Origin of the sequence: Pseudomonas shirazensis (assembly GCF_014268785.2) — a bacterium.
Classification (GTDB): domain Bacteria; phylum Pseudomonadota; class Gammaproteobacteria; order Pseudomonadales; family Pseudomonadaceae; genus Aquipseudomonas; species Aquipseudomonas shirazensis.
The window spans coordinates 614,609-670,391 of the sequence record NZ_JABWRD020000001.1; the positions used below are offsets into that span (position 1 = coordinate 614,609).

The window sequence follows — 55,783 nt, forward strand, 5'->3', positions numbered from 1 at the left end:
GGCGCCAGCGCGTCATTGTCGGCGGTGGCCTGTTGCAGGCGCTTCTCGGAGACGCGGTGATAGCCCAGGCCCATGGCCATGATCGCCACCAGGCAGGCATAGCCGAGCACGTCTACCCTGGCGTCGGAAAGCTCCAGTGCGCAGCGGTCGGACTCACCGTCCATGGCCGCCAGTTCTTCCTTTTTTACCTGCTTCATGCGCATGCGGCTGGAGTGGAAGGTGAAGCGCTCCGGGCGGATCGTCTGGCGGGCCAGCAGCATTGCCGGGATTTCGGTTTCCATGGTGGTGTTCGAACTCGGCACGATCTGGCCGATACGGTAGAGCTTGGTCATCGTGGGGGCTCCGTCAGGCAAGAGGGTGGTCGAGGAAGGTGCCAAAGGCTGCGAAGAAGCCTGGCAAGTCATCCCATGGGATCATGTGGCCGGCGTTTTCGACCCGAGCTACCTGGATATCAGGTTTGAGCTCACGGATCTCGGCGATGTCCTCAGGCTGGATGACGCCACCGCGACCGGCCACCATCAGCAGCGTTGGCTGGGTGACATTGGCCAGATCCTGGTGCATGTCAACGTCATGGAAGTCATTGAACGCCCTCACGATTGCCGGCTCGTGGCAGGTGTGCAGCCACTCGGCACGCAGGGCCAGCTGTTCGTCGCTCCAGGTTGGGCAGAACGCGCGCATGTCATCGCCGCTCATGCCGGTTTGGGCCTGGCGGATGGAGTCGACATACCAGGGCAACTTGCTTGGGTACTCGCGCCGACCCGGCCCGGACACCGGCGGGTCGATCAACACCAGCCGCTGCAAGCCCGGAGCACCGCGTGCCGCGGCGCGCAGGGCGAACCGCGCGCCCATCGAATGGCCAATCAGGTGGTAGCTGCCCAGGCCCAGGGCCTGGGCGAATGCCGGGATGTCTGCCGCGCAGGCTTCGCTGCCGTAATCCAGCTCAGGCCCGCTCGAGGACAGGCCGCGGCCGCGCACATCCAGTACGTAGGTGTCGAAGTGCTGGCCCAGACGCTCGGCAACGAAGCCCCAGGTGATCGCCGGGCTGGTGATGCCTGGTATCAGCAGCAGCGCCGGACCTTTGCCGCCGTAGCGCAGGTAGTGCTGGCGAATGCCGTTGGCGCTGACATTGCCGCCGGCGATGAAGGTGCTCATGCCGCCTCCCCACTTTTCAGCGTCTGGGCGTAGAGGTCATAGCCGTAGACCCAGGCGGGATCTTCCTGGGTGTAGAGGAAGGTGTTGGCGTTGGACACCGCTTGTACCCGCGAAGCACGTTCCTTGCGGTTGGCCTCGTACAGGGCGAAGGCGGTGTGGTGGTCGCTCAGCCCGGTTTCCTGCAGGCAGCGGGTGAGCATGGCCGCGTCTTCGATGGCCATGCAGGCGCCCTGGGCCATGTGCGGTTTCATCGGGTGGCAGGCATCGCCAAGCATCACCAGCCGGCCACGGCTCCACAGCGGCAGCGGATTGCGGTTGCGCAGCGGCCACTTGGTGATCGATTCGGTCGCGCCTATCAGCTTTTGTACGGTGGGATGGTAGCCATCGAATGCGGCGCGCATTTCTTCCTGGCTGCTGTCGACGTAGGCACCCTGGAAGTCCCAGGCCTCGTGCGGCACGCCGGTGACGAAGTAGTACTCGTCACGCTTGCCGGTGGTGTAGTAGACCATCATGTGGCGGTCTTCGGTCCACCACTTGATGCAGTCTTCGAAGACGTCGGCATGCTGCGCCAGGTGCTCACCGCGGATCAATGCTCGATGGGCAACCCAGCCGCTGTAGATCGGCGCTTCGGCGCCCAGCAGCTCTTCGCGGATCTTGGAGTGAATGCCGTCGGCGCCGATGACGATGTCGGCCACGGTATGGCTGCCGTCGGCGAAGTCCAGGCGCACTTCGTCACCTTGGTCCACGATCTTCTCCAGGCGCTTGCCGAAGTGCACGGTGCCGGGCTTGATCGCATCCATCTGCAGAGCGTGCAGGTCGCCACGGTGAATGGTGATGTAAGCGGCGCCGTATTCACGGCGGGCGAACTCGCCGAGCGGGATGCGCGACAGGTAGTCGCCACTGGTGCCGTCGCGGCTGAACCAGAAGTCCGGGTGACAACCCATCAGCTCGAGCTTCTGCTCAAGGCCCATGCGGCGGAAGATTTTCATCACATTGGGGCCGATATGAATACCTGCGCCAAGGCGTGTGAATTGCGGTGCCTGCTCGTACACCTCGACGTCGAAGCCTGCCTGTTGCAGCAATGTGGCAGCGGCTGCCCCACCCAGACCTGCACCGACGATTGCGATTTTCTGCCTACCGCGCATTGGTATCTCTCCTCTTGTTCTGTTGTGTGGTCAGCGACTGGGCCGCTCGACGTATTTGAGTGTATACGCTTTAAAATTTCAAATGGAATAGGTTTCTCGAAATATTTTATGGCGGCCTCGTGATCGCGCTTTATTCAGCTTCAGGTAACGTATTTCTTGGATATGTGTGGATAGGTAACGTTCGCTCTGACCACTTGCGCTCTCCCTCAAGATGAGTTTCTATTTGCTGACATGCAGTGTATGCACTATTAATTTGCACCGAGATCGCGCGCTGCGCACTGTGACGGTGCAGCTTTGATCAGCCCATCAAGCCATGTCAGGAGAGACCCATGCCGGTCAGCAATGCACAACTCACGCAGATGTTCGAACACGTACTCAAGCTGTCCCGCGTCGACCACACGCAGAGTGTCGCCGTGCTCAAGAGCCATTACTCCGACCCGCGCACGGTCAATGCGGCAATGGAAGCTGCACAGCGCCTCAACGCCAAGGTCTATGCGGTGGAGCTGCCTGCGTTCAACCACCCGACGGCGATGGGCAACGATATGACCGCCTACTGTGGTGACACGGCTCTGACCGGCAACCTGGCTGCGCAGCGGGCGCTGGAAGCGGCTGACTTGATCGTCGATACGATGATGTTGCTGCACTCGCCGGAGCAGGAGCAGATCCTCAAGACCGGCACGCGCATCCTGCTGGCCGTCGAACCGCCTGAAGTGCTGGCGCGAATGCTCCCCAGCGAGGACGACAAGCGCCGCGTGCTGGCCGCCGAAGCCCTGCTCAAGCAGGCGCGTACAATGCACGTGCGCTCCAAGGCCGGCAGTGACTTTCATGCGCCGCTCGGCCAGTACCCGGCAGTTACCGAGTATGGCTATGCCGATGAGCCGGGCCGTTGGGATCACTGGCCCAGCGGCTTTCTGTTCACCTGGCCGAACGAGGACAGCGCCGAGGGCACGCTGGTACTGGACGTCGGCGATATCATCCTGCCGTTCAAGAACTACTGCCGCGAACGCATAACGCTGGAGATCGACAAAGGCTTCATCACCGCCATCCACGGCGGCTTCGAGGCCGAGTACCTGCGCGATTACCTGAAGTACTTCAACGACCCTGAGGTCTACGGCATTTCCCATATCGGCTGGGGGCTGCAGCCCCGCGCGCAGTGGACCGCCATGGGCCTGCACGACCGCAATGACGGCATGTGCATGGACGCCCGGGCGTTCTATGGCAATTTCCTGTTCTCGACCGGCCCCAACACCGAGGTCGGGGGCAAGCGCAAGACTCCATGCCACCTGGATATCCCGCTGCGCAACTGCGATATCTATCTGGACGACAAGGCGGTGGTGGTGGCAGGTGATGTAGTCGCACCCGAGGAGTCCAGGGCGCGATAGCGGTTATACTGGCCCGGCGCTCCGCTGTCGGGGGCCGGCCAGCTCAATCCAGGTAGCCCAGTTCAGCCCATGATCAAAAAAACCTCTGCACAACCTGCCGTTCCTGATACCGCACCCTACGATGTCACCGAACAGGTCGGCCACCTGCTGCGCAAGGCCTACCAGCGGCACACGGCGATCTTCCAGCAGAACGCCTGCGATCCGCAGCTCACCTCGATCCAGTTCGTTACCCTGTGTGCCTTGCGCGACCATGGGCCCAGCTCCCAGGCCGAGCTGATCAAGGCCACTGCAGTCGATCAAGCGACCATTCGCGGCATCGTCGACCGGCTCAAAGCGCGCGAGCTGGTGCAGCTCTCGCCGGATCCGAGTGACAAGCGCAAGGTCATCGTCGAACTCACCGAGACCGGTGCGGCGTTGCTGGATGCGATGATCCCCTGCGCGCGGCAGATCAGTCAGCTGAGCATGGGCTGCCTGAATGCCGGCGAGCAGGTGGCAATCCTGTTTCTCCTGCGCAAGATGATCGACGGTGACGAGGCTGCTGGCTGAGCCCTGCGCCCAGCCCACAACAGTCGCCCGCGACACCCCTAGGCACATCTCTGGCCTGCTTCTTGCTGGTTCATTTCATGTAGTGAGTACTTACTGAAAAAGCGCCCCCTTTGAGTTGATTGGTAGCGCTCGGGTACTCGCCTTTGAATGGCAAGCAACCTCCAGAGATGAGCCCACCATGCAAATCAACCTGTGCCTGCGCGTCAATGGCCAGCCGGTCGAAGTCAGAGCCATGGCCGACACACCACTGCTGCTGATCCTGCGCAACGATCTCCGTTTGAACGGCCCCAAGTACGGCTGCGGCCTGGGCGAGTGCGGCGCGTGCACGGTGATCATCGACGGCGTCGCCGCACGCTCCTGCGTGATCCCGCTGGCAGGCGCCGCCAACCGCGACATCACCACCCTCGAAGGGCTGGGCGACAAAAGCGCGCCGCATCCGGTGCAGCAGGCGTTTATCGACGAGCAGGCAGCCCAGTGCGGCTACTGCATGAACGGCATGATCATGACGGCCAAGGCCTTGCTTGATCGCATCCCCGATGCCAGCGACGAACAGATCCGCAACGAGCTGTCCGGCAACCTGTGCCGCTGCGGCACCCATGTCGAAATCCTGCGTGCCGTGCGCCGCGCTGCTGGCCGACTGGCCGAGATTCGGAGCTGAACATGAACCACTCCCAACACGTACCCAGCCGCGACCAGCTGCTGGCCAAGACCGGCGTTCTGCTGATTGTCGACCAGATCACGCCGCCTTCCGGGCCGGTGGCCAAGGGCGTGACGCCGACGCAGAAGGCGTCCGAGCTGGCGTTGTTTGTGGCCGTCAGTGATGACGGCATGGTCTACGCCTTCAACGGCCACGTCGACCTCGGCACGGGCATCCGCACCTCGCTGGCGCAGATCGTTGCCGAGGAGCTGGACCTGCGCATGGATCAGGTGCACATGATCCTCGGCGATACCGAACGGGCGCCCAATCAAGGGGCGACCATCGCCAGTGCCACTTTGCAGATTTCTGCCGTGCCGCTGCGCAAGGCGGCGGCAACTGCGCGGCGCTTCTTGCTTGAGCAGGCGGCGCTGCGGCTTGGTTGCGAGGCCGAAAGCCTGCGCATCGAAGAGGGCACGCTGATTGCCAGCGATGGTCGCAGCGTGTCCTTTGCCGAACTGCTCAAGGGCCGTAATCAGCAGCTGCGGGTCAGCGACGATGCGCCGTTGAAGGCTGTTGCAGACTACCGCCTGGTCGGGCGCAGCGCTGCGCGGGTGGACATCCCCGGCAAAGCCACTGGCGAGTTGACCTATGTGCACGACATGCGCTTGCCGGACATGCTCCATGGCCGAGTAATCCGCCCACCATACGCGGGCCATGACAGCGGTGACTTCGTCGGCAACAGTCTGCTGGCGGTGGACGAGTCATCCATTGCCCATCTGCCCGGGGTCGTCGCCGTGGTGGTCATCCGCGACTTCATTGGTGTTGTCGCCGAACGCGAAGAGCAGGCCATCCGCGCCGCGCAGGAGCTCAAGGTCAGCTGGAAACCACTCACCGGCAAGCTTCCCGACCTGACTGACATCGCCCAGGCGATCCGCGACAACCCGCGCGTGCAGCGGGTGGTGCTCGATCAGGGCAACGTCGATGAGGGTATCGCCAATGCCAGTCAGCGCCTTAGCCGCAGCTACCTCTGGCCGTATCAGCTGCATGCATCGATCGGCCCGTCCTGTGCCTTGGCCGACTTCACCAATGGGCCGATTCGTGTCTGGTCCGGCACCCAGAACCCGCACCTGTTGCGTGCGGACCTGGCCTGGCTGCTGGAATGCGCCGAGGAGCGCATCGAGATCATCCGCATGGAAGCGGCGGGCTGTTACGGGCGCAACTGTGCCGATGACGTATGCGCCGATGCGGTGCTGTTGTCGCGCGCCGTGGGCCGCCCGGTGCGGGTGCAACTGACCCGCGAGCAGGAGCATGCCTGGGAGCCCAAAGGCACCGCGCAGTTGATGGAAATTGATGGCGGCCTGAATGCCGATGGCACGGTCGCGGCCTATGACTTCCAGACCAGCTACCCGTCGAATGGCGCGCCAACCCTGGCGCTGTTGCTGACCGGCGCGGTGGAGCCGGTACCGGCGCTGTTCGAGATGGGCGACCGCACCTCGATCCCGCCCTATGACTACGAGCATATGCGCGTCACCATCAACGACATGACGCCGCTGGTGCGTGCATCGTGGATGCGCGGCGTGTCGGCGATGCCCAACAGCTTTGCCCATGAGTCGTATATCGATGAGCTGGCGTTTGCCGCAGGTGTCGACCCTGTCGAATATCGTCTCAAGCACCTGACTGATCCGCGCGCGATCGACCTGGTCAACGCCACCGCCGAGCGCGCCGCCTGGCAGCCGCATAGCGAACCGATGCAGACGCCTGCCGAGGGCGACATCCTGCGCGGTCGTGGTTTCGCCTACGCGCGCTACATTCACAGTAAATTCCCCGGCTTTGGTGCTGCCTGGGCGGCCTGGGTCGCCGATGTCGCGGTCGACCGGCGCACCGGCGAAGTGGCGGTCACCAGGGTGGTGATCGGCCATGATGCCGGCATGATGGTCAATCCTGATGGAGTGCGGCATCAGATCCACGGCAACGTGATCCAGTCCACCAGTCGCGTACTCAAGGAGCAGGTCAGTTTTGAAGAATCGACGGTGGTCAGCAAGGAGTGGGGCGGCTACCCGATTTTGACCTTCCCCGAGGTGCCGCAAATCGACGTGCTGATGCTGCCGCGTCAGCACGAGCCGCCGATGGGCAGCGGCGAGTCGGCTTCGGTGCCGAGTGCGGCGGCGATTGCCAACGCGATCTTCGATGCCACCGGGATCCGTTTCCGCGAACTGCCGATCACCGCCGAGCGGGTGCGCGCAGCGCTCGCAGGCGATGGCCAGGCAGACGCCATGCAGCCGTCGGCAGCGCCTGCGACAAAACGCTCGAAGTGGTGGTTCGGCTCGCTCGCCGGCGTGTTTGGCGCGGCGCTGGGTATGGCCGCCACGGCACTGCCCTGGCGCGCCGAAATCGCCCCGGTGACACCCCCCGCGGCAGGCAGCTGGTCAGCGTCGATGCTGGAGCGCGGCCGGCAGGTGGCAGCTGCCGGTGACTGTGCGGTGTGTCATACGGTCAGCGGCGGCAAGGTCAATGTCGGTGGGCTGGCCATGGACACGCCGTTTGGCACGCTGTACAGCACCAATATCACGCCGGACCCGGAAACCGGCATTGGCCGCTGGTCATTCGGCGCGTTCGAGCGGGCCATGCGTGAAGGCATCAGCCGCGATGGTCGGCATCTGTACCCGGCGTTTCCCTACACCTCGTTTCGCAACATAACTGACGGCGACATGCAGGCGCTGTATGCCTACCTGATGTCGCAGACGCCGGTGCGTCAGGAGGCATCGGTCAACCAGATGCGCTTCCCGTTCAACCAGCGGCCATTGATGGCGGGTTGGAACGCGCTGTTTCTCAAGCGCGGCGAGTATCAACCCGATCCGCAGCGCAGCGCACAGTGGAACCGTGGCGCCTACCTGGTCGAGGGGCTCGGCCACTGCGCAGCCTGTCACTCGCCGCGCAACCTGCTGGGTGCGGAGCAGGGCGGTCAGCGCTACCTGGCAGGTGGCATGGTCGATGGTTGGGAGGCCCCAGCACTGAACGCGTTGGGCAAGGGCTCGACGCCCTGGAGCGAGAGCGAGCTGGTTACGTACCTGAGCACTGGCTTTTCTGACAAGCATGGCGTCGCGGCTGGGCCGATGGGGCCGGTGGTCAGCGAGCTGGCCACCTTGCCGCAGAGTGACGTGCAGGCGATAGCGCATTACCTCGCTTCACTCGACGGCGTACCGCAGGCCGCTGCTGCCAAGCCAGTTGCGCAGGTGGATGCGCAGGTGTCGATCAGCAATGGCGAGCGTGTGTTCAAGGGCGCGTGCATGGCCTGTCACAGCGATGGGCTGGGGCCGAAACTGTTCGGTGTGAGTCCGTCGATGGCGGTCAACAGCAATGTCCACAGCGCCCTGCCAGACAACCTGCTGCGGGTGATCCTGCATGGCATTGCCACCCCGGCAACGCCCGATCTGGGCTACATGCCGGCGTTCAAGGACAGCCTGTCCGACCGCCAGGTGGCGGACTTGAGCGCTTATCTGCGACAGCGCTTTGCCAGCGACCAGCCGGCCTGGCAAGGCTTGGCCGGCAAAAGCGCGCAGGTGCGGGCCAACCCTGGCAGCCATTGACTGTGACGCCTAGCGGCGCAGGCCGCGCAAGGCGAGGTCGCTGATGAATGCCAGCCAGTCGGCCTTGGCCTGCTTGGCGCCAAGGTCAACAGCCAGGAACGAACTCAGCGTGTATCGGTTGGAGTTATAGAAGTAGCAGAGCGAGGCGATCATCAGGTAGCTGTGCTGGATGTCGATATCGGCGCGGAACAGGCCCTGGGCCTGGCCGGCCTCGATGATCGGGCGCAGTACGCCTACCGCCTCGCCGGCCAGTGCCGTGAGGTTCTGTGACTGCTTGACGTGCTTGCCTTGGTGGAGGTTTTCAGTGGCGAGGAGGGTGACGAACTCGGGGTGCTTTACGTAGTAGTCCCAGATGAACGCCACCAGTTGCCGTAGCGCCTGCTCGGGGTCGGCGAGGTCCAGGCGTAGTTTGGCTTCGGCCTGATTGAAGCTTGCGTAGATATGCTCGAGCACGCAGATGAACAGTTTTTCTTTGTTGCCGAAGTAGTAGTAGATCATCCGGTCGTTGGAGTTGGCCAACGAAGAGATCTGTTCGATGCGCCCGCCGGTGAAGCCTTCCTTGCTGAAGACCGTCACCGCAGCCTTGAGGATATTGTGCTTGGTGCGGTCGGCCTGTAGGGCGCGAACGCCGGTTTTGCGAGTCGGCATGGGAGTCACTGAGCGGCTGTGCAGAGCGGTTACAGTGCCATAGATGGTGGCTGGTTGGCAGCGTATTTGGGGGAGCGGCTGCCCCAATCCGCCGAACCATCGATATACTGCGCGTCCTCTGCATACCCTCGGAACACCCTATGCGTCAGGTTTTGCTTGTTGTCGATGTTCAGGCCACGTTCAGCCCGCCGGAGTGGCTGGTTGATGGTGTGCGGGCGTTTTCTGCGCGCATCCCCACCATTGCCTCGGTCGAGTTGCATGACGAGCAGGTGACGCCCTTCGAGCGTCAGCTTGGCTGGCACCCTGCGGTGCAGGATGAATGCCTGGTGGAAGTCGATCAGGTGTTCATCAAGCACGGCTACGGGCCCACTGCAGCGATGCTCGACTATCTCAAGCAGATGGACGTCGAGCGTGTGCTGGTGTGTGGTCTGCAAACTGAAACCTGCGTGCTCGCCGCAGGCTTTGCCCTGTTCGATGCCGGCCTGTCGCCGACGCTGGTCACCGATCTGACCATCGGCTCGTCGCTGGACCGTTCCGGCAAGCTCGGCATCGAGCTGTGGCAGCACCACTTTCGCCAGGTCACCACGCGAGCCGAGGTACTTGCCGGGTTGCATGGCTGATCCGCTGCGACCTGAGCGGGCTCAATCGAATGGGCCAGCGCTGGTAAAGGCGCCGCCTTGCAGCAGGGCGCTGCGCTCGTCCGCCGCGGCTTGAGGCAGTTGCTCCAGCTTGGCCCGAAACTGCTCGGAGCTGTCCTGCGGCGCAAAGCCCAGGTGCGCGGCGTAGCGGTTGTTCCACCACAGGTCACGGTTGGCAGACACGCCATACACCACGGTGTGGCCGACGTCGTCGGCGAGCAGCGCGCGTTCGACCAGGTGGGCCAGGTCGGCGTAGCTCAGCCAGGTCGAGAGCATGCGCAGGTTGCGCGGCTGCGGGAATGACGAGCCTATGCGCAAACTCACGGTCTGAATGCCGTAGCGGTGGAAATAAAACGTCGCCAGGTCTTCGCCGTAGGCTTTCGACAGCCCGTAATAGCAGTCCGGTCGGCGCGGCGAGTGAGCATCGAGCTGGACATCCTGCGGGTAAAACCCGGTGACGTGATTGGAGCTGGCGAACACCACCCGTTTGATATCGTGCAGGCGCGCCGCTTCATAGATATGAAACGTGCCGCGAATGTTCGCGTCGAGAATATCTTCGAACCTCCGCTCTGTGGATATACCGCCCAGGTGGACGATGGCATCCACCTGATCGGCCAGCGCATGCACGCCGGCCTTGTCGGCCAGATTGCAGCTGACTACTTCTTCATGGTCGCCGGCAGCGGGCGCCATCTCACTGATATCGGATACTCGCACGACATTGGCGTGCGCCTGCAAGGCATCGCGCAGGATCTGCCCGAGGCCGCCGGCAGCGCCGGTCAGCAGCAGGCGGTTGAAGGGTTTGGTCGAGGTGGAGGAGGGTGCAGTCATGGCGGGTGCCTGTAGTTGGAGGTGCAGGTTCGGCGGTGCTCGGTAGCAACGGGCAGGCCTTGTGGCCGCCCGCCAGCGAGGCCTTACATGAAGTTGTACTGGATGCCCAGGCGCCAGCGCGCCTGGCGGTCATCGGTGTAGGAATTGACCTTGATGTCGCCGACTTCCATGAATGGCGCCCACTGTTTGTTGAGCTTGTACTTGATGATCAGGTTCTGCTCGTAGTCGCTCTTCTTGTTGTCGTAGCGGATGTAATCAGTACTGAAGTGGATGTACTGATACTCGAACGCCCACGGCCCTTTGGGGGTGTAGCCGAGCCAGCCTTCCAGGCGCGTGGTGTTCTGGTTGTCCTTGGCGCGGTCCTCTTTGCTGTGATCGATCTGATCACGGTCGAGGCTGCGCGCGTCGTGCCGTACGCGGCTGGCGACGTACCAGGTGTCGCTGATCTTGTAGCTGTACTTGAGGCCGAACTTGTAGGTGGTGGCGTCTTTCGAGCTGTCCATCTGGAATGCCGGGGTCAGCGTCGATTTGGCACTGAGCTTGTGGTTGTAGTCGACGGTGAATTCATGGCCGTTGTTGACCATGTTGTCGTAGGCGACGTCTTCGCGGTCGCCGGCAGTCTTGTATTTGATCTCGGCGCCAAAACCCAGGCCACTGTCCATCCGGTAGTTCAGCTTGATCCGGTCGGAGTGAATGCTGTCGTCTTCGGTAAAGCTGTGGCGGTAGTTGATGCTGGCCGAATCTGCGTGGGCGTAGAGCGACAGGCCAAGCGTGCTGACAGCGATAAGCGTGCGGAGTGTGGTGTTCATGCGATCTTCTTTTTTTGTTTTTGTTGAGGTCGTTATGAGGTCGGGCAGTGAGGATGAGTGCGGGGTGGGGGATGCCCTCCGTGGCAAATGTTTCAAATAAGTTATCGTACAACTTTAGGGTTGTCTATTTTTTATTGAGATGTTGTCTGATGACATGGATTAGGCCGTCTAAAACGTGATTTATAAAGGTTTATAGCGAGGTGCTAGGTCGCTCATGGCGTATAGAGAAGGGAGCTTTTGCGCGATTTATAAAGTTTCAAAGGGGTGCTTTTCAATTGTTGTATGATGACGTAGGATCATCCCCAGAGCGTGACCTTTCCGCCACAATTCCAATAAGAAGGCTCAGACGTCCATGATCATCACTGCAGTAAACGTCCAGGTATTTTCCTACCCCACCCGACGCGCCGTAGACAGCGCCGGCCATGCCCATCCGGGCGATGTCACCCAGGCCAAAATGGCCTTGCTGCGGATCAAGACCGAATGCGGCAACGAGGGTTTTGCACTGGGTGCGCCCGAGCTGATTCGCCCGTATGTGCTGGATGGCTTCGTGCGCAAAGTGCTGGTCGGCGCCAACGCCTTCGACCGCGAAAAGATCTGGCACGACCTGGCACACTGGCAGCGCGGCAGTGCCAGCCAGTTGACCGACCGCGCGCTGGCGCTGGTTGAACAGGCGCTGTGGGACTGGGCCGGGCGCAAGCTGAACCTGCCGGTGCACAAGCTGATCGGTGGGTTTCGCGACAAGGTTCCGGCGTACGGTTCAACCATGTGTGGCGATGAGCTCGAAGGTGGGCTGTCGACCCCGGAAGAGTACGGCCGCTTCGCCGAAACCCTGGTCAAACGTGGCTACAAGGCAATCAAGCTGCACACCTGGATGCCGCCGGTGTCGTTCGCGCCGAGCGTGAGCATGGATATCAAGGCCTGCGCCGCGGTGCGTGAGGCGGTTGGCCCGGACATCGCGTTGATGATCGATGGCTACCACTGGTACAGCCGGACCGAAGCACTGACCGTTGGCCGCGCGCTGGAGAAGCTCGACTTCGCCTGGTTCGAAGAGCCAATGATGGAAGACTCGGCCGAGTCCTATGCCTGGCTGGCGGGCCAGCTGGACATCCCTATCCTTGGCCCGGAAAGCCTGGGCGGCAAGCACCTGAGCCGCGCCAGCTGGGTCAAGAACGATGTCTGTGACATTCTGCGCGCCGGGGTTGCCGGTGTCGGCGGGATTGCCCCGTGCCTGAAGGTTGCGCACATGGCCGAAGCGTTTGGCATGGACTGCGAGATCCACGGCAACGGCGCGGCCAACCTGGCGGTGGTCGGTGCCATCAAGAACTGCAGCTGGTACGAGCGCGGCCTGCTGCACCCGTTCCTTGAGTACGACGACGTCCCGGCCTACCTCAAGCGCCTGGTCGACCCTATGGACCAGGACGGCTTCGTGCACTTGTCCGACCTGCCGGGCCTGGGTGAGGAGATCGACTTCGACTACGTCGAGACCAATACGCTGCACAGCTTCTGATTCGTGCATGGCGGCACGCGCCATTGCGTGCCGCCCGAGAGTCCAATAACTATAAAAAGGCTATCTCACATGAACGTACTTCCCACATTCTGGGCAGGGGTGTTTGCCGCGTCGCTGGCACTCACCTCGGTCCCTGCAGCGTTTGCCAAGACCCCGGCCGATCAGTTGATCGTCGGCATGAGCATGATCAACCTGCTCTCGCTCGACCCCGCTGCGGCGACCGGGCTGGATGTCTCCGAGGTCAATGCCAACCTGTACGACATGCTGCTGGTGCAGGATGTCAAACAACCCGACCAGCTGCTGCCGGCCCTGGCCGAAAGCTGGCAGGTCAGCGCTGACCGCAAAATCCTCACCTTCAACCTGCGCAAGGACGTCAAGTTCCAGTCCGGCAACCCGCTCAGTGCCGAAGACGTAGCCTGGTCGCTGCAGCGCGTGCTCAAGCTCAACCTGGCCCTGGCGTCGACCTGGAAGGCCTATGGTTTCAATGCCGGCAACGCCGAGCAGTACCTGCGCGCCAGCGACGAGCATACCTTCGTCCTTGAACTGCCACGCCCGACCGACCCGATGCTGGTGCTCAACACCCTGGCCACTTCGCCCAGCGCCTTCATCCTCGACCGCAAAGTGGTGCAGCAGCACCAGAAAGGCAATGACATGGGCGGCGCCTGGCTGACCACTCATGCGGCCGGCAGCGGTCCATTCATTCTCAATGACTGGCGCGCCAACGATGTGATCCTGATGACCCGCTTTGACGGTTACTGGGGTGGCCCGGCCAAGCTCAAGCGCATCGTCATGCGCAACATGACCGAATCGCAGTCGCTGCGCTTGATGGTCGAGCGCGGTGATCTGGACCTGGCCAAGGGCATGTCGGCACCGGATATCGAAGCACTGGAAAAGTCCGACAAGGTACGCACCCAGACCGTCCAGCGCGGCACCCTTTACTACGTGGCGCTGAGCGTCAAGAACAAACCCTATGACGATGCCCGCGTACGCAAGGCGGTGCGCTCGCTGATCGACTATCAGGGCATCAACCAGACGGTCATGCCGCACTACGGCCAGCTCAACCAGCGCCCGCTGCCGCTCGGCTTGCCGGCGCGGCTGGATGATCCGGGCTACACCTTGAACGTCGCCGAGGCGAAACAGCTGTTGGCTGACGCGGGTTACCCGAACGGCTTCAAGACCACCATTCGCGTCCTCACCGAGCCGCCGTTCATCAATATTGCCTCCAGACTGCAAGCCACCCTGGCCCAGGCCGGCATCCAGGCAACCATCGTCACCGGTACCGGTAACCAGATCTACGGCGCCATGCGTGAGCGCAGCTTCGACATCCTGGTCGGACGTGGCGGCGGCGGGGCCGAGCGCCATCCGCATTCAAGCCTGCGCACCCTGGTGTACAACCCGGATAACCGCGACGAAGCCAAACTGAGCAATTTCCAGGGCTGGCGTACGTCGTTCTACAGCCCTGAGTTGAACAGCTTGATCGAGCAAGCCGAAGTCGAACCCGACAAAGCCCGGCAACAGGCCCAGTACCAGCAGATCCAGGCCACCCTCGACGAGCAGGTGGGGGCGATCCTGCCCGTGTCGCAAATGACCGACACCGTGGTGCTGTACCACGATATCCAGGATTACCACGGCCATACCGCGGCCACCACCCGTTACAAGGACGTCTACAAATCGCGTTGAGTCGAGCCGGGGCGCACTGCCCCAGGCCGGTCGGTGATTGGTAAACGCTTTTTCAGGAGCCTGTTATGTTTGTTTCGACTGCCTCTGTGCTGGGCGCGCGCGCGTCCGGTACTGCCCGCCGGGCGAGTACGGTGCTGGTGACCCTGCTCGGTTTGCTGGCGCTGACCTTCTTCATTGGTCGGGTAATGCCGCTGGACCCGGTGCTGGCCGTGGTCGGTCCAGACGCCGACAGCTCCACCTATGACCAGGTCTATCGGGCGATGGGTCTGGATCAGCCGATCTGGACCCAGTTCGGCATGTACCTCAACGACCTCCTGCACGGTGATTTCGGCAACGCCCTGCTGACCGGTCACCCGGTACTGGAAGACATCAAACGGGTGTTCCCGGCGACCATCGAGCTGGCCACTCTTGCGATCCTGTTCGGTATCCTCATCGGCCTGCCGCTGGGCGTTGTCGCGGCCAGCAATCAGGGGCGTATGGGCGATCACCTGGCGCGGGTAATCACTCTGTTCGGTTACTCCACGCCGATCTTCTGGGTCGGCATGATGGGCCTGCTGGTGTTCTACGCCTGGCTCGGCTGGGCTGGCGGGGCAGGGCGGATCGATCTTGCCTACGACGGCATGGTGCCGGACGTCACCGGCCTGCTGCTGATCGACACTGCCCTGGCCCGCGACTGGGAAGCCTTCACCAGCGCGCTGCGGCATATCGTCCTGCCGGCGCTGATCCTTGGCCTCAACTCGGTGGCCTACATCAGCCGCATGACCCGCAGCTTCATGCTCGAACAGCTGTCTCAGGAGTACATCATCACCGCCCGGGTCAAGGGCCTGTCGCGCCGTCAGGTGGTCTGGGGCCATGCCTTTCGCAACATCCTCGTGCAGTTGCTGACCGTGGTCGCACTGGCCTACGGCTCATTGCTCGAAGGCGCGGTGCTGATCGAGACGGTGTTTGCCTGGCCGGGCTTCGGCCAGTACCTGACCAGCAGCCTGATGCTCGGCGACATGAATGCGGTGATGGGCTGTGTGCTCGTGATCGGCTTGATCTTCGTTGCCCTCAACCTGATCAGCGACGCGCTGTACAAGGTGTTCGATCCAAGGACCCGCTAAGCCTGCGCGGCAAGCGCGAACCCATAACTATAAAAAGGATGCCCCATGAATATTGTATTTCCGACCCTGCGCAACGGCCTGTTCGGCGCGATCCTGGCGCTGAGCCCGATGCTGGCAGCCCAGGCAAAAACCCCTGCCGACCAGTTGATCGTCGGCATGAGCATGGTCAACCTGTTCTCCATCGACCCGGCCAACGCGCCTGGCCTGGACGCTTCCGGGATCAACGCCAACCTCTACGACACCCTGGTCAAGCGCGACAACGGCAACCCCGAGCGGCACGTGCCGCAACTGGCTGAAAGCTGGACGGTGAGTGAAGACGGCAAGCAGATCACCTTCAAGCTGCGCAGCGACGTCAAGTTCCACTCCGGTAACCCGCTGACCGCTGAAGACGTGGCCTGGTCGCTGTATCGGGTGATGAAGCTCAACTTCGGCCTGGCCACCACCTGGAAGGCCTACGGCTACAACCTCGACAACATTCAGGCGTCTATCCGCGCCACCGACGCGCACACGCTGGTGATCGATCTGCCGCAGCCGACCGATCCTTTGCTGGTGATCGACTCGCTGGCGATTTCGCCCAGCGCGGTCGTCGTAGACCGCAAGCAGGCCCTGCAACACGAGAAAAACGGCGACCTCGGTGCTGCCTGGCTGGTCACCAACGAAGCCGGCAGCGGCCCGTTCACATTGAGCAAATGGAGCGCCAATGACAGCCTGGTGATGACCCGCTTCGACGGCTACTGGGCCGGGCCGGCGAAGATGAAGCGCGTACTGGTGCGGCACATGACCGAATCGCAGTCGCTGCGCCTGATGCTCGAGCGCGGCGACCTCGACCTGGCCTACGGCATGGCTGCGCCGGATATCAAGGCAATCGAGCGCTCGGACGCGTTGCAGGTCCAGGCGCTGCAGCGCGGCACCATGTACTACGTGGCGATGAGCATGAAACAGCCCGAGTTCGCCAAGCAGCAAGTACGCGAAGCGGTGCGCAACCTGATCGACTACCAAGGCATCGACCAGCAGGTGATGCCGCACTACGGCACCCTCAACCAGCAACCGATGCAGCTGGGTCTGGCTGCCCGCCTGCCTGATCCTGGCTACACCATGGACGTCGCCAAGGCCAAGGCGCTGCTCGCCGAAGCGGGCTACCCGAACGGCTTCAATACGACCATTCGGACCTTGTCCGAGCCGCCGTTCATCGACATTGCCGCACGTATGCAAGCGACCCTGGCCGAGGGCGGGATCAAGGCCACCATCGTCACCGGCACCGGCAACCAGGTGTACGGCGCCATGCGCGCGCGCAACTTCGAGATGATCGTCGCGCGCGGTGCCGAGCGTTACCCGCACCCGTACTTCAGCCTGCGCACCTTTGTCTACAACCCCGACAACAGTGACGCCGCCGGCCTGCCTAACTTCCAGGGCTGGCGCGCATCGTTCTTCAACCAGCAGCTCAACGAGCTGATCGATCGAGCCGGGGTCGAGCGCGACGCCGACCAGCGTCTCAAGCTCTACCACCAGGCGCAGACCCTGTACGACAAGCAGGTCGGGCCGATCATGATGATCTCGCAGATGACCGACACCGCGGTCAGCGCGGCCGACGTCAAGGGCTTCACCGGCGACGACGCCGAGGCGACCCGTTACCTGGGCGTCTACAAGCAACGCTGAACCCCGCCGGGACGCCTGCGGGCGTCCTGCCGGGCCATGATTGCACCGAGAGAGCATGCCGATGATAGCCAACATCTCTACCACTGAAACCGCTGCCAAACGGCAGGCCGACAACACCCCGGCGTCCAGCCTCGACGCCCTCTACAAAAGCAGCCTGCGCGTGCTGCGCCACCTGCTGCGCAACCCGATGACCCTGGCTGGCCTGATGGTCGCGCTGCTGCTGGTCGTAGTAGCTGCGTTCGCACCGTGGATCGCCACCCACGACCCGGTCGTGCAAAACCTTGCCAATGCCCTGCAGGCACCGGGTGCCGCGCACTGGTTCGGCACTGACGAGTACGGCCGCGACATCTTCAGCCGGCTGGTCTATGGCGCCCGAATCACCCTCTACATCATTGCCCTGGTGACCATCATCGTCGGCCCGATCGGGTTGTTCATCGGCACCGTCTCCGGCTACTTCGGCGGTATCGTCGATACGGTGTTCATGCGTATCACCGACATCTTCATCTCGTTCCCCAGCCTGGTTCTGGCGCTGGCGTTCATTGCGGCCCTTGGCCCTGGCCTGGAGCATGCGGTGGTGGCGATCGCCCTGACGTCGTGGCCGCCAATCGCGCGTTTGGCGCGGGCTGAAACCCTGTCGCTGCGCAAGGCTGACTTTGTTGTTGCCGTCGAGCTGCAGGGCGCGTCATCGACGCGGATCATCCTCCGGCACATCGTGCCGATGTGCATGTCGTCGGTGATCATCCGCCTGACCATGAACATGGCCGGGATCATCCTCACCGCCGCAGCGCTGGGCTTTCTGGGCCTCGGCGCGCAGGCGCCGCTACCGGAGTGGGGCGCGATGATTTCGACCGGGCGCCGCTACATGCTCGAGTGCTGGTGGCTGGTAGCCGTACCGGGCGCCGCGATCATGCTGGTGAGCCTGGCGTTCAACCTGTTGGGCGATGGCCTGCGGGACATTCTCGACCCGCGTAGCGAGTAACTGGAGGCTTTATGTCGACGCTCAAACTCAATGTCGATTCGCTCAATGTGCGCTTCGTCAATGGCAAGAAAGAAATGCACGCGGTGCGCGATGTGTCGTTCACCCTGGGCCGCGAGAAGCTGGCGATTGTTGGTGAGTCCGGCTCGGGCAAGTCCACGGTTGGCCGCAGCCTGCTCAAGCTGCACCCAGGCAGCACCCAGATCACCGCCAAGGCCCTGCAGTTCGGCGATGTCGACCTGCTCAGCGCCAGTGAAAAGGCCATGCAGAAGATCCGTGGTCAGCGCATTTCGATGATCATGCAAGACCCCAAATACTCGCTCAATCCGGTGGTCAAGGTCGGCGAGCAGATCGCCGAAGCCTACCTGGCGCACCACAAGGCCAGCCGCAGCGAGGCCCGTGAGCGGGTCATGCTGATGCTCGAAAAAGTCCATATCCGTGACCCCAAGCGCGTCTACAACCTGTACCCGCACGAAGTCAGCGGCGGCATGGGCCAGCGCATCATGATCGCCATGATGGTGATCACCAACCCGGAAGTGATCATCGCCGACGAGCCGACCTCGGCGCTGGACGTCTCGGTACGCCAGCAGGTGCTCAGCGTGCTTGAAGAGCTGGTGGTCGAGCAACAGATGGGCCTGATTTTCGTCAGTCACGACCTCAACCTGGTGCGCAACTACTGCGATCGGGTGCTGGTGATGTACGCCGGGCGGGTGGTCGAGTCACTTGCCGCGTGTGACCTGCAGTACGCCGAACACCCTTATACCCGTGGCCTGCTGGCAGCCTTGCCGAGCATGGACAACCGTCGCCCACGCTTGCCGGTACTGCAACGCGACCCGCTCTGGCTCACCTGCTGAGGTAACTGCCCATGTCCATGATCCAAGCACACGCATTGAACCTCAGCTTTGGCGTCGGCGCTGCCGTCAACCAGGTGCTGCATGACGTCAACCTGACCGTCGAGGACGGCCAGTCGTTCGGCCTGGTCGGCGAGTCCGGCTCCGGCAAGACCACCGTGCTGCGCTGCCTGGCCGGGCAGTACCGGCACTGGAGCGGGGCGCTGAGCATTGCCGGTGTGCCCTTGCAGCAGAAGATCCCCAAGGAACACTTTCGCAAGGTCCAGATGGTGTTCCAGGACCCGTACGGTTCGCTGCACCCGCGCCACACCATCGATACCGCGCTGCGCGAACCGCTGACCATTCATGGCATCGGCGAGCGTGATGATCGCATCAACGACATCCTGCTCAAGGTCGGCCTCAACGACAGCTTTCGCTATCGCTATCCGCATCAGTTATCGGGTGGCCAGCGGCAGCGCGTGGCGATTGCCCGCGCGCTGATTCTGCAGCCGCGGGTACTGTTGCTGGATGAGCCGACCTCGGCGCTGGACGTCTCGGTGCAGGCCGAGATTCTCAACTTGCTGGCCGACCTGCGCCAGCGCGAGAAACTCACCTACCTGATGGTCACCCACGACCTCGGTGTGGTCAGCCACCTGTGCGACAAGGTCGCGGTGATGCAACAAGGGCGCATCGTCGAGCGCCTCGACAGCCAGGCCCTGAGCCAGGACCTAGCCAACCATGAGTACACCCGCATGCTGGTCCAGGCCAGCCGCGATTTCAGTGCTGAGTCAGCTCGCCCTGCAGTTGCCTGAAATCTTTGGGGCCGCCTTACGGCCCTTTGCGGGTGAACCCGCTCCCACAAGGACTGCGGTGAACCCTGTAGGAGCGGGTTCACCCGCGAAGGGCTGCGAAGCAGCCCGAAAAATCTTGAATACGAAAAAACAAGGAAGATAAAAACATGCCGTATGCAAGCGCCGCTTCTTCAAGAAAATTCTCCATTGCCCAATCGACCCTGGCCGCACTGAGCCTGGGCTGCAGCCTGCCGCTATGGGCACTGGAAGCGCCGAGCAAGGTCCAGGTGCCGACCCTGGCCTACGACGACCAGCAGATCATTCTGGTCTGGGAAAAGCCCGCTGGTCATGCCGACATCAGCGATTACCACGTCTACGCCAATGGTCAGTTGCTCGGCAGCAGCAACGCCAACAACGACCAGGTATCGCCCGCCAAACCCTACATCGACCGCTTCTACCAGCAGGACACGCGCAACTTCCACCACCGCATCGCCATCCACAGCTTCACCGCCAACGGTCTCAAACCCGATACCGAATACCGCTTCAGCGTGCGATCAGTGGGGCGCGACGGCAAGGAGTCAGGCGACAGCCCGGTGGTTGTGCAACGTACCACCGCCGTGCCGGCGTTGTTCGATGTGAAGAAACACGGTGCCAAAGGCGATGGCAGCAGCCTTGATACCGCCGCTATCCAGCGCGCCATCGATGCTTGCACGGTCGGCTGCAAGGTGCTGCTGCCCAAGGGCACCTACAAGAGCGGTGCCCTGTACCTGAAGAGCAACATGACCCTGGAGATCGCCGAAGGCGCGACCTTGCTCGGCTCCGAGCGCGCCGAAGACTACCCGCGTGAGGGTTACATCCAGTACCCGTATTCGACCACGGTGCGCCCGGCCTCGTTGATCAATGCCTTGCCACGTGATCCGCGCCAGCACCAGGCCTTTGAAAACATCCGTATCGTCGGCAAGGGCACCATCGACGGCAACGGCTGGAAGCGCAAGGCCGACGCCATCGATGAGCGCGGCCAGCCGTTACCGGTGTACCTGGCCAGCGACAATACCCGCTACATGCTCGACGGGCTGCTGGCCAAGGCTCAGGTCGAGCGCGCCGTGGCCGAAGGCATGAACGTCAAGGACGCCTACGGCCAGATGCGCTCGTCGCTGATCACCCTGCGTGATGTGAAAAATGTCTTCTATGGCGGCTTCACCGTGCTCAACCCGGCTTACCACGGCATCATGAACCTGGAAACCGAGAACGTGGTGCTGGCCAACACCACGCACAAGACCTACGACGCCAACAACGGCGACGGTATCGAGTTCGCCAACAGCCGTGGGGCGATGGTGTTCAACAACTTCTTCGATACCGGCGATGACTGCGTCAACTTCGCGGCCGGCACGGGTGCCGAAGCAGTCAAGCAGAAGGCCCAGCAGGATGCCTGGATCTTCAACAACTTCTTCCGCCAGGGCCATGGCATGGTCGTCGCCGGCAGTCACACCGGCGCCTGGATCGAGAACATCCTCGCCGAGGACAATGTCTCCGATGGCACCGATGCCGGGCTGCGCATGAAGAGCACCAACTTCATGGGCGGCGGCGCGCGCAATGTCACCTTCCGCGATTCGGCGATACGCAACACGGTCAAGCAGGCGTTCATCTTCACCCTTGATTACCACGACCCAAACGCCAAACTCGACTACCAACGCTCGACCATCGCCGGGCAGTTCCGTGATGTGCGGGTCAGTGATGTCAGTGTCGAAAACGCGCAACTGGCGGCAATCGAGGTCAAGGGCGACAGCCAGCATGGTGCCTATCACCAGGGCTTGAGCTTCGAACGGGTCCGCTTCAGTGGTCCGGCGCTGGCCAGAATCGATGGTTTGAAGGACTCACGTTTTGACGCCATCCGCTTCAGTGAAACCGGCGGCACCAACCCGTGGCAGGTCAAAGACAGCGACGGGTTGGCGTTTCAGGATGTCGAGCCCGCGCCGGCGCAGCCCTGAGCCGATATCTGCTTACTCGCTGTAGAACGCCTGAACCTGCTGCGCCTCGCGCAGGCGCATGCGGCTGTTGCTCAGGTGCAGGAACATCGCTGCGCGCGCGGCATCCACCTGGCGGCTGGCAATCGCGTCGAAGATCTGCTGATGTTCGGCGTTGATCCCGGCCAGATAGGTGCTGCGGTTGCTCTGCCCGGTGTAAGCGGAGTTCATCCGGGTGCGCGGGATCATCTTGGTGCCCAGGTGTTTCATGATGTCGATCAGGTAATGGTTACCTGCTGCCTTGGCGATTTTCAGGTGGAACTGAAAATCGGCATTGGTGGTGCTGCCTGACTTCTCCGGCCCCTGCAGCAACGCCTGCAATGCCTGCTGCAACTCCTCCAGCGCTTGCGCCGAAGCGCGCTCGGCAGCCATGCCGGCGGCTTGCACTTCAAGGCTCAGGCGGAATTCGAGCAGATCGAGCACATCGGTCAACAAGACGATGGTGGCGGGCCCGACGTTGAAACCTTCGGGCGCCGGCATGTCGAGGACAAAAGTGCCGACACCGTGCTGGGTATCGACCAGACCGGCCGCCTGCATCCGCGACAAGGCTTCGCGCACCACCGAACGGCTGACGCCTTCGCTGGCCATGATGGAGGCTTCGGTGGGCAATTTGTCGCCACGTTTGAGGGTGCCGTCGCGCATGCGCTGAGCGAAGCGTTCGACCAGCGACTCGGCTAGGCGGCGTGGCTTTTGCGGGGCGGTTGAAGTTTGATCCGGCATTGTTCTGCTCGCGTGTGAACAATCGCCATTATAAAGGGTTTCCACGGCAAAGCAGCGGGTATAATGCTGGCATCGTCTGATTTCAATGGATCCAAGCAATGGCCCCTGCTGCCCCTGACCGACGCGTGAGCCTGGCCCAGCAACTGGTACTTGACCTTTCCCGGCAGATCCTCGCCGGCGAGCTGCCGCCGGGTAGCAAACTGCCCACTGAACAGGCGTTCACCGAACAGCGCAAAGTCAGCCGCACGGTGGTCCGCGAAGCGATGTCGCGGTTGCAGGCCGAGGGCCTGGTAGAAACTCGCCGCGGCATCGGCACCTTTGTCGTCGACAGTATGCGACCTGCCGAGTTTCACGAGAGCAAGCCACAGCAGGGCAGTGCTTACGATGCGGTAGCGATCATCGAACTGCGCTTGAGCCTTGAAGTGGAGGCTGCTGCGATCGCCGCCCAGTGCGCGAGTCCTCGTCAGTTGGCGACGATTCGCGCCGCCCTGGACGAAGCCAATGACCTGCAGCAGCTAGGTGCGCAGAGCACCCGTATCGACTTTGAATTCGACTTGCAGATCGCCCTGTGCACCGGCAACAGCTTTTTCATCGATGCCATGAACCATGTCGGCAGCACCTTGATGAGTGCTGCGCCGCCAGCGCGGGCGGTAGAGAGCGAGCTGCGCACGCTGCAAGTGCGCGAACGTGAGCAGATTTACGCTGCGATTGCCCGCAAGGACGCCGACGTAGCGCGTGCAGCCATGCGCCTGCACCTGACCAACCTGCTGCACCATGCGCGGGCTGCGGTACCATCCGCGCAGTGAGTGCAGGGCAGGATCACGGCGTGTCGTTACGCCCATACGAGCGAAAACCTTACCGCGTGCTCAACCGCTCGTAGTAAGCGTTGACCGCCGGCAGCTCAGGCTTGGCGTCAATTTCAGCGCAGGCTGGCGAGAACCTCGCGCGCCTTGTCCAATGCCAGTCTGGCGCGGTCATAGGCACAGACGCCTTGCTCCATCAGTTGCCGGGTGGGGATCTCCAGGCTTAGTGGGATACCGCTCGGCAGTGCCTTGAGCAAACCGTGCAGGTCACAATCGCCATCCCCTGGGAAGCGTCGTTCCTGGCGAGCCTGGCGCAGGATCTCGGCCATCTCCGCAGGCCGTGGGCCCACCACGTCGCACAGCTGGGCGTAGCGCAGGCGCTGCGGCGCAGTTGCGCTGGCGACAGCAAGTGCTTGCACGGACGAGCCTGAGCGATCGAAGTGGAAGGCATCGATCAATACCGCGCCGTTGCTGCGTCCAGCCTGCTCGACGATGTGCCAGGCCTCGGCCAGGTTGCGCACATCGGTCCAGGGCATGAACTCCAGATTGACATGGATACCGAAGGGTAGGGCCAGCTCGCACAGCGCGGCGAAATTGTCGGCCGTGCGCACTGGGTCCGGATCGTTGCCGGCAATCAGCAGGTCACTTGCTTCAAATTCGGCGCCGGCCTCCAGCACGGTCAGAAACGCCTGCACCTGGGTGTCTGGCTTGAGCCGCAGGATCTCGATATCCAGTACCTTGGTCCCGGTGTCGCGCAGGCGCTGAAGGGTCTGGCGCCGTAACTGCGCATCGGCTACCAGCGGGAAGTGGTGCTCTTCAGGGGTTGCAGGCTCAAGGCGCAGGCCCACATGGCTGTAGCCGGCGCGCGCTGCAACCTCGACCATATCGGGTGGGGACAGCTCAAGTACGGTCAGGGCAGCAAGGGAGAATATCTGGTCGCTCATGCTTGGCTCTCTAATTGTGTAGCGGCGCTGGTCTGGTGTGCGCCGGTTAGAATCGAGTTCCAGTTGTAAACAAATTCCTCACTGAGGACTACTTGAAAAGCGCGCCTAAGCGGCACTTTTGTTCGATAATCGCCCTGATTAATGCGCCCAACGCTGCCCATTGATTGACCCTCCTGCATTGCTGGAATAGTTTTCCAGTCACAGAAAACCCATTTTGGCTGATTTATGTAGCCGGGACCAGGAGACCTTGATGAGCAACGTCGCAAGCACCGCCGAATCACCCTACGCAGGCCTCTTCGATCGCGGGCTTGCGGTGCTGGAACTCCTCGCCAGCAGCGCCGAAGGCAGCTCGCTGACGGACATTTCCGAGCAACTGCAGATCCCCCGCAGCGCCACCCACAGGCTGCTGAGCACTCTGTGCGACACTGGCTATGCCCGGCAGGAGCACGAGCGCGGCACTTATGTGCTGACCTCCAAACTGCAGGCGCTGGCGTTTACTCACCTGGCCGCCGACGGCACGATCGATGCGGTGCAACCGGTGCTCAACCGGCTTGCGGCCGAGGTCGGCGAGCTGGTGCGGCTGTCGGTGGTGGACGAGCAGCGCCTGACCTGGGTTGCCCGTGCGCAAGGCGCACGCTCCGGGCTGCGCTATGACCCGGACATGGGCATGGAGGCCAGGCTGTCCTGTTCAGCCAGTGGCTATGCGTGGTTGGCGAGCATGACCGACAAGCAGGCCCTGGCTCTGATTCTCAGGCAGGGCCTGGGGCAAGTGCAGAATTATGGTCCGAACGCACCACAGACGGTGGAAGCGCTGCTGACCAATATTCAGGCCGCGCGCGAGCAAGGATACGCGCTGGCTGTGCAGACCTTTGCCGACTGGATGTCGGCCATCGCAGTGGCATTGCACCATCCGGTCACCCACGAGGTGATCGGCGTGGTCAGCGTGGCCGGGCCGGTCTTTCGCCTTGGCGAGGCAAGGCTGCACCAGATCGCGCCGGCGCTGATCGCAGCGGTGACAGACATCCAGCAGTTGATACCAGGCTCGCCAGCCTTGATGAGCCCAGGCCTGACCGCTCTAAGCCTCACTCCGGAGGGCCAGGCATGAGCATGCGACGTCTGGAATGCGACCTGCTGGTGATTGGTTCGGGAGCCTCCGGGCTGGCGGCGGCAGTCACTGCTGCGGCGCAGGGGCTGAAGGTCATTGTTGTGGAGAAACACTCATCCTTTGGCGGCGCTACGGCGTGGTCCGGTGGCTGGTTGTGGGTGCCGGGCAATCCGCTGGCTAAACGCGCCGGTATCCATGAGGACCCGCAGCAACCACGCACTTACCTCAAGCACCAGCTCGGCGCCCGCTACAACGCCGAGCGGGTGGATGCGTTTTTCGACAATGCGCCGAAGATGGTCGCGTTTTTTGAAGAGAACACTGCGCTGCAATGGGCCGATGGCAATGGCATCCCGGATATTCACGGGCACTTGCCGGGCGCGGCGACGCAGGGGCATCAGGTGATCGCCGCCCCGTATGACGCGCGCGCCATGGGCCCGCTGATCAAGCGCATGCGCAAGACCATGCGCGAGACCTCGTTCATGGGCATGCCGATCATGGCCGGTGCTGACCTGTCGGCATTCCTCAGCATGACTCGCTCGTTCAAGTCACTGCTGCACGTCAGCAAGCGTATGCTCCGGCACCTGCGCGACCTGGCCGTGCATGGCCGGGCCATGCACCTGGTCAATGGCGTGGCACTGGTGGGCCGGCTGGCCAAGTCAGCCGAAGACCTGGGCGTGACGCTGATCGAGTCGGCGCCGGCGCAGCGCTTGCTGCAGGAGCAGGGCAGAGTGATCGGCGCGCTGGTCGAGACGCCTGCTGGGCCCACCGAGATTCATGCGCGGTGCGGGGTGGTGCTGGCTGCCGGTGGCTTCCCCAACGACCTGCAGCGCCGGCAAGCGCTGTTCCCGCGCACCTCGGCCGCCGAAGACCACCTGGCCCTGCCGCCGGTTCAGTGCAGCGGCGATGGTATTTCGCTGGGCGAGGCGGTTGGCGGCGTGCTCGAACTCGACGTTGCTTCACCGGCAGCCTGGGCGCCGGTGTCGCTGGTGCGCCATGCGGACGGCAGCAGCGGCCACTTCCCGCATATCATCGACCGGGCCAAGCCGGGATTGATCGGCGTGCTGTCCAACGGCAAGCGCTTCGTCAACGAGGCTGACGGTTACTACGACTACACCGCAGCCATGGTGGCTGCCGCGCCAGCAGGCGAGGAGGTTGCGTCCTGGCTGATTTGCGATCATCGCTTCCAGCGCCGCTTCGGCCTTGGCCATTCGCGGCCGTTCCCACTGCCGGTTGGGCCGTCGGTGCGCAGCGGCTATCTGCAACGCTGCGCCTCCCTCGAGGGGCTGGCGAAAGCCTGCGGGATCGACCCGGCAGGCTTGCTCGAAACCGTGCGCAGCTTCAATGAACATGCCCGCAAGGGTGAGGACCCGGAGTTTGGCCGTGGGCTTAGTGCCTATAACCGCAAGCAGGGTGACCCGCTGGTGACCGAGGGCAACCCGTGCGTGGCACCGATCGAGCATGGCCCGTTCTATGCGGTCAAAGTCCGCCCTGGCAGCTTCGGCACCTTTGCCGGGTTGAAAACCAACGGCAACGCGCAGGTGCTGAACAGCGCAGGCGTGGCTATTGCAGGTTTGTATGCAGTGGGCAGCGATATGGCCAGCATCATGGGCGGCATGTATCCGTCAGGCGGAATCAACCTCGGGCCGGCCATGACCTTCGGTTACGTCGCAGGTCTGCATGCTGCGCAGAGCAGATGATGGCGCTGAGTCAGACGAGCTGAACCAAGGGAGGCAAATGGAATTTTCCTGGCGGCGCGATCGGGCAGGGCGAGCTGCCGGTTCAGGCGGCTGCAAGGGAGATGAGCGAGGAGACTGGGATCGACTGCGAAGCACTGCTGGAGTTATGCACCCTGGAAGAGGGCAGCGTGCTCCATCACATCTTCACCACGCAATTGTTCGAAGGTGCCAAACCCGCACCCGGCAACGAGATTGTCGCCTGCAAATGGGTCAAGCACGTTGCGCTTAAAAAGACTCAACTCAACCCCAGCGCTTCAGCCTTGATGGCCCGTGCGCTGCCTGCCCTGATGGCCTGAATGGCTCAAGCGCAGGCGGTTTCGTTGCGCCTGACGCATTCCGCCTGGGCATCTGCGCGCTTGGCGTAGGTGGGGCTCAAACGCAACTTGGCGACATTGTCATACAAGTCAAAGCCGTTGCACGACGGCGCGGTACAAAATCCTACCGCTCTGCGGTAGTGATATTCCTTGATCGGTAAAGCCGAAACCACGACGAAACGTGCGCGCATGCTGGTGCCTCCGATGGCAATGCCAAACTATTAGTCATGTTGGGGGTACTAAGCAAGCAGACTAATACTAGGCCGACCGGTGGCAGCCGCGCTGACGCGCACTGGCAAGGCCGCTCTACGGGGACCGCGGTGCTTCAAGGCAGGCGCCGCGGGTATGGTCTATTGTGATGCGATGCATCGCGCGGGGCGTCGGTTCATCACCCTAGAGTTTTTGAAAAGAGGATCACGGCATGCGTTTGGCTGAATTCATCCTCGACAACATCGAACCCATCCTCAAACAGTGGGAAACCTTCGCCCGGACCCTGACGCCGGCCGCCGATGGCCTGGACTCAGTCGGCCTGCGCGACCATGCAGAGCAGATGCTGCGCACCATTGCAGCCGATTTGCAGACGCCGCAGAGCCATGCCGAGAGGATTCTCAAGTCGCACGGTGAAGGCCCGGAACTGGGCGAGACCACCGCCGCGCAAACCCACGCCGACATCCGCCAGGCCACCGGTTTCACCATTTCATTGAGCACTGGCGATTTTGCCCACGCCTGTCGGAGCATGGTCGAGGAAGCCCGCGCCTGTCATCCTGATCGGGAGATCATCTTGCAGGCCGCGCCCAGCCTGGCTGGCAGCTTTGACCGCGCCCGCCTGGAGCAGGTGATCACCAATCTGATCGGCAATGCCATCGAGCATGGCGAAGCAGGCACGGCGGTCACCGTGACGCTCAAAGCTGCAGGCGATGATGCGCTGTTGTCGGTGCATAACCGGGGCCCGGTGATTGACGCTGCCGCCAAGGCCACCCTGTTCAGCCCGATGGTTCGCCATATCCACGACGAAGCGGGCAAATATGGTGCTGGCGCGGGCCTTGGGCTTGGGCTGTATATTGCTTCGGCCATCGTCAGCGCTCATCAGGGCAGCATCGAGGTCGAGTCGACTGCGGGCAAAGGCACCACCTTCAACGTGCGTATCCCGCTGCAGGTGGCGGCGGTTGCTCAGAAGTCGTAGCGGCCAGTGACGCCAAGTGTGCGGGGTGTTCCCAACACCCCGGTGTAGGCGCCGTTCGGTGAGTTCCACACGCCAGCGCGAACAGGCCGGGGTTAACGCGGGGCCAGAGGCACGCGCGGCGCTGATGAGAAAAACGCAGGTTCATCGGTAAGTCCAGTGATGAGGCACCTCTCGCTGCGCGTGGTTTGCGTAAGCGTGATCGCAAGGGTTGGGGGGTATTAGCTTAGTCGCGCAGCCAGGGGATGTCGGCGGCCTGATAGCGATGGGCGCGGAAGATCGCGTTGTTTTCACCGGGCAGGTATGCACGCGAGGCGGCGTCCGGGTACGCGGCAAAGTGCGGATTGATGTATTCCCACACCACTTCGCCGGCGCGGGTTACCTCGAACAGCCGGCCGAAGTTGGCTTCGGTGATCAAGGTATTACCGTTATGCAGGCGTTGGGCGCCGCCCATGAATGGGGTGAAGAAGGCATAGCCTGGGCTGTCGGCGTATTGCCATTCAATGCGCTGGGTATGCGGGTCGACTTCGATGACCCGCGAATGCGGCATCGACACATGTGGCCGCGAGATGCCGTTGTCGAAGATCAGGATGCGCCCGTCCTCAAGTTCACTTGGGCAGTGCTGCTGGGCTACCACATCGTGACCCAGGCGCCAGAGCACGCGGTCGCTGGCCTTGTCCACGGCAATCACCGCCGACACGCTGCGCAGGCTGAGAATGACCTTGCCGTCGCGGCCCGGAGTAACTGCGTTGGTCATCGGCCAGTGATAGCGCTCGAAGCAGGCGTGCAGCGGGTAGTCTTCCGGCGCCAGGTGCTCCCAGCTGCGCCATTGCCAGACCAGCGTGCCGCTGCGGTCGACCTCCTTGACCACATCGCCGTAGATCACCCCGCCTGCGGCCTCGCTGCCGGGGATACCGCCCTGGATGCGCTGCGCAAACGCTGCCGGCAGTGGCTCGACGGTGGTGTAGAGCAGGTTGCCGTTGGCCAGCCATTGGGCATCGTGGTGGTGCGCCAGGTCGGTGTACTCCCAGACCACCTCGCCGTCCGGCGTAACCTCGCTGAAGGCACCGCCATGCCAGACCGACCAGCCGCCGAACAGCTCTGCCGAGTCTGGATGGTTGCCGTTGTAGCCCAGGTTGCCATTGGCCAGGATCACCGCATCGCGGCCGGGCCGCAGCGGCAGTTTCCAGTGGTGTACCTGCTCACCGCGCAGGTTGATCAGGTACACGTTGCCGTCGGCGGTCTGCGGCGCAAACAGGGTGTAGCCGCCAGCCGAACGTTCGGCGTCGGCGGCGATCAGGCCGGTGGCATGGCGACGCAAGGTAGTGCGGTCGAGTGCGGGCATGGCTTTTCTCCAGATGAGCGCAGCCCTGCCGACGAGTGCGGCATGCTGCGCGGGGTTCAGGTCAGGGGCGGTGGGGCAAAAGTGGGTTGTAGCGGTCGTCGAAGGCCTCGGCGACCTTGATCGGGCGGGGCAGCAAGCGCGCCTCGGTGAAGCGGTCAGCCAGACGTTGCTGCAGGTCGATCACCCGCGGGTCCAGCGCCACGTAGTGCAGCTGCTGGCTGGCGAGCATCTCCTGCAGCAAAGGCAACGGCAGGCGAGTGACTGTGGCCAGTTGTGCCGCCCAGGCGTCGGGATGCGCGGTGGCCCAGTCCTGCGCGCGCGCCAGGCGCCGGATGAAGTCGCCAAGCAGCTCGGCCTTGACCGGGTCTTGCAGCGCCGCGAGGCTGGCGACGGTGAAGTTGAGGCCGGTTTCTGGCCATTGGCTGCCGTCGAGCAGCTTGCGCGCACCGCGCGAGGTGGCCTGGCCGACAAATGGATACCACACCGCCCAGGCATCCAGCTTGCCGCTGGCGAAGGCGTTTTGCGCATCGACCGGGCTGGCGTAGATCAGCTCGACGTCGCTGCTGCGCAACCCGGCCTGGGCAAGCGCTGCCAGCAGCAGATAGTGACCGCTGGTGCCCTTGGCCACGGCAATCCGTTTGCCCTTGAGCTCGGCTACCTGGCTAATCGACGAGTTGCTCTGAACCAGCAGGGCGTTATTGTTCTGCGCGCCTTCGGCAGCGGCTACCACCCGCACATCGAAGCCGCCGGCCTGGGCGAAGACGGGCGGAGCATTGCCGACTACGCCGACATCGATTGCCGCAGCGTTCAGGGCTTCCAGCAATGCAGTGCCGGCCGCAAAAGGATGCCAGTCGAGGCGATAAGGCAGCCCTTGATCCTCACTCGCTGCCGCCAGCAGGGCCTGGGTCAAGCCGCTCTGGTCACCCACCTCCAGTTCGGCCACCGACTCTGCCTGAGCGGGCAGGGCGGCGAACAGCAGGCTGGTCAACAACAGCTGTGCCAAGGGGCGCGCAAGGTACTTGGCAGGCAACGATTTTGTCGGCATCGTCTTGGCTCTTGAATTGGAAAGTGCACTCAGTATGTCCACGCGGCCTCGTCCCCACCATGTCAAACACCCCTCGTTTTCTGCCATGACGGCGCCGCGAACGGTACTGGTGCTGGCCTTCCCCGGCGCACTGCTGCTCAACGCCGCCGGGCCGTTGGAGGTGTTCGCCGCCGCGCCACGGGTACTTGCTGGCGAGTTGGCAAGTAACCCGCCGTATCGGGTGGTGTTGGCCTCGCCCGCAGGGGGCGAGGTCGAGACGATCTCCGGTATTGGGGTCATGACCCGCTCGTTGCAGGAGGTCGAGGGCGAGGCAGTGCTGGACACGCTGATCGTGATTGGCGGGCCGGGGGTGGCCGCGCTGGAGCGTGACGCCGAGGTGATTGCGTGGTTGCAACGGCGTGCGCCGAGTGCGCGGCGCGTCTGCTCGATTGGCAGCGGCGCGTTTGCCTTGGCCGCTGCCGGCCTGCTCGACGGGCGGCGGGTGGTCACCCACTGGCAGTTTGCCGAGAGCCTGCAGCGCAGTTACCCGGCATTGACCGTCGAGCACGACGGGCTTTATCTGCACGACGGCGCGCTGTGGACCTGTGGTGGCGCCAGTGCCGGGATCGATCTAGGGCTGGCGTTGGTCGAGGAGGACCTCGGTCCCCATGCTGCGCTGGCCCTGGCCCGCTACTTCACGCTGTTTCTGCGCCGCTCGGCCGAGCAGGCCCAGCTCAGCGCACCGCTCAAGGCGCAGAGCGATGCCCTGCGCAGCGACCGTGATCAGCGCCTGGTGCGCCTGCATGGCTGGATTGCCGAGAACCTCGACAGTGATCTGCGCGTCGAGCGCCTGGCCGAGAAGTTCGGTATGAGCCCGCGCCATTTTGCCCGCGCCTACACCGCCGCCACAGGCGGCACCCCGGCACAGACGGTCGAGACCTTGCGCCTCGAGGCTGCCTGCCGCTTGCTCGAGACCAGCCAGGAGCCGATCAAGCGGATTGCCGAAACCAGCGGCTTCGGCAATGAAGAGCGCATGCGCCGTAGCTTCCAGCGCCAGCTCGGCGTGAGCCCGTTGGCCTATCGCTCACACTCGCGGCTCACCGCAGCGACGCAGGACGCGCCAGCGGCAGGGCAGACCGGGTATCGCCATGACCCCCGGCTGGAGATTGCCATGGACCACCTGGCGCAGTAGCCAGCGGCTATTTGCAGTTGCCTGCCTTGCGGTACCCGGCAGCCTGCGCCTGGGCTTCGGAGTCGAACGTCACCTGGTTCTTGCTGGCGACCTGGCTGTAGCTCGGGCAGCCGCTGGGCAGGTGATAGACGTGGCTGTTGCGGTTACCGATGATCGTGCCGGTGTTGGCACTGGCGAGTGAAGGTTGTGGCGCAGGGCGCGCGGCTTTGGTCGGAACACTGCTGACCACGCCATCGGCCACCGGTTTGTAGCCCGGCGTCCAGCTGCGGGCGCCGGTCACGAACGGGTTGGAATGGCCCATGACGGCGCTGATACGCCGGTCGCGTTCCTTCTCCCAGGCTGTCACCGGGTGCTGTTTGTCCCAGGCCATCAGCAACTGTTGCTGTTGCCGCGACATGTTCAGGTTGTAGCGATCGAACATGTAGAAGGTGGTGCGTGCCACCAGGCCTTTGACCTCGTCACGCGGCTCGGCGGCGCGCTGGTTGAAGTCGACGCGGGTCTGGCACTGGCCATATTGCGGGCCGACGCTTGCGGCCATGCCGTAATTGAAGTTGCTGCGGTCGCCATTCACTTCACCCACGGCCGGGTAGAGGTTGAACAGGTCGGCTTCCATCGCCTTGAACACCGGATCGTCGTTGGCGCAGTTTTCGCGGCCGCCGTTCTTCCAGCATTGGCGCTGGTGGCCGAAGGTCCAGGCCGGGACGATGTGCTCCCATTCGGTACGCTCGGCGCGGCTTTGCTGCTTGCGGGTCTGGTAGCCGCACGACGCCGGGTCGATGCGGCCGCCGGACTTGCCGACCCAGGTCCATTTGCAGCCACAGTAGAGCTCGCCCATGGCGCTGCTGGCCTGGTCCAGATAGATCTTCTGTTTGGCGACGACTTTGGCTTCGGTGAAGGTGGCAGGTGGTGTGGCGAAGGCGGGGTAAATGACCGCGAGGCTCAGCCCGAGGACATACAGCAGTTTTTTCATGGTCAGGCTTATCAGTCAGGCTTATCAGGTTGGGGCACGCATTATACGCACGAAACCTGTCTATCTTGCCTACATCAGGGCAGGCTTATGCCTACAGCCAAACAGCCTTTGGCCATGCATGGGTGCTGGCTTGCAGCCATGTTTATCCAAGGCTCTGGCCCGCCAGCATCCGCGCTGCCAGGTAGCCAAAGGTCATACCGGGGCCGAGGGTGATGCCGCCGCTGGGGTAATAGCCGCGCATGATGCTGTTCATGTCATTGCCCACCGCGAACAGCCCAGGGATCGGCGTTTGCTGTTGGTCGAGCACGCGGGCCTGGGCATCGGTGACCAGCCCGGTGAATGTGCCAAGGCTGCCCGGCACCAGCTTGACCGCGTAGAACGGCCCTTGCTGGACACTGCCCAGCGACGGGTTGGGGCCGTGCAACGGTTCACCCTGGGCTCGGTTGTAGGCTGATTCGCCACGTTGAAACAGCGGGTCCAGGCCTTGTTCTGCGTGCTGATTGAAGCGGGCCACGGTCGTTTGCAATTGCTCGCCATCGATCCCGCACTGGCCGGCCAGTGCCGCCAATGTGGGTGCCTTGTGCAGGTAGCCTTGGCGCACGTAGGGGGTGGTCGGAAACGGCCATGGCTTTGACCAGCCGAGGCCATAGCGGCGCTGCGCGCGGTGGTCACAGATCAGCCAGGCCACCGGGCTTTCATTCGGCGCGGTGGCGGCAAACAGCGCGCACATGAAGTCGTGGTAGGAGTCGGCCTCATTGACGAAGCGTTGGCCGTTTTGCCGGACCGCGATAAAGCCCGGCTTGGCCCGTTCCATAAGGTGGGCGAAGCCGCTGAAGCCGCCATCGGCACGCGGCACCCGCGACACCGGTGCCCAGGCAGCGCCATGGGCCATGTCGGCGCTCACCTGCGCACCGACGCTCTCACCCAGGCGCAGGCCATCACCGCTGTTGCCCTTTGGCGCGGCGCTCAAGTGCTCGCTGCCGTCGGCACAGTGAGCGAGCAACTGGGCGCTGCGGTGGCGATCATGGGGGAAGCCGCCGCATGCCAGCACTACTCCGCGTCTGGCGTGTACCTGGACACGTCGCCCGCCGTGCTCAACCGTCGCTCCGAGCACGCGCTGGCCGTCGCTGAGCAATGCGCGGACAGGGGTTTCGGCAAGTAGCTGCACATCGCGTTGGAGGGCGCTTTTCAGCAGGCGTGCGACCAGCGCATTGCCGTTGACCAGGTGCATGCCGCGGCCATGCCGAAGCATGTCTCGGGCATGGCGCAATATGCGCATGCCGGCATAGCGCAGTGAGCGCCAGCGGTGTCTGGCATTGAGCAGATGATTCAGGTCAGCGCCGCCGGCAATGCCCATGCCGGCCGGGCTGATCAGGTCGAGTGGGCGCCGCAGCTTGTTGATCCACAGCCCCAGCTCGCGGCCGTCATAGGGCTCGGCGCAGACCGAGCGGCCGCCTTTGGCATGGCCCGCGCTGGCGTGAAAATCAGGCATCGTGCTGCCGCAGAAAAACTTCACTTCGGTGTGCTGCTGGAAGAACCCGACCATCTCCGGGCCGTGGCGCAAGTATGCCTCCAGGCGCGTATCGAGCTGATCACAATGCAATTCGTTGCGCAGGTAGATCCGCGCCTGCTCGATATCGGCGGCCCCGTCATCTGCGGCCGCCAACGGATTGCCAGGGACCCACAACCAGCCCCCGGACCAGGCGCTGGTGCCGCCGAAAACCGGCTCCTTCTCGACCACGATGACCTCCAGCCCCAGCTCGGCAGCGGTGACGGCTGCAGCCAGGCCCGCGGCGCCGGAGCCGATCACCAGCACATCGCATTGCAGGGTTTGACTGGCCGACAGGGCAGCAGTGTTCGACGGCAAAGCGCTCAAGGCAGCCTCCGTTGTAATGGCTTGAAGAAGCGGCTGCGCCCTAGTGGGCGCGAGCCTTAGGGACCTGCGCGGTTATTGCAGCGGCGAGAAATCGGTCGGGCGCAGCAGGCGCGACTCCAGCGTGACTACCGCATCGAGCGCTTTGTTCTGGCGGGCGAACTCCAGCCAGCGCGGGTCGGCCGCCATTGCTGCGCGGCGGGCGGTGCGCTCATCCAGGCTGGTGTAGGCCCACAGGTGTATCACCTGGTTGACCTCGCCAATTTCAGTGGTAAAGAAGCCCACCAGATTGCCCAGGTGCTCTTGCTGTACTTCCAGCGCAGCGCTTTTGTACAACGCCAGCCAGTCAGCCAGCTTGGTCGGTTTCAGGGTGTAGGTGCGTAGTTCATAGAACATGCTGTTCTCCAGAGGGCTGTGTTGAGTGGGTTGAGGTGGTTGCGGTGGCGCCATTCAGGCGGCCGGCGATGTCTTTGGCTGCCAGGTAGGCAAAGGTCAGGGCAGGGCCGAGGGTGATGCCCGGCCCCGGATAGGTGCCGGCCATGATCGAGTTCATTTCGTTGCCGGCGGCGTACAGCCCGGCGATCGGTTCGCCCTGTGCGTTGAGCACATTGGCCTGGCCGTTGGTGACCAGCCCGCGTGCCGAACCGAGGTCGCCGGTGTGCAGGCGAATGGCGTAGTAGGGCGGCTTGTTCAGTGGCCTCAGGCAGGGGTTGGGCGTGTGCAACGGGTCGCCCATATAGCGGTTGTAGGCATTGCTGCCCTTGCCGAACTGGCGGTCGACGCCTGCCGCGGCGTCGTTGTTGAAGCGCTGTACGGTGTGCGCCAACTTGCTGGGGTCGATCCCCAGCCGCGCGGCCAACTCGGCCAGGCTGTCGGCCCGCAGCAAGTAACCGGCTGCGATCAATGCGCTGTTGTCGACCGGCCGCGGTCGCGCCAGGCCCAGGCCGTAGGTGTTCAGCGCCTCGCCGTCACACACCAGCCAGCAGGGCGCGTTGGCTCCGCCGTTGGCAAGCATCGCCTCGACAAAACTGTGATAGGAGTTGGCTTCGTTGACGAAGCGCTGGCCGTCCTGATTCACCGCAATCACCCCCGGCTTGGCGCGGTCGGTGACCAGGTGCGCAAAGCGCTCCTCGCTGCCGTCGGCCTTGCGCAGGCGCGAGACCGGCGCCCAGAAGAAGTTGGCTGCCAGTTGCTCGCCCAGCGCTGCCTGCACCGATGCCGCCAGGCGCTGGCCATCGCCGACATTGGCTGGCGGCGACATGCTCAAGTGCGGCGCAGCACTGGCCGGGCGCCACTGCCCGGCGTGCTCGCCAGCAGCAAAGCCGCCCATGGCCAGCAGCACCCCGCCCCGGGCGCGCACGGCGTGTTCCTCGCCGCGCCAGTGGATGCGCACGCCGCTGACCACACCGTCCTCAACGATCAACGCCTGCGCCGAAGCCTCGAGCCACAGCTCGACACCATTGGCAAATGCCGTGGTGGCCAGCCGCGCGATCAACGCATTACCGACCGTCAGGCGGGTGCCGCGCGGGTGACTGAGGCGGTCCAGGCCATAACGCGCGAGCAGCTTCAGGCAATGGCCGAGCGAACGCAGCGAGCGCTTGCAGCTGAGAAAATGCTGGATGTCGACCCGATTGACCATCATCCCGCCAAACAGCAGCATGCCGTCCGGTGGTTGTTTCAGGTGCCTGAACTGCGCGCCCAGGCGGCGCCCGTCGTATTCGTCGATCTCCAGCGCGCGCCCGCTCTGGGTCGCGCCGGGCAAGTCCGGATAATAATCCGGCGACAACGGCCGCAGGCTGTATTTGAGTTCACTGTTCTGTTGTAGAAAACGCAGCGCCTCACGGCCATGTTCGATAAAGGCGTCGACCAGTTCGGGCTGATAGTTGGCGCCGATGACCTGCTGCAGATACAGGCGCATTTGCTCGGCCGGCAACTGCAGCCCGGCGGCGCGCGCCTGGTCGGTGTCATGCAGCCAGACCGCACCGCCGGAAATCGCCGAGGTACCGCCAAAACGGTCGGCTTTTTCCACCAGCAGCACGTTCAAGCCAAGGCTGTTGGCACTGACCGCAGCGGCGAAACCGGCAGCGCCGCTGCCGAGCACGATCAGGTCATAAGTGTTGTTGTTCATGTCTGTCACCTGATTGACCCTGCGGGTCAGATATCCAGCGGGGTCACGCCCATGAAATGGCCGAGATTGCCCAACTGCGCCAGCGCCATCTCCGGGCCGGTCTGGATGGCGCAGCCCATGCCCCGGGCAAACGACAGGAACGGTGTGAACGCTGGCGCCGTGACTACGTCGGCGACCAGGGTGGTGTCGCGCAGGGTCTGCATCAGCGCGACCGGCAGTGGCATCGGCCCGTCGCCAGCAGCGCCCATGCCCACCGGCGAGGCGTTGACCACCAGATCGAATTCGGCCAGCGAGGCGGGGCTGGCGGTGATGGCGATATGCGGGAAGAAGGTGCGCAGCAGCTCAGCCAGCGCTTCGACACGCTGGCCGTCGAGGTCGCTGATCGCCAACCTGGTCAGCCCGGCCTGGCACAGCGAATAGGCGATGGCGCTGCCAACGCCACCAGTGCCGATCACCAGTGCGTTTTTATCGCGCGGATCGAAGCCCTGCTTGCGCGCGGCATTGAGAAAGCCCTCGCCATCGACGATGTCGCCGAGCAAGCGGCCATCGGCTTCACGGCGAATCACGTTGACCGTGCCCAGCGCCTGGGAGCGTTCACTGAGGTCGTCCAGGCGGCTGGCCAGCTGCTGCTTGTAGGGCACAGTGACCACGCATCCGCGCAGGTTGTGCCAGCCGCGCAGCATCGTCACAAAGCCATCAAGGGCCGTGTGCTGCAGGTCGATGGCGAGCATGGCGGTCTCCTGACCTTGCTCGGCGAACCAGCGATTGAAGTTTTCCGGTGACTTCACCTGGGCAATAGGTGAGCCGACGATGGCGACCAGTTGGGTCGATCCCTTGATCATATGCAGCACTCGCTGGTTGGCTTTGTTGTGCGCCGATAGTGCGAGCTGCGGCTTGCAGCGACAATCAAGGTGAATGCCAGATCGGTTGATAATCGCGCTGTCGATGCGATAATCGCACTCATCCCTCTAATAAGCGCAGGCGCCATGAAGCAGCCCACTATCCACTCGCGCGATCTGATCGTCGGGCTGCAAAAAGGCCTGGCGCTGATGCAGTTGTTTTCCCAGGACCACCCGCGCCTGAGCGTGCCCGAGGCGGCGCGGCTCGCCGACATGACCCATAGCGCCGCCCGGCGCTTCCTGCTGACCCTGGTGCATGACGACTATGCGCAAACCGATGGCCGCTATTACTGGCTGACTGCCAAAGCCCTGCGCATCGGCCAGGCTTACGTCGATTCGGCGGTTTTGCCGCGCATGCTGCGGCCGATCGTCGAGCAGGTCGCGCGAACCACTCAGGAGCATGTTTCGGTCGGGGTGCGTGATGGCGACGACATCGTGCATATCGTACGCAGCCGCTACAGCCACATCGCGTCGCTGTCGATTCGTCCAGGCTCGCGGGTGCCGATGTACTGCACCGGCAGCGGTCGGCTATGGCTGGCGAGCCTCGATGAAGAGGCGCTGGCGGGCTATTTTGCGCGTAACCCGCTGCGGGCGATTACCCCGTATACCTTGATCGACGAGACAGAGGTGCGCGCCCAGATCAACCTGGCACGCGAGCGCGGGTATGTCTTGCTGGATCAGGAATACGAGGTGGGGATGCGTGTGCTGAGCGTGCCGCTGATCGATCGGGAAGGACAGTTGCAGGCGGTCCTGACCATCACCACCCATGCCTCGCGGATGACCACCGAGCAGATGCGCGAACGCTATTTGTCGGCGTTGTATGAAGGGCAGGCGTTGTTGCGGCCGATCATGACCTTGTAGTTGAGGGCGGTTCGCCGCCGGCGCCTGAGCGATAGCGGCGAATGACCGTGTCAGTCAGCCTGTTCCTGGCGTAATCGCGCCAGCAGCGCCTCTGCCGTCGCTTCCGACGATGCCGGGTTCTGGCCGGTGATCAGGTTGCCGTCCTCGACCACGTAACTGGCCCAGTCGGCGGCTTTGGAGTAGTCGCCGCCTTTGGCCTTGAGCATGTCTTCGACCAGAAACGGCACTACCTTGGTCAGGCCGACGGCTTCTTCCTCGGAGTTGGTGAAGCCGGTCACGCGCTTGCCCTGGACGACCGGGCTGCCATCAGCTGCGTTGACGTTTTTCAGCACGCCTGGGGCATGGCACACGGCGGCTACCGGTTTGTTCGAGGCGTAAAAGGCCTCGATCAGGGTTTTCGAGTCGAGGTCTTCGGCCAGGTCCCACAGTGGGCCGTGGCCGCCTGGGTAGAACACTGCATCGAAGTCGTACGGGTCGATCTCGCCCAGCGGCAGGGTGTCGGCGAGTAGCGCTTGCGCTTTGCTGTCAGCTGCGAAGCGGCGGGTGGCTTCGGTTTGTGCATCGGGTTCATCGCTTTTCGGGTCCAGTGGCGGCTGGCCGCCTTTGGGCGAGGCGAGAGTGACCTCGGCCTTGGCGTCGATGAAGGTGTAATAAGGGGCGGCGAACTCTTCCAGCCAGAAGCCGGTTTTCTTGCCGGTGTCGCCGAGTTGGTCGTGGGATGTCAGGACCATCAGAATCTTCATGTAAGGCTGTCCTCCAGGGCTGGATGTGTAGGTGCATTTATTTCAGAGGCTTTGTTGGCGGATATGTTCAGCCTGTTGTGGTGAGCTTATCCATTATTGATCGCTCGTGGCGTGCCAGAGCGGCCAACGACTCTGGCACCTCAAGCATCCACCCCACCGGCAATCGCAGACAAAGCCCTGAACGCATCACTGCCCAACGGCCGACTCAAGTAATACCCCTGACCTTCATCACACGCCACCGCCTGCAGCAGTTTCAGGTGATCCGCAGTTTCCACGCCTTCAGCGGTAACCGTGAGAGACAACGCCCGGCCCAAGCCAACGATGGCCTGAATGATCGCCTGATCACTTTCGTTGTTGCTGTCGCTCTGGTCCAACCGACTAAGAAAGCTTCGGTCGATCTTCAAGCCATCGAACGGAAACGCGCGCAGATAGCTCAACGACGAATAACCCGTTCCAAAATCATCAAGGGCGATGCGCACGCCCAAGCGTTTAAGCGTGCGCATGATCTCCAGCGCACCCGCAGCATCGTCGAGCATGACCCCTTCGGTGATTTCCAGCTCAAGCCGAGCAGGGGCGATTTTGCTGGCGCTAAGCACATGCTGGATCCGCTCGATCAGGTTGCCGCGTTTGAATTCGGATGGTGACAGGTTGACCGATACAAACAGCTGCACGGGCCAGTTGGCGGCATTGCGGCAGGCCTGTTCGAGCACCCAGTTGCTCAACGCCAGGATCAACCCGGACTCTTCTGCAATCGGCACGAATACATCCGGTGCGATCTGCCCGCGCTGCGGATGCTGCCAGCGCACCAGGGCCTCGGCGCCGACCATCTGGCCATCGGCGATGCGGTAGCGGGGTTGGAAGTGCAGCTCCAGCTCGCCGTTCTTGATGGCCTGGCGCAGGTCGCTTTCCAGGCGTCTGCGCTCGATGATCCGTGCGTTCATGTCGCCGGCATAGAAGCGCCAGGTGTTGCGCCCGCCGCTCTTGGCTTCATACAGGGCGATGTCGGCATAGCGCAGTAGCGCGGTCGCTTCGCAGGCATCGTGCGGGGCCATGGCAATGCCGATGCTAGCACTGATGAACACCTCCTGGTCTTCGATCGCGATCGGCATTTCGATGGAGGCGATCAGCCGCCGGCACAGGGTTTCGACCTCTTCCTGAGAACTGACATCGGTCACGATCAGGACGAATTCGTCGCCGCCCACCCGCGCCACCAGGTCGGCATGGCGCACGCAATCGGCCAGGCGACTGGAGACTTCATTGAGTACCCGATCACCGGCGGCATGGCCGAGCAGGTCGTTCACCGGTTTGAAACGGTCCAGGTCCAGGCAGAGCATCACCAGCGGCTGCTCGACAGTGGGCTGGGCCTTCAGCTTGCCGTCGAGGAAGGCCTGCAGGCGGGTGCGGTTGGGCAGCCCGGTCAAGGCATCGTGTTGAGACAGGAACTCGATACGCCGGCGCGCTTCGACTTCTTCGGTGACATCGGTAGCGGTGCCGCGCACGCCGCCGTCGCGCAAGGTGCGTGCTGACAGGCGGGTAATCCGTGCTTGCCCGCGGGCATCCAGATAGCGGCATTGCACACTGATCTCGGGGCGGCGGTTGGGTATGCTCAGCCACTGCGAAAGCAGCCCTAAATCGGTGGTCAGCAGGTCGTCGATGTTGGCGCCCAGCCAGGTGTCGCTGGACAGTCCAGTCACGCCCTGGAAACGCTCGGACAGGTAAGTGAAACGCAGGGCCGCGTCGATCTCCCAGATCCAGTCGGAACTGGCTTCGGCAACATCGCGAAAGCGCGCCTCGCTGGTGGCCAGGGCGGCCTGACTGCGTTTCAGCGATGCGATGCTTGCGTCCAGCGCCTGGGCGGCGACGGTGGTGCGGCGCAGGATCACCCAGGTCATCAGCGCCACCAGCAAGGCGGCCAGGCCGATCAGCGGCAGACCACCGGCCAGCAGGCGCCAACCCGGCTGAGCTGGGGTCCATTGCAGGGTGCCGCCGTCATCGGCCAGCGTTACTACGCTATCAGCGGAATGCTGGCCATGGCTTGCTACACGCAGCTGAGCTACGCCGAAGTCGGTACCCAGGGCAGCCAGCTTTTTCGGGTCCAACACATCGACAAAGATCAGCACCGAGTGTGCTCGGTTGTCTGGCGTGACGGTGGGATCGGTGCCTGGAGTGATGGCCGCTGCGGCAATCACTGCGGGCGCACCGTCAACATTGATATAGCGGGTAACGGAGGTTTGCGCCTCGGCACCGGCCCGGGCCGCGTCGGCGATGCCGGCAATGGGCTGACGCAGCCAGTCGCTGGCTTCTTCACTGCGCTGTTTGCCATCGATTACCGAATACACCGTGCGGTTCTGGTCATCGACCACGAACAGCCCCTGAAAGCCGAAGTCGTCGTACAGCGTCGGGCCGATATTCTGATTGATGTAGGCCCAGTCAATGTCGACCTCGGCGTGCAAATGGCGGTAGGCATCGCCCCAGAAGGCATAATCCTGAACCGTTACGGCCAAGGATTTTTCCAGCGACTGCACCGCCTTGCGCACGTAGAAGGCATTTTTTTCCTGCTCAGTGCGGTCGAGATCCTGCGCCAGATAGACCAGCGAAATGCCGGCGAGCAAAAACACGCCAGCGAGCAGCGCAACGAATTTGAACAGTGGCTCACTGGCCAACCGTACGCTGGAAAGGCTGACAGCATTGGAAGAGCTGTTGGACATGGATTACTGTGCTCGAAAGGGCTCATGGAGGCTATCGGCTGCGTGAACTCGAGGATGAGGAGTGGCAGGCAGTTCCCGATGAACTGTCTATCGGTTGGCGCAGTTCATGACTTACCAACTGATCGGCTTGCCATCCCAGGCCCAGAAACTACCGCTCTGCTCGGGCCCATGCTGGCGTGCCAGGCCGAGGATGCGCTGGGCGGCAAACTCAGTCGTGAATAGCTGCTCGGCGGGTACATTGGCCTGAAAGGGCCGGGACAGCTGCGTGTCAGTGGTGCCAGGGTGCACCAGCAATACGGTGGATGCCGGGTTGATTCGCCGCAGTTCGATGCTGGCGGTGCGCAGCAATTGATTAAGGGCGGCTTTGCTGGCGCGGTAGCTGTACCAGCCGCCAAGCTGGTTGTCGTCGATCGAACCGACTCGTGCCGACAGCGCAACGAAAGTTGCCGCTTGCTTGCGCAGCATTGGCAGCAAGTGCTTGAGCAGCAAGACGGGAGCAAAGGCATTGGTCGCGAATGTAGCTTGCAGGCCGCTGAGATCGATTTGCGTCAGGCTCTTTTCGGCGCGGGCGCCGTCCTGCTGAAGAATACCCAGAGTGCAGATCACCAGGTGCAAGTGTTGGCAGCTCGCGCCAACTTCGCGTGCCAACTGCGCCAGCGCCTGCTCATCGCGGGCATCGCAGTCAAACCGCAGCAGGCGTTGGCCATGCTCCTGGGCCAATGCCTCCAGCTCCGCGCTGGTACTGGCGTGCCGCGCTACCGCGTATACCCGCTCGACGTCAGGGTGGGCGAGCAGGCTTTGACACAGAGCCAGGCCAATGCCTTGGCTGGCGCCGCAGATCAGTGTATTGGCAGGGGCGGCGAGCGCGGAAATCAGCTTCATCGACTACCTCGGAAACGCAAAAAAAGGCCGTCCGAGGACGACCGTTCTGGGTTACGTTGACGACACTATCAGTGTTTGTCCACTGCGTTCTTCACATCGCCTACCACTTGCTGGGCTTCACCTTTCTTCTCCTGAACCTTGCCTTTGACTTCCAGTTCAGTGTTGTCGGTGGCCTTGCCAACGGCTTGTTTTACTTTACCAACAGCTTCGTTGGCCATGCCTTTGATTTTGTCAGAAGTACCGCTCATGGACGCTCTCCTAGCTCAATAATATGTGTGTAGTCGACATCTTTAATGACGCTTGCCGCTTTCAACAGTTGCACCTCCCGCCGAAAATAGCTCGGTTTCATCTTCTATATCGCTGGCACAACAGGCTGAGCAACAAGCCCGCAAAGCAGCCTGGGGCACCTTGATCACCCTGCTTATCAGTGGCGCGCTGAACTTTGCTATCGGTCGCTTTGCGCTGACCAGCCGTAACCGCCGGATCGCAACGCTGCGCTGGTTAGCTGACGGCAATGAAAGCACAGCCGCAGCGAGGCCATTGTCTGGGCCCGCGACCGGCGCCTGTTCGTGCGCCAGGGTTGAACGTTGGCAGGCGCGCGGGTCTCTAACGGTACGCATTGATCACTGGAGAGGTACTGACGATGAACCCAGCAACGGAAGGTTTGGAAGAACAGGGGCCCAGCGGTGTGCCGTTCATCAACGACCCGCAAAAGCCTGCCAACCATGGCCACACCGAGGTGGTTGAGGAACAGGAAGATATCGATCCGGTCGAGCCAGAAGAGGCCGACTGATGGCCGCGCCAACCACACCTGATGGTCGTTATTTCGTGATCGATGGGGTGCTCTGGCGCTGCTCCAATCCCAGCCTGGCCGAGCCAGAGCGGCAACGCCTGGTGAATGAGCTGATGAGCGCTCGGCGCGTTGTGAAAACGGCCAAGGGCGCTGACGATGCAGAGGCACTACGCGAGGCCCGAGCAGGCGTGCAGGCGGCCAAGGTAGCCCTGGGCGAACGCGGCCCGGTGTGGTGGGACGATGGCAGTGCCGACTTCAATCGGCACAAGGTCCGTAACACACCCTATGCGCAGTGGTATGAGGGTTTGCAGACCTGAGCAAGCGGCTATCGCGGGCCACGACGGCCCGCGACAATTGCGCTATGGCACCTCAGTGATGCTGGAGCGCGGCGCGTACTTCACGGACCTGTGCCGCAGTCACCTTCGAGGCCTGGTTCGACCAGCCATGGCGCAGGAAGCTCGCCAGCTCAGCCACTTCAGCATCGTCCATGCGCTCGGCAAAGCCGGGCATCGGCAGCACCGAAGGGGCACGTTCGGTGGACGGCGTCATGGCACCCGCGAGGATTACCTGGATCAGCGCCGACGGGTTCTCGGCATTGACCACCGAAGCACCGTCAAGCCGCGGGAATACCTGCTCGGCGCCCTGGCCGGTGACAAAGTGACACGCGCCACAGTTGTCCAGGTACAGCCGCTGACCCAGATCCAGGTCCTTGGCCGTCGTCAGTTTGGCGATGGTGGCCTGGCTGCGCTGCGGGGCGTGCTGATACTCACCTTTACCGGTGCCCTCCAGCGATTTGAGATAGACGGCCATCGCCAGCAGGTCCTCGTCGCTCATGTGCGAGGTACTGTTGGCAACCACATCCTTCATCTCGCCCGCCACGGCGGCGATGCTGTTGCGCCCGCTGCCCAGGTAATCGACGATCTGCTGCTCGCTCCAGTGCGGCATGCCGCGCAATGCCGGTACCGCCCAGCCATTGAGTTCAGCGCCACTCAGATAGCTGCCAGTGCGCTCGTCCAGGCCTTGCTCCTGCATGGTCAGTGCCCGTGGCGTGTGGCATGAGCCACAGTGGCCGAGGCCCTGAACCAGGTAGGCGCCGCGCTGTAGTTGGGCATCGTCAATGCTCAAGGCGTCCGCCGCAGCAGTTTCGGGCGTAGGCGAGAACAGCGCGCGCCAGTACGCCAGCGGCCAGCGGATCGACAGCGGCCAGGCAATGCCGTTGGCTTTGTTGGCTTGTTCCACCGGCGCCACACCCTTCATGAAGTAGGCATACAGCGCTTGCAGGTCGGCATCGCTGACCTTGGCATAGGACGGGTAGGGCATCGCCGGATACAGCGCGCTGCCGTCATGGCCGATACCGCGGCGCATGGCCCGTTCGAACTCACCGTAGCTCCAGGCGCCGATACCGGTCTTGTGGTCGGGGGTGATGTTGGTCGAATAGATGGTGCCGATTGGCGAGGCAATGCCCAGGCCCCCGGCGAACGCCTTGCCGCCATCGTGGCTGGTGTGGCAGGCCACGCAGTCGCCCACCCGGGCCAGGTAGGCGCCCTTGTCGATCAATTGTTCGGTGATCGGCTGTGGCATCTGCGCGCTGGCGTCGCCGGAGCGGTTCAGCCACAGGCTCACGGCCCAGGCCACCAACGCCAGCAGGGCCGCGAGCAGGAGCAGACGGATCAGGGTCGATTTCATCGAAGCGCTCCTCATGCCTGCACCAGCGGGCCAGGGTTTTTCAGGTACTGGTCCTTGATCGCCTGGGCGGCGAACAGGGTCAGCGCGCCGATCAGCGCGGTCGGGTTGGCCTGGAAGTTCTGCGGGAAGGCGTTGCCGCCGGGCACGAATACGTTATGCACGTCCCAGCTCTGCAGATAGCGGTTGAGCGCGCTGGTCTCGGGCGAGTCGCCCATGATCGCGCCGCCGACGTTGTGGGTGGAGACGTACTTGGTGATGTCCCAGTGCGAATCCATGTCCAGGTAGCTTTCGCTGACGCTGTCGGGGTTGAGCTCCTTGGTGATGTCGCCAACGATGCCACGCAGGTGCTGCTGCAGTTTCAGCTCGTTGGGCTTCCAGTCGAAGGTGATCCGCAACAGCGGCTGGCCCCACGGGTCCTTGTAGGTCGGGTCGAGGTCCAGGTAGTGCTCGCGATAGGACATGCAGCCGGTAGAGATGCTGACCTTCATCGAATGGCCGTACCAGTCCTGCATGCCTTCTTTCCAGCCCTGGCCCCACTCAGGGGTGCCGGCGGGCAGGGCGGTGCCGATTGGCGTGCCGGTGGCCTGCGAGCTGTGGATCTTGGCGCCGCCGATCACGCCCAGTGCCGGGCCGTCGAAGTTGCCCGGCGAGATGTCGTTGAACATCTGCCCGGTGGCGCCGGCGGTGGCGAACGGGTTGAAGGTTTTGTCCTTGAAGAACAGGGTGCTGCCGCCAACGCTGAGGAAGGCATAGTTACGGCCGATGGTGCCCTTGCCGGTCAGCGGGCTGTACGGCTGGCCGATGCCCGACAGCAGCATCAGGCGCACGTTGACGAACTGGAAGCCCGCCAGCACGACGATCTTGGCCGGCTGGAACACTTCGTTGCCCTGGCCATCGGCATAGGTCACGCCCTTGGCAGTCTTGCCGTCGGCGTGCAGCTCAACCCGCAGGACGTTGGCGTTGGTGCGGTAATCGAAGTTGTCCATGCGCTTGAGAGAGTCCATCACCGCGGTTTGCGGCGAGGCCTTGGAGTAGTTCAGGCACGGGTACTTGCTGCAATAACCGCAGTAGTTGCACGGCGCAATCTGGTTGCCGTAAGGGTTTTTCCATGCCCGCGACACGTTCGCCGAGGGATTGGGGAACGGGTGATAACCCAGCTTGCGCGCGGCTTCGGCGAACATCGTGTTGTTCAGCGTGTCTTCCAGCGCCGGCAGCGGGAAGGGGCTCGAGCGTGGCCCTTCGAATGGGTCGCCGCCTTCGACGATGCGCCCCTGCAGGTTGCCGGTATTGCCCGACAGGCCGCATATCTTGTCGAATTTATCCAGGTACGGCTCGATTTCTTCCCAGGTGAACGGGTAGTCCTGGATCTGCATACCTTCACCCAGCACGCCGGGTTTGTAGGCCTGGTCGGCGTAGGTCTTGAGCTTGATGTCGGTCGGCGTTGGCCGGATCAGCACGCCGGTCCAGTGCAGGCCCGAGCCGCCGACGCCGGTGCCGGGCACGAATGCGCCCCACTGGCGAGTCGGCAGAGCGGTGCTCTGCATGTTGTGGCGCACGGTGAGGGCGCCGTCCTTGGGCGTGACCATGATCTTGTTGCGCACGCCGTAAGCGTACTGGTCGGCGGGCTTGGGGTAGGTGAAGTCAGCATTGCTGCGGTCTTCGCCACGTTCCAGGGCGCGCACCTTGAGGCCGGCCTGGGCGAGCTCGATGCTCATCAGCGAGCCGGCCCAACCGAGGCCGACCACGACTACATCGACTTCGTCATTGGTAATGTTTGGCATAGGTAACCTTGAATGCTTTGTCGCTTGGCGAAGGGTTCAACCGCGCTGGCCGGTCAGGCTGACCGGGCCGAGCGGGTAGGGGACGTTGTGCTGGGCTACCCATTCCAGGTAGCTGGCACGTGCGCCGGGGAAGCCGATCGCAATCCACGCCTTCATGCCCTTGTTGCCGCCGTAGATCGGGTCGGCAAGCCAGCCCTGGCGGGTGATGTTGAGCAGTTCGCTGAACAGCAGCTTGGCCTTGAGCACAGGCTCGCCGTGGGCGGCAAAGTCGACCTGGCCGTTCTGCATCTGCTTGAGCACCTGCTCGCGATCGCTCAGGGACAGCAGGGCGAAGTACTGGCCGTATTTGGCCTGGCACCAGCCTTCGAGCGCGGCGATGCCCTGGCGGTAGATCTGCTGCGCAGTGAACGGCAGCTGGTAGCCGAGGGTGGCCGGCGCGTTGACGTCGAACGGGCCCTCAAGGTACACCTCGCTACCCAGGTCGCCGGCCAGTTGCTGGTCGATGAAGATCGGCACGTTGGTCTCCAGCGCACCGGGGCCGCGGCCATCAGCAGGGATCAAGCGGTCGCAGGCAGCCAGGATGAAGGTCCATTCGGCTGCAGTGAAAAAGATCGGCGAGTAGCTGTCCAGGCTCGGCGCGGCCAGCTCGGCGGCGGCAGCGGCGCTCAGGCCGTTGAGGGCGATGCCCATGGCGGGCAAGGCGATCAGCGAGGACAGCAGAAACTTTCTTCGCGATGTTTGCGTGGCAATCAGCATGCGGGTTCACCTATGACTATTCACGAGGAACCCGAGATGTATCCGGTAATCCGTTACCTGTAGAAGCCGCGATAGTCTCAGATGAGATAGCGCTATCTTTCAGCGTGCCTGGTCAGGCGTTACAGCAAAAACGGCTCTACGAAGTGTGGGGAGACTGAATTGGGCGCTGCTCTTATATGAAGCCTGGCAGTCGCGTGGCTTGAATGACCGACCCTCTCGAGGGCGTCATTTGGCCTGATTTGGACATCACGGGTAGCGAGAAGCATAGCAAGCTACCGAGTCTGTTACAAAACATTTCTCGCCGGATGTCAATGTCGCTATCGTCGCAGGCCCTCAATGCACCAGCTGAGTGATGCATGCCGGTCGCGAGAGCTGCCTGGCCGCTTCATTCAGGGCTGGATACGGCGGCCTCAGCTGCTTCGGCGGCGGCTTTCAGACGGTCAGCCTTGCAGATGTACTTGGGTTTTTTCGGGGCGAGTTTGGCGTTGGCTTTTTGCGCCTTGGCCTTGAACAACTGTTGCAGTTTTTTCTGGCGGTTCATGTGCTTCTACCTGCGAGTGGACGCCGGCATGATATCGCGATTTCGGCTCGCGCGTGTGCGCCGGCTGCCCGGTGCACAGAGCGATTGACGCGTAAACCTCAGGGAATCAAACGTGCCTCTCGCAATTGATCAAACACCTCGAAAAACGCCCGATCACTTGCTTGATAGGCACTGAAGCCCAGCAGCCGACTCTTGGTCATGTCGGTCACGACTTCGATCGGCCGGCCGAGGTCGGCATCGGTGTGCCAGGGCGAGACCAGGCGGCTGATGTCGGCTTCCTTGAGGCCATGCTCGGCGACGATCTGGCTCCACAGCGCCTGGTCATCGGCCATCTGCGCCTCCAGCGGCGCCGGCGACTCGGGGAAGGGCGCGGGTGTGAGGCCGAAGTACTTGGCAATCCGGCCCCACATCCACTGCCAGCGGAACACATCGCCATTGGTGATGTTGAACGCCTGATTGGCGGCTTCAGGGGTAGTCGCCGCCCATAGTTGCTGCTGCGCGAGCTGGCGGGCGTCAGTCATGTCGGTCAGGCTCTGCCACTGCACGCGCGAGCCGGGGAACACGAACGGGCGGCCGCTTTGCTTGCAGATGCTGGCGTATACGGCGAGGGTGGTTGCCATGTTCATCGCATTGCCGACGGCCACGCCGGTGACGGTGTGCGGGCGGTGGACGCTCCAGGTGAAACCATCGCGCTCGGCAGCGGCAAACAGTTCGTCTTCCTGGGCGTAGTAGAAGTTCTCGACATCCAGCCGGCCTTGTTCCTCACGAAACGGCGTCTGCGGCAGGCTGCCCTTGCCATAGGACTCGAAGGGGCCAAGGTAGTGTTTCAAGCCGGTGACCAAGGCGACGTGTTTGACACTGCCTGCCGGGCGCAGCGCTGCGAGCACATTGCGCACCATGGCGCCATTGACGCGGATGTTTTCCGCTTCGCTGGCCTGGCGCGACCAGGTGGTGATGAATACGTGGGTGGGCTTGAGGTCGGCCAGCGCCGCCTGCAGCGAGGCAGGGTCTTGCAGGTCTGCGGCCACCGGGATGATCCCCGGCGCCGCCGTTGGCGTCCGCGAGAGCGCTGCCACCTGCCAGTGATTGTCGAGCAAAAGCTGGGTGATGGCGCTGCCGACGATGCCGCTGGCGCCGACTACCAATGCTGTCTGGGTCATGATGTTCTCCTCAAGTAATGGTTTTCTGAGCAGGCCAGCACGCCAGAGGTTCAAGCCGATCTGTGTTCGATTCAGCCGCTGGCCCGAGCGGCGCGCAGGGTCAGCAGCGCTGACAGGACCAGCAGTGCGGCGCTGGCAAAGAATGTCAGCCGATAGCCACTGCTGTCGAAGAGTACCCCGCCTGCGGTCGAGCCGAGTGCGATGGACAACTGGATAACCGCCACCATCAGCCCGCCGCCGGCTTCTGCATCATTGGGCAGCGACTCGGCCAGCCAAGCCCACCAGCCCACCGGTGCAGCAGTGGCAAACAGGCCCCACAGTGCGAGCAGGGCGAACACGGCGGGTACCGAAGTGCCGAACTTGACCAGGCCTACGCCGATGACGGCCATCAACAACGGGATGACGATCAATGGCCGGTACAGGTTGCGCTTGAGGAACGCACCGATCAGCACTGTGCCGATAAAGCCCGAGACGCCCAGGCCAAGCAGGATCATCGACAAGGTGGTCACATTTACCCGGCTGACGCTTTCCAGAAAGGGCCGCACGTAGGTGAACAGCATGAACTGGCCCATGAAGAACACGCCGACAGCGAGCATGCCCAGTATCACGATGGGCCTTTTCAATAGCGCCAGGACGCTGCCCGACGAGCCAGCTCGCTCATGCGTCGGCATCGACGGCAGGCTCAACCATTGCCAGACCAGCGCGATCAATGCCACCGGCACCACGCAATAGAATGCGCCGCGCCAGCCGATGACACCACCAAGATAGCTGCCTAATGGTGCGGCAATGACAGTGGCCAGCGCATTGCCGCTATTGAAGATGACCAGCGCCTTGGGCACGCTGGCCTTGGGCACCAGGCGCATGGCAACCGCCGCAGACATCGACCAGAAGCCGCCGATGACCACGCCAATCAGGGCACGGCCGAGCATGTAGGCGCTGTAGTTGCTGGCCGAGCCGACAATCAGCCCAGATACGCACATCACTGCGGTCAATAACAGCAGCAGGGTCTTGCGGTCGAGCGAGCCGGCCAGCCTGGCGATGGTCAGGCTACTCAGCACGGCGAATGCGCCGGAGATGGCAATGCCGTAGCCGGCCAGCCCTTCGCTGACGCTCAGGTCGCGAGCGATTGGCGTAAGCAGGCTTACCGGCATGAACTCGGAGGCAATCAGCGCGAACACGCACAGGGTCATGGCAAAGATGCCGCTCCAGTAAGCGGGCGCACTGCTCTGGCCCTCGTTGCGGTGAATACCCGGCGAGGCCTCGATGGTTGGGCTGGACATAATAGATTCCGTTTTTGAAGGACAATGCAGCTGACGTGTCGTGGTTTAAATCTTGACTGATAGAGCGTCTGCTGATTAGTAGAGGGAATCTGAATGTGGTTGTGAGAAAATCTCAGCAATGAAGCACGCCAAGATCAAGGACCTGCAGGCGTTCATCGCTGTCGCCCAGGAACAGAGTTTTACCAAGGCAGCGGCCCAGCTGGGCGTCACGCCGTCGGCGTTGAGCCATGCGATGCGTGTGTTGGAGCAGCGCCTGGGCGTGCGGTTGCTGGCCAGGACTACCCGCAATGTTGCGCCCACCGAGGCCGGGCAGCGCTTGCTGCAGTCGCTGGCGCCGCTGTTCGAGCAGATCGCCGAGCAGGTCGAGGCGCTCGGCGAGCTGCGCGACAAGCCTGCCGGGACCCTGCGCATCACCTGCACCGATGACGCCATCGACCTGTACATCCGGCCCAAGCTGAAGACCTTTCTGCAGGCCTACCCCGATATCACCCTGGAGCTGATGGTCGACTACGGCTTCACCAATGTGGTCGAGCAGCGCTTCGACGCCGGGATCAGAATGGGCGAGTCGATCAGCAAGGACATGATCGCCGTGCGCATCAGCCCTGACTGGCGCCTTGCGGTGGTTGCTTCACCCGAGTATTTCGCCGCTCACGGCATACCGCAGACGCCACACCAGCTGACTGAGCACCACTGCCTGAATATCCGCCACCGTCCTGCTGGATCGATCTATGCGTGGGAGTTCGAGAAGGATGGCCAGGCCTTTACCGTGAAGGGCGAGGGCCAGTTGGTGGTCAACAGCATCATGCACGTGCTCAACAGCGCGGTTGACGGTATCGGCCTTGGCTACGTGCCGTACGCGCTGGCGGCGCCACTGATCGCTGAGGGGCGCTTGCAGGAAGTGCTGGCGGACTGGTGTCCGTACTTTCAGGGCTTTCACCTTTATTACCCGAATCGGCGCCAGTCCTCGCCAGCATTTACCGCCTTTGTCGAGGCGATGCGCTATCGCTCGTAGCTCAGGTGAGCGCCGGTTCGACTGGTTCGATCGCCCGGCCCAGCTGCATTGCCTGCGCCTGCAAGATACGCATCAACTGCAGCGTGGCCTGGGCCGGTGGCTCGAAGCGCGAGTAGACAAAGCTGATATCGAAGCTGATCTCATCACTTAGCGGCACAGTTTTCAGGCCGCTGTCCTGGGCGACGAACTCGTCGATGATGGTCATGCCCATGCCTTGCTTGACCAGTGCCACGGCCTCCACTGCATTGGTGAACGACAACAGCGAATCAAGCTGCACGCCGCAGCGGCTGAAGGCCTCGCCGAGCAATTGACCGAATGCCATGTCCGGGCGGAACAGCAGCAGGGGATGGCCCTGCAGTTGTAGCAATGACAGGGATGGATGATGCGCCAACGGGTGGTCGAATGGCATCAGCGCAACCATGCGCCCGCGCATGTAGGGCACCGAGTGCAGGTGGTCGTGCGGCAGGGGCAGGGCGGCGATGGCCAGGTCGACCTTTTTCGACAGGATCTGATTGGCCATCTCTACCATGAGCGTGGTTTGCCATTCGATGTTCAGCGCCGGTACCTCGCGCTTGAGCTGGGCCAGCGCTGCCGGGATCAACACGGTCGACAGCGAGGCACTGCAGCACAGGCGCAAGGTGCGCTGGGCACCGCTGGCCAGTGCCAGTGCACAGTCGTTGACCACCAGCGCCGCTTGGTACACCCGCTCGACTTCACGATAGAGGACCTGCGCCTCGCCGGTCGGTACCAGGCGATTGTTGATTCGTTCGAACAAGCGGTAGCCCAGGCGCCCTTCGATGTAGCCCATGAGCTTGCTCACCGCTGGTTGCGAGACATAGAGCAGCTTGGCCGCGGCGCTGATCGAGCCGGTCAGCATCACCGCGCGGAATACTTCCATGTGCCGCAGCTTGAACAGCATGGGGTCTGCGGGCGGTCTGTCTGAAGGCATTGGCATTACCTCTGGTTATGGTCTTGCTCATTTGGGTATGAGCGCTGGTGGACGCTACGCAGTATTGTTCGAATCAGTCAGTTGGAGGTCTTTGGAATGTGCGTCTGGTCGGAGAATGTCGGGGGCTGCTTTGCAGCCCTTTCGCGACACAAGGCCGCTCCTACAGTGACTGTGAAAGCCGCTGGTGCGCTGTTTCTGTAGGAGCGGCCTTGTGTCGCGAAAGGGGTGCGCAGCGCCCCCCGACGTACCCGAACCAAACGCAATTTCAAGTCTGTTAGTGGCGACAATACCAAGATTTTCGGGCCCGCGCCGGGGCGTCTCGAAGGAGAAAAAGATGAGCATTTTCGACGAGCCAAAGATCGACTGCCATAACCATTTGTTTGACCCAGTATCTTACCCCTATCACCCCGATGCGCCGTATGCGCCCTCCGGCCAGGAAGTGGCCACGCTGACGCAGTGGGAAGAGGTCATGGCTGCCTACGGCGTATGCAATGCCTTACTGGTCGGCCCCAACAGTGGCTATCACACCGACAACCGTTGTCTGTTGGCGGCATTGGCAGCTGGTCAGGGCCGTTTCAAGGGCATTGCCGTGGTCGACAACGCTATCAGCCTCGACGCCTTGGCTGCGCTGCAGGCCCAAGGCGTAGTTGGGGTTGCCTTCAACCCGGCGCTGTACGGCCTGCAAACCATGGAGGGTGCCGAAGCACGTCTGGCCAAGCTGGCCGAGTTGGGCATGTTTGCCCAGATTCAGGTGTGTGATGACCAGTTGCTGGAGCTGCACGGGCTGCTCGAACGTAGCCCGGTGCGCCTGCTGATTGACCACTGTGGCCGGCCCAACGCGGCGGCTGGGGTAGGGCAGCCGGGCTTTCAGGCGTTGCTCAAGCTGGCGCGTTCCGGGCGCGCCAGCGTCAAGCTGTCGGGTATGCAGAAGTTTGCCGCGGCTGATGCCTTGCACGCCCAGAGCCATGCCTATGTGCAGGCCTTGATCGAGGCATTCGGCCCACACGCCTGCGTATGGGGCTCGGACTGGCCGTTCATTCGTCAGTCCTCGCGGATCGACTACGGCCCGCTGCTCAAGCTTGCCGAGCGCCTGATGCCAGACCCGCAGCTGCGCCGCGAGATCATGTGGGACACCCCACGGCGGCTGTTCGGCTTTACCTGAGCCGCGGCTCGATATTCTGGTCAACAACGCCGGCATCAACGGCCCGGTACTGCCGTCCTGGGAGTATCCGGTAGAAGCCTGGGACAAGGTCATCGCGATTGACCTGAACGGCGTGTTTTATTGCTGCCGCACGGTCATCCCGCATATGCGCGAACGCGGCCACGGGCGCATCGTCAATATCGCCTCGATGGCCGGCAAGGATGGCGTGCAGTACATTTCCGGCTATTCCGCGGCCAAGGCTGGTGTGATCGCCTTCACCAAGGCTGCAGCCAAGGAGCTGGCGCAGGACGGGGTGCTGCTCAACTGTGTGGCACCTGCCATGGTCGAGACGCCACTGATGGCCGAGATGACCCAAGAGCACATCGACGCGAGCAAGGCCAAGATCCCCATGGGGCGGTTCCTCAAGGCCGAAGAAATCGCCAACATGGTCACCTGGATCGCCGGCCCAGAGTGCAGCTTCACCACCGGCTTCGTGTTCGACCTCAGTGGCGGCCGAGCCACCTATTGACGGGATTGGGCCAACGATTGACTTGCGGCATGCAAACCCGCAACGCGCGCATTGGCGCCCGGGCAATTCTGGGTCAGACTGACGGGGCGTCGTCAGTCTGCTGGGATTGCTGGGCAGACGCACCGTCATCCTTGCCGAGGGTCGCCAATGCTCGAACGCTGTCGCTGGCGATGCTGCCTGTTGTCGCTGATTCTGCTGCTGCCGATGGCTGCCATGGCAGCAGACGATTGTCGGCACCTGACCGCTACCGGTAATCCGGAATACCCACCGTACCTGTGGCGCGACCCGCACAACCCGGCACTGCTGGTCGGCGCCAATGTCGACTTGCTCCAGCATGTCGCCAGGCAACTGGGCATCGACATCGCCGTGGTTTACAGCGGGCCGTGGTCGCGGGCGCAGGAGCAGGTACGCAACGGCCGTATCGACCTGCTTGCCGGTCTGTTCATCACGCAAACGCGCGAACAGACCATGGACTTCATCAAGCCGGCCTTTCTGACCACCGCCAGTATGGTCTGGGTCCGTCGTGATGACGGCTTTGCCTACGTCAAATGGGACGACCTGAAAGGTCGCAGTGGTGGCACCCTGGTCAACAACAGCCACGGCCAGGCGTTCGATGACTTCGCCAGCGCCAATCTCAATCTGGAAGCCGTGCCCAGCGCCCACCAGGCGTTCGAGAAGCTGCTGCACAAACGTAACGACTACGTGCTGTTCGAACGCTATCCCGGCATGGCACTGGCGCGCACGCTGGGTGTGGAGCACAAGCTGCAGATGCTTGAGCCGCCGGTATCT

The 55,783-nt window shown here is 62.9% G+C and carries 51 protein-coding genes and 3 pseudogenes (2 of these 54 cut by a window edge); 26 read left to right on the forward strand and 28 right to left on the reverse strand.

Annotation, left to right across the window (positions count from 1 at the left end):
• The 3 genes in view from HU736_RS02555 to HU736_RS02565 are tightly spaced (at most 13 nt apart) and all read right to left on the reverse strand, a layout consistent with a single transcriptional unit that may run on beyond the window.
• A protein-coding gene (locus HU736_RS02555; RefSeq protein ID WP_186699811.1) for a maleate cis-trans isomerase family protein crosses the window boundary here: on the reverse strand, nt 1-332 show its beginning. Its footprint begins 421 nt before the window's first position; 332 of the gene's 753 nt are visible here — the first part of the coding sequence; it begins with the start codon at nt 330-332; the stop codon falls past the left edge of the window.
• A 13-nt stretch (nt 333-345) separates the two neighbouring features.
• Nucleotides 346-1,152: an N-formylmaleamate deformylase gene (gene nicD / locus HU736_RS02560; RefSeq protein WP_186699814.1), complete on the reverse strand. Its 807-nt coding sequence runs from the start codon at nt 1,150-1,152 to the stop codon at nt 346-348.
• Nucleotides 1,149-2,297 carry an FAD-dependent monooxygenase gene (locus HU736_RS02565; protein ID WP_186699817.1) on the reverse strand — a complete coding sequence of 383 codons (1,149 nt, stop codon included), beginning with the start codon at nt 2,295-2,297 and terminating at the stop codon, nt 1,149-1,151. Before HU736_RS02565 ends, nicD begins: the two co-directional genes overlap by 4 nt.
• A 329-nt stretch (nt 2,298-2,626) precedes the next feature.
• Between HU736_RS02565 and HU736_RS02570 the strand changes: the two genes are divergently transcribed.
• The 4 genes from HU736_RS02570 (at nt 2,627) to HU736_RS02585 (ending at nt 8,449) form a co-directional block, all read left to right on the forward strand.
• A complete protein-coding gene (locus tag HU736_RS02570) occupies nt 2,627-3,679 on the forward strand; it encodes a 2,5-dihydroxypyridine 5,6-dioxygenase (protein ID WP_186699819.1) in 1,053 nt (350 codons plus the stop codon).
• Between the two features lie 69 nt (nt 3,680-3,748).
• Nucleotides 3,749-4,225, forward strand: coding sequence for a MarR family winged helix-turn-helix transcriptional regulator (locus HU736_RS02575; RefSeq protein ID WP_186699822.1), 477 nt, complete (start codon nt 3,749-3,751; stop codon nt 4,223-4,225).
• 178 nt (nt 4,226-4,403) lie between these two features.
• Nucleotides 4,404-4,883 carry a (2Fe-2S)-binding protein gene (locus tag HU736_RS02580; protein ID WP_186699824.1) on the forward strand — a complete coding sequence of 160 codons (480 nt, stop codon included), beginning with the start codon at nt 4,404-4,406 and terminating at the stop codon, nt 4,881-4,883.
• 2 nt (nt 4,884-4,885) lie between these two features.
• Entirely contained in the window at nt 4,886-8,449 is a 3,564-nt protein-coding gene (locus tag HU736_RS02585; RefSeq protein WP_186699826.1) for a molybdopterin cofactor-binding domain-containing protein, read from the forward strand.
• 9 nt (nt 8,450-8,458) lie between these two features.
• Here the strand turns inward: HU736_RS02585 and HU736_RS02590 are convergent, their stop codons facing one another.
• Entirely contained in the window at nt 8,459-9,097 is a 639-nt protein-coding gene (locus HU736_RS02590) for a TetR/AcrR family transcriptional regulator (protein ID WP_186699828.1), read from the reverse strand.
• A 140-nt stretch (nt 9,098-9,237) separates the two neighbouring features.
• On the opposite strand from HU736_RS02590, the gene HU736_RS02595 reads away from it, so the two are divergent.
• Nucleotides 9,238-9,717 carry an isochorismatase family protein gene (locus HU736_RS02595; RefSeq protein WP_186699831.1) on the forward strand — a complete coding sequence of 160 codons (480 nt, stop codon included), beginning with the start codon at nt 9,238-9,240 and terminating at the stop codon, nt 9,715-9,717.
• Between the two features lie 21 nt (nt 9,718-9,738).
• On the opposite strand, the gene HU736_RS02600 is transcribed toward HU736_RS02595, so the two are convergent.
• Together HU736_RS02600 and HU736_RS02605 are read right to left on the reverse strand one after the other, a co-directional pair.
• Nucleotides 9,739-10,563 carry an NAD-dependent epimerase/dehydratase family protein gene (locus tag HU736_RS02600; RefSeq protein ID WP_186699833.1) on the reverse strand — a complete coding sequence of 275 codons (825 nt, stop codon included), beginning with the start codon at nt 10,561-10,563 and terminating at the stop codon, nt 9,739-9,741.
• Between the two features lie 83 nt (nt 10,564-10,646).
• Complete coding sequence (locus HU736_RS02605) at nt 10,647-11,372, reverse strand: oligogalacturonate-specific porin KdgM family protein (protein ID WP_103437012.1); 726 nt, start codon at nt 11,370-11,372, stop codon at nt 10,647-10,649.
• A 352-nt stretch (nt 11,373-11,724) separates the two neighbouring features.
• Between HU736_RS02605 and HU736_RS02610 the strand changes: the two genes are divergently transcribed.
• The 8 genes from HU736_RS02610 (at nt 11,725) to HU736_RS02645 (ending at nt 21,903) form a co-directional block, all read left to right on the forward strand.
• Nucleotides 11,725-12,879, forward strand: coding sequence for a mandelate racemase family protein (locus tag HU736_RS02610; protein WP_101318620.1), 1,155 nt, complete (start codon nt 11,725-11,727; stop codon nt 12,877-12,879).
• A gap of 69 nt (nt 12,880-12,948) precedes the next feature.
• Nucleotides 12,949-14,559, forward strand: a complete 1,611-nt coding sequence (locus tag HU736_RS02615; protein WP_186699836.1) for an ABC transporter substrate-binding protein — start codon at nt 12,949-12,951, stop codon at nt 14,557-14,559.
• A 65-nt stretch (nt 14,560-14,624) separates the two neighbouring features.
• Nucleotides 14,625-15,662, forward strand: a complete 1,038-nt coding sequence (locus tag HU736_RS02620; protein ID WP_101318624.1) for an ABC transporter permease — start codon at nt 14,625-14,627, stop codon at nt 15,660-15,662.
• 45 nt (nt 15,663-15,707) lie between these two features.
• Complete coding sequence (locus tag HU736_RS02625; RefSeq protein ID WP_103437014.1) at nt 15,708-17,318, forward strand: ABC transporter substrate-binding protein; 1,611 nt, start codon at nt 15,708-15,710, stop codon at nt 17,316-17,318.
• Nucleotides 17,319-17,379: 61 nt separating this feature from the next.
• Entirely contained in the window at nt 17,380-18,297 is a 918-nt protein-coding gene (locus tag HU736_RS02630) for an ABC transporter permease (RefSeq protein WP_150572994.1), read from the forward strand.
• A gap of 11 nt (nt 18,298-18,308) precedes the next feature.
• Entirely contained in the window at nt 18,309-19,148 is an 840-nt protein-coding gene (locus HU736_RS02635) for an ABC transporter ATP-binding protein (RefSeq protein WP_101318628.1), read from the forward strand.
• A gap of 11 nt (nt 19,149-19,159) precedes the next feature.
• The gene (locus tag HU736_RS02640) at nt 19,160-19,936 is read left to right on the forward strand and encodes an ABC transporter ATP-binding protein (protein WP_186699838.1); all 777 of its coding nucleotides are present in this window, start codon (nt 19,160-19,162) and stop codon (nt 19,934-19,936) included.
• Between the two features lie 146 nt (nt 19,937-20,082).
• Nucleotides 20,083-21,903, forward strand: a complete 1,821-nt coding sequence (locus tag HU736_RS02645; RefSeq protein WP_186699840.1) for a glycosyl hydrolase family 28 protein — start codon at nt 20,083-20,085, stop codon at nt 21,901-21,903.
• A 12-nt stretch (nt 21,904-21,915) separates the two neighbouring features.
• Here the strand turns inward: HU736_RS02645 and HU736_RS02650 are convergent, their stop codons facing one another.
• Nucleotides 21,916-22,659 carry a FadR/GntR family transcriptional regulator gene (locus tag HU736_RS02650; protein ID WP_101318634.1) on the reverse strand — a complete coding sequence of 248 codons (744 nt, stop codon included), beginning with the start codon at nt 22,657-22,659 and terminating at the stop codon, nt 21,916-21,918.
• Between the two features lie 98 nt (nt 22,660-22,757).
• On the opposite strand from HU736_RS02650, the gene HU736_RS02655 reads away from it, so the two are divergent.
• Nucleotides 22,758-23,465, forward strand: coding sequence for a FadR/GntR family transcriptional regulator (locus HU736_RS02655; protein WP_103437018.1), 708 nt, complete (start codon nt 22,758-22,760; stop codon nt 23,463-23,465).
• 113 nt (nt 23,466-23,578) lie between these two features.
• Here the strand turns inward: HU736_RS02655 and HU736_RS02660 are convergent, their stop codons facing one another.
• Nucleotides 23,579-24,406: a sugar phosphate isomerase/epimerase family protein gene (locus tag HU736_RS02660; protein ID WP_103437019.1), complete on the reverse strand. Its 828-nt coding sequence runs from the start codon at nt 24,404-24,406 to the stop codon at nt 23,579-23,581.
• A gap of 250 nt (nt 24,407-24,656) precedes the next feature.
• Between HU736_RS02660 and HU736_RS02665 the strand changes: the two genes are divergently transcribed.
• The 3 genes and pseudogenes from HU736_RS02665 to HU736_RS02675 all read left to right on the forward strand — a co-directional run.
• Nucleotides 24,657-25,511, forward strand: a complete 855-nt coding sequence (locus HU736_RS02665; RefSeq protein ID WP_186699842.1) for an IclR family transcriptional regulator — start codon at nt 24,657-24,659, stop codon at nt 25,509-25,511.
• The gene (locus tag HU736_RS02670) at nt 25,508-27,208 is read left to right on the forward strand and encodes an FAD-dependent oxidoreductase (RefSeq protein WP_186699844.1); all 1,701 of its coding nucleotides are present in this window, start codon (nt 25,508-25,510) and stop codon (nt 27,206-27,208) included. The genes HU736_RS02665 and HU736_RS02670 overlap by 4 nt, the downstream gene beginning before the upstream one ends.
• A gap of 41 nt (nt 27,209-27,249) precedes the next feature.
• A pseudogene (locus HU736_RS02675) lies at nt 27,250-27,543 on the forward strand (NUDIX domain-containing protein); the annotation flags it as partial.
• Between the two features lie 5 nt (nt 27,544-27,548).
• Here the strand turns inward: HU736_RS02675 and HU736_RS02680 are convergent.
• Nucleotides 27,549-27,752 (reverse strand): hypothetical protein, encoded by a 204-nt coding sequence (locus HU736_RS02680; RefSeq protein ID WP_186699846.1) that lies wholly within the window; start codon nt 27,750-27,752, stop codon nt 27,549-27,551.
• 230 nt (nt 27,753-27,982) lie between these two features.
• On the opposite strand from HU736_RS02680, the gene HU736_RS02685 reads away from it, so the two are divergent.
• Complete coding sequence (locus HU736_RS02685; RefSeq protein WP_186699848.1) at nt 27,983-28,744, forward strand: sensor histidine kinase; 762 nt, start codon at nt 27,983-27,985, stop codon at nt 28,742-28,744.
• Here HU736_RS02685 and HU736_RS22100 read toward each other — a convergent pair.
• The 3 genes and pseudogenes from HU736_RS22100 to HU736_RS02695 all read right to left on the reverse strand — a co-directional run.
• Nucleotides 28,732-28,815, reverse strand: a pseudogene (locus HU736_RS22100) (hypothetical protein); the annotation flags it as partial. The gene HU736_RS02685 and the pseudogene HU736_RS22100 sit on opposite strands and share 13 nt — an antisense overlap.
• Before the next feature lie 152 nt (nt 28,816-28,967).
• The gene (locus tag HU736_RS02690; protein WP_186699850.1) at nt 28,968-30,086 is read right to left on the reverse strand and encodes an aryl-sulfate sulfotransferase; all 1,119 of its coding nucleotides are present in this window, start codon (nt 30,084-30,086) and stop codon (nt 28,968-28,970) included.
• A 61-nt stretch (nt 30,087-30,147) separates the two neighbouring features.
• Complete coding sequence (locus tag HU736_RS02695) at nt 30,148-31,131, reverse strand: aliphatic sulfonate ABC transporter substrate-binding protein (protein ID WP_186699852.1); 984 nt, start codon at nt 31,129-31,131, stop codon at nt 30,148-30,150.
• An 85-nt stretch (nt 31,132-31,216) separates the two neighbouring features.
• Between HU736_RS02695 and HU736_RS02700 the strand changes: the two genes are divergently transcribed.
• Nucleotides 31,217-32,302 (forward strand): GlxA family transcriptional regulator, encoded by a 1,086-nt coding sequence (locus HU736_RS02700; RefSeq protein ID WP_186699854.1) that lies wholly within the window; start codon nt 31,217-31,219, stop codon nt 32,300-32,302.
• A 7-nt stretch (nt 32,303-32,309) separates the two neighbouring features.
• Here HU736_RS02700 and HU736_RS02705 read toward each other — a convergent pair whose 3' ends face one another.
• The 5 genes from HU736_RS02705 to HU736_RS02725 all read right to left on the reverse strand — a co-directional run bounded on the left by HU736_RS02705 (nt 32,310) and on the right by HU736_RS02725 (nt 38,115).
• The gene (locus HU736_RS02705; RefSeq protein ID WP_101318655.1) at nt 32,310-33,272 is read right to left on the reverse strand and encodes an endonuclease; all 963 of its coding nucleotides are present in this window, start codon (nt 33,270-33,272) and stop codon (nt 32,310-32,312) included.
• Between the two features lie 142 nt (nt 33,273-33,414).
• Nucleotides 33,415-35,148 (reverse strand): FAD-dependent oxidoreductase, encoded by a 1,734-nt coding sequence (locus HU736_RS02710; protein ID WP_225912962.1) that lies wholly within the window; start codon nt 35,146-35,148, stop codon nt 33,415-33,417.
• A gap of 72 nt (nt 35,149-35,220) precedes the next feature.
• Nucleotides 35,221-35,541, reverse strand: a complete 321-nt coding sequence (locus tag HU736_RS02715; protein ID WP_103437027.1) for an NIPSNAP family protein — start codon at nt 35,539-35,541, stop codon at nt 35,221-35,223.
• Entirely contained in the window at nt 35,531-37,273 is a 1,743-nt protein-coding gene (locus HU736_RS02720; RefSeq protein WP_186699856.1) for an FAD-dependent oxidoreductase, read from the reverse strand. The genes HU736_RS02715 and HU736_RS02720 overlap by 11 nt, the downstream gene beginning before the upstream one ends.
• A gap of 26 nt (nt 37,274-37,299) precedes the next feature.
• Nucleotides 37,300-38,115, reverse strand: a complete 816-nt coding sequence (locus tag HU736_RS02725) for a shikimate dehydrogenase family protein (RefSeq protein ID WP_186699858.1) — start codon at nt 38,113-38,115, stop codon at nt 37,300-37,302.
• A gap of 144 nt (nt 38,116-38,259) precedes the next feature.
• Here HU736_RS02725 and HU736_RS02730 point away from each other — a divergent pair, with 144 nt between their 5' ends.
• Entirely contained in the window at nt 38,260-39,033 is a 774-nt protein-coding gene (locus HU736_RS02730; RefSeq protein WP_103437030.1) for an IclR family transcriptional regulator domain-containing protein, read from the forward strand.
• Between the two features lie 50 nt (nt 39,034-39,083).
• Here the strand turns inward: HU736_RS02730 and HU736_RS02735 are convergent, their stop codons facing one another.
• The 4 genes from HU736_RS02735 to HU736_RS02750 all read right to left on the reverse strand — a co-directional run bounded on the left by HU736_RS02735 (nt 39,084) and on the right by HU736_RS02750 (nt 43,614).
• Nucleotides 39,084-39,776, reverse strand: coding sequence for a type 1 glutamine amidotransferase domain-containing protein (locus HU736_RS02735; RefSeq protein ID WP_186699860.1), 693 nt, complete (start codon nt 39,774-39,776; stop codon nt 39,084-39,086).
• Between the two features lie 140 nt (nt 39,777-39,916).
• A complete protein-coding gene (locus HU736_RS02740) occupies nt 39,917-42,484 on the reverse strand; it encodes a bifunctional diguanylate cyclase/phosphodiesterase (RefSeq protein ID WP_186699862.1) in 2,568 nt (855 codons plus the stop codon).
• A 111-nt stretch (nt 42,485-42,595) separates the two neighbouring features.
• Nucleotides 42,596-43,366 carry an SDR family NAD(P)-dependent oxidoreductase gene (locus HU736_RS02745; RefSeq protein WP_186699865.1) on the reverse strand — a complete coding sequence of 257 codons (771 nt, stop codon included), beginning with the start codon at nt 43,364-43,366 and terminating at the stop codon, nt 42,596-42,598.
• A gap of 68 nt (nt 43,367-43,434) precedes the next feature.
• Nucleotides 43,435-43,614, reverse strand: a complete 180-nt coding sequence (locus HU736_RS02750) for a CsbD family protein (protein ID WP_181108408.1) — start codon at nt 43,612-43,614, stop codon at nt 43,435-43,437.
• 395 nt (nt 43,615-44,009) lie between these two features.
• On the opposite strand from HU736_RS02750, the gene HU736_RS02755 reads away from it, so the two are divergent.
• Both HU736_RS02755 and HU736_RS02760 read left to right on the forward strand, forming a co-directional pair.
• Nucleotides 44,010-44,159: a hypothetical protein gene (locus HU736_RS02755; protein WP_181003793.1), complete on the forward strand. Its 150-nt coding sequence runs from the start codon at nt 44,010-44,012 to the stop codon at nt 44,157-44,159.
• Nucleotides 44,159-44,476, forward strand: a complete 318-nt coding sequence (locus HU736_RS02760) for a hypothetical protein (RefSeq protein ID WP_186699867.1) — start codon at nt 44,159-44,161, stop codon at nt 44,474-44,476. The genes HU736_RS02755 and HU736_RS02760 overlap by 1 nt, the downstream gene beginning before the upstream one ends.
• A 52-nt stretch (nt 44,477-44,528) precedes the next feature.
• Here HU736_RS02760 and HU736_RS02765 read toward each other — a convergent pair whose 3' ends face one another.
• The 6 genes from HU736_RS02765 to HU736_RS02790 all read right to left on the reverse strand — a co-directional run bounded on the left by HU736_RS02765 (nt 44,529) and on the right by HU736_RS02790 (nt 51,363).
• Nucleotides 44,529-45,845 carry a c-type cytochrome gene (locus tag HU736_RS02765; RefSeq protein ID WP_186699869.1) on the reverse strand — a complete coding sequence of 439 codons (1,317 nt, stop codon included), beginning with the start codon at nt 45,843-45,845 and terminating at the stop codon, nt 44,529-44,531.
• An 11-nt stretch (nt 45,846-45,856) separates the two neighbouring features.
• On the reverse strand, nt 45,857-47,626 hold the full coding sequence (locus HU736_RS02770; RefSeq protein ID WP_150569511.1) for a GMC family oxidoreductase: 1,770 nt from the start codon (nt 47,624-47,626) through the stop codon (nt 45,857-45,859).
• Between the two features lie 36 nt (nt 47,627-47,662).
• On the reverse strand, nt 47,663-48,382 hold the full coding sequence (locus HU736_RS02775; RefSeq protein WP_103437039.1) for a gluconate 2-dehydrogenase subunit 3 family protein: 720 nt from the start codon (nt 48,380-48,382) through the stop codon (nt 47,663-47,665).
• 385 nt (nt 48,383-48,767) lie between these two features.
• Nucleotides 48,768-48,923, reverse strand: a complete 156-nt coding sequence (locus HU736_RS02780) for a DUF2986 domain-containing protein (RefSeq protein WP_101318684.1) — start codon at nt 48,921-48,923, stop codon at nt 48,768-48,770.
• A 98-nt stretch (nt 48,924-49,021) separates the two neighbouring features.
• The gene (locus HU736_RS02785) at nt 49,022-50,083 is read right to left on the reverse strand and encodes an SDR family oxidoreductase (protein ID WP_186699871.1); all 1,062 of its coding nucleotides are present in this window, start codon (nt 50,081-50,083) and stop codon (nt 49,022-49,024) included.
• Between the two features lie 71 nt (nt 50,084-50,154).
• Nucleotides 50,155-51,363: an MFS transporter gene (locus tag HU736_RS02790; protein ID WP_437180446.1), complete on the reverse strand. Its 1,209-nt coding sequence runs from the start codon at nt 51,361-51,363 to the stop codon at nt 50,155-50,157.
• Between the two features lie 118 nt (nt 51,364-51,481).
• Between HU736_RS02790 and HU736_RS02795 the strand changes: the two genes are divergently transcribed.
• Entirely contained in the window at nt 51,482-52,375 is an 894-nt protein-coding gene (locus HU736_RS02795; RefSeq protein WP_186699873.1) for a LysR family transcriptional regulator, read from the forward strand.
• 1 nt (nt 52,376) lies between these two features.
• Here the strand turns inward: HU736_RS02795 and HU736_RS02800 are convergent, their stop codons facing one another.
• Complete coding sequence (locus HU736_RS02800; protein ID WP_225912963.1) at nt 52,377-53,330, reverse strand: LysR family transcriptional regulator; 954 nt, start codon at nt 53,328-53,330, stop codon at nt 52,377-52,379.
• Nucleotides 53,331-53,658: 328 nt separating this feature from the next.
• On the opposite strand from HU736_RS02800, the gene HU736_RS02805 reads away from it, so the two are divergent.
• The 3 genes and pseudogenes from HU736_RS02805 to HU736_RS02815 all read left to right on the forward strand — a co-directional run.
• Nucleotides 53,659-54,486: an amidohydrolase family protein gene (locus HU736_RS02805; protein ID WP_186699877.1), complete on the forward strand. Its 828-nt coding sequence runs from the start codon at nt 53,659-53,661 to the stop codon at nt 54,484-54,486.
• A 4-nt stretch (nt 54,487-54,490) separates the two neighbouring features.
• A pseudogene (locus HU736_RS02810) lies at nt 54,491-54,994 on the forward strand (SDR family NAD(P)-dependent oxidoreductase); the annotation flags it as partial.
• Nucleotides 54,995-55,141: 147 nt separating this feature from the next.
• Nucleotides 55,142-55,783 carry the 5' portion of a substrate-binding periplasmic protein gene (locus tag HU736_RS02815; RefSeq protein ID WP_186699879.1) on the forward strand. It continues 183 nt past the right edge of the window, so only the first 642 of its 825 coding nucleotides appear in the window; the start codon lies at nt 55,142-55,144; the stop codon falls past the right edge of the window.

Coding starts and splice junctions, on each gene's coding strand:
- HU736_RS02655 (WP_103437018.1), top strand. CDS start 22,758: ATGGCCCCTGCTGCCCCTGACCGACGCGTGAGCCTGGCCCAGCAACTG.
- HU736_RS02635 (WP_101318628.1), top strand. CDS start 18,309: ATGTCGACGCTCAAACTCAATGTCGATTCGCTCAATGTGCGCTTCGTC.
- HU736_RS02580 (WP_186699824.1), top strand. CDS start 4,404: ATGCAAATCAACCTGTGCCTGCGCGTCAATGGCCAGCCGGTCGAAGTC.
- HU736_RS02600 (WP_186699833.1), bottom strand. CDS start 10,563: ATGACTGCACCCTCCTCCACCTCGACCAAACCCTTCAACCGCCTGCTG.
- HU736_RS02665 (WP_186699842.1), top strand. CDS start 24,657: ATGAGCAACGTCGCAAGCACCGCCGAATCACCCTACGCAGGCCTCTTC.
- HU736_RS02725 (WP_186699858.1), bottom strand. CDS start 38,115: ATGATCAAGGGATCGACCCAACTGGTCGCCATCGTCGGCTCACCTATT.
- HU736_RS02680 (WP_186699846.1), bottom strand. CDS start 27,752: ATGCGCGCACGTTTCGTCGTGGTTTCGGCTTTACCGATCAAGGAATAT.
- HU736_RS02640 (WP_186699838.1), top strand. CDS start 19,160: ATGTCCATGATCCAAGCACACGCATTGAACCTCAGCTTTGGCGTCGGC.
- HU736_RS02705 (WP_101318655.1), bottom strand. CDS start 33,272: ATGAAAAAACTGCTGTATGTCCTCGGGCTGAGCCTCGCGGTCATTTAC.
- HU736_RS02740 (WP_186699862.1), bottom strand. CDS start 42,484: ATGTCCAACAGCTCTTCCAATGCTGTCAGCCTTTCCAGCGTACGGTTG.
- HU736_RS02660 (WP_103437019.1), bottom strand. CDS start 24,406: ATGAGCGACCAGATATTCTCCCTTGCTGCCCTGACCGTACTTGAGCTG.
- HU736_RS02805 (WP_186699877.1), top strand. CDS start 53,659: ATGAGCATTTTCGACGAGCCAAAGATCGACTGCCATAACCATTTGTTT.
- HU736_RS02790 (WP_437180446.1), bottom strand. CDS start 51,363: ATGTCCAGCCCAACCATCGAGGCCTCGCCGGGTATTCACCGCAACGAG.
- HU736_RS02630 (WP_150572994.1), top strand. CDS start 17,380: ATGATAGCCAACATCTCTACCACTGAAACCGCTGCCAAACGGCAGGCC.
- HU736_RS02730 (WP_103437030.1), top strand. CDS start 38,260: ATGAAGCAGCCCACTATCCACTCGCGCGATCTGATCGTCGGGCTGCAA.
- HU736_RS02565 (WP_186699817.1), bottom strand. CDS start 2,297: ATGCGCGGTAGGCAGAAAATCGCAATCGTCGGTGCAGGTCTGGGTGGG.
- HU736_RS02685 (WP_186699848.1), top strand. CDS start 27,983: ATGCGTTTGGCTGAATTCATCCTCGACAACATCGAACCCATCCTCAAA.
- HU736_RS02765 (WP_186699869.1), bottom strand. CDS start 45,845: ATGAAATCGACCCTGATCCGTCTGCTCCTGCTCGCGGCCCTGCTGGCG.
- HU736_RS02620 (WP_101318624.1), top strand. CDS start 14,625: ATGTTTGTTTCGACTGCCTCTGTGCTGGGCGCGCGCGCGTCCGGTACT.
- HU736_RS02770 (WP_150569511.1), bottom strand. CDS start 47,626: ATGCCAAACATTACCAATGACGAAGTCGATGTAGTCGTGGTCGGCCTC.
- HU736_RS02785 (WP_186699871.1), bottom strand. CDS start 50,083: ATGACCCAGACAGCATTGGTAGTCGGCGCCAGCGGCATCGTCGGCAGC.
- HU736_RS02670 (WP_186699844.1), top strand. CDS start 25,508: ATGAGCATGCGACGTCTGGAATGCGACCTGCTGGTGATTGGTTCGGGA.
- HU736_RS02720 (WP_186699856.1), bottom strand. CDS start 37,273: ATGAACAACAACACTTATGACCTGATCGTGCTCGGCAGCGGCGCTGCC.
- HU736_RS02755 (WP_181003793.1), top strand. CDS start 44,010: ATGAACCCAGCAACGGAAGGTTTGGAAGAACAGGGGCCCAGCGGTGTG.
- HU736_RS02650 (WP_101318634.1), bottom strand. CDS start 22,659: ATGCCGGATCAAACTTCAACCGCCCCGCAAAAGCCACGCCGCCTAGCC.
- HU736_RS02570 (WP_186699819.1), top strand. CDS start 2,627: ATGCCGGTCAGCAATGCACAACTCACGCAGATGTTCGAACACGTACTC.
- HU736_RS02795 (WP_186699873.1), top strand. CDS start 51,482: ATGAAGCACGCCAAGATCAAGGACCTGCAGGCGTTCATCGCTGTCGCC.
- HU736_RS02745 (WP_186699865.1), bottom strand. CDS start 43,366: ATGAAGCTGATTTCCGCGCTCGCCGCCCCTGCCAATACACTGATCTGC.
- HU736_RS02605 (WP_103437012.1), bottom strand. CDS start 11,372: ATGAACACCACACTCCGCACGCTTATCGCTGTCAGCACGCTTGGCCTG.
- HU736_RS02610 (WP_101318620.1), top strand. CDS start 11,725: ATGATCATCACTGCAGTAAACGTCCAGGTATTTTCCTACCCCACCCGA.
- HU736_RS02590 (WP_186699828.1), bottom strand. CDS start 9,097: ATGCCGACTCGCAAAACCGGCGTTCGCGCCCTACAGGCCGACCGCACC.
- HU736_RS02735 (WP_186699860.1), bottom strand. CDS start 39,776: ATGAAGATTCTGATGGTCCTGACATCCCACGACCAACTCGGCGACACC.
- HU736_RS02800 (WP_225912963.1), bottom strand. CDS start 53,330: ATGCCAATGCCTTCAGACAGACCGCCCGCAGACCCCATGCTGTTCAAG.
- HU736_RS02715 (WP_103437027.1), bottom strand. CDS start 35,541: ATGTTCTATGAACTACGCACCTACACCCTGAAACCGACCAAGCTGGCT.
- HU736_RS02595 (WP_186699831.1), top strand. CDS start 9,238: ATGCGTCAGGTTTTGCTTGTTGTCGATGTTCAGGCCACGTTCAGCCCG.
- HU736_RS02695 (WP_186699852.1), bottom strand. CDS start 31,131: ATGCCGACAAAATCGTTGCCTGCCAAGTACCTTGCGCGCCCCTTGGCA.
- HU736_RS02700 (WP_186699854.1), top strand. CDS start 31,217: ATGACGGCGCCGCGAACGGTACTGGTGCTGGCCTTCCCCGGCGCACTG.
- HU736_RS02775 (WP_103437039.1), bottom strand. CDS start 48,382: ATGCTGATTGCCACGCAAACATCGCGAAGAAAGTTTCTGCTGTCCTCG.
- HU736_RS02645 (WP_186699840.1), top strand. CDS start 20,083: ATGCCGTATGCAAGCGCCGCTTCTTCAAGAAAATTCTCCATTGCCCAA.
- HU736_RS02760 (WP_186699867.1), top strand. CDS start 44,159: ATGGCCGCGCCAACCACACCTGATGGTCGTTATTTCGTGATCGATGGG.
- HU736_RS02585 (WP_186699826.1), top strand. CDS start 4,886: ATGAACCACTCCCAACACGTACCCAGCCGCGACCAGCTGCTGGCCAAG.
- HU736_RS02575 (WP_186699822.1), top strand. CDS start 3,749: ATGATCAAAAAAACCTCTGCACAACCTGCCGTTCCTGATACCGCACCC.
- HU736_RS02690 (WP_186699850.1), bottom strand. CDS start 30,086: ATGCCCGCACTCGACCGCACTACCTTGCGTCGCCATGCCACCGGCCTG.
- HU736_RS02625 (WP_103437014.1), top strand. CDS start 15,708: ATGAATATTGTATTTCCGACCCTGCGCAACGGCCTGTTCGGCGCGATC.
- nicD (WP_186699814.1), bottom strand. CDS start 1,152: ATGAGCACCTTCATCGCCGGCGGCAATGTCAGCGCCAACGGCATTCGC.
- HU736_RS02615 (WP_186699836.1), top strand. CDS start 12,949: ATGAACGTACTTCCCACATTCTGGGCAGGGGTGTTTGCCGCGTCGCTG.
- HU736_RS02750 (WP_181108408.1), bottom strand. CDS start 43,614: ATGAGCGGTACTTCTGACAAAATCAAAGGCATGGCCAACGAAGCTGTT.
- HU736_RS02780 (WP_101318684.1), bottom strand. CDS start 48,923: ATGAACCGCCAGAAAAAACTGCAACAGTTGTTCAAGGCCAAGGCGCAA.